The 57671-nt window shown below is 70.9% G+C and carries 46 protein-coding genes and 1 pseudogene (1 of these 47 running past the window's edge); 30 read left to right on the top strand and 17 right to left on the bottom strand.

What is annotated here, in order from left to right:
* From mdeB to ACLBXO_RS23110, 6 genes are all read left to right on the top strand, one after another.
* Window positions 1–1155: the 3' end of an alpha-ketoglutarate dehydrogenase gene (mdeB, locus tag ACLBXO_RS23135; RefSeq protein ID WP_447686822.1), read on the top strand. The gene continues 1521 nt to the left of window position 1, outside the view; only the last 1155 of its 2676 coding nucleotides appear in the window; its start codon lies beyond the left edge, outside the window; its stop codon occupies window positions 1153–1155.
* 75 nt (window positions 1156–1230) lie between these two features.
* A complete protein-coding gene (locus ACLBXO_RS23130; protein WP_447686821.1) occupies window positions 1231–2607 on the top strand; it encodes a 2-oxo acid dehydrogenase subunit E2 in 1377 nt (458 codons plus the stop codon).
* An 11-nt stretch (window positions 2608–2618) separates the two neighbouring features.
* Window positions 2619–4352, top strand: coding sequence for a dihydrolipoyl dehydrogenase (gene lpdA, locus ACLBXO_RS23125; RefSeq protein ID WP_447686820.1), 1734 nt, complete (start codon window positions 2619–2621; stop codon window positions 4350–4352).
* A gap of 344 nt (window positions 4353–4696) precedes the next feature.
* The gene (locus tag ACLBXO_RS23120) at window positions 4697–5281 is read left to right on the top strand and encodes a hypothetical protein (RefSeq protein ID WP_447686836.1); all 585 of its coding nucleotides are present in this window, start codon (window positions 4697–4699) and stop codon (window positions 5279–5281) included.
* A 35-nt stretch (window positions 5282–5316) separates the two neighbouring features.
* Window positions 5317–5727 carry a DUF2147 domain-containing protein gene (locus ACLBXO_RS23115; protein ID WP_331313078.1) on the top strand — a complete coding sequence of 137 codons (411 nt, stop codon included), beginning with the start codon at window positions 5317–5319 and terminating at the stop codon, window positions 5725–5727.
* Between the two features lie 104 nt (window positions 5728–5831).
* Window positions 5832–6101, top strand: coding sequence for a hypothetical protein (locus ACLBXO_RS23110; RefSeq protein ID WP_447686819.1), 270 nt, complete (start codon window positions 5832–5834; stop codon window positions 6099–6101).
* Window positions 6102–6193: 92 nt separating this feature from the next.
* On the opposite strand, the gene alaS is transcribed toward ACLBXO_RS23110, so the two are convergent.
* Window positions 6194–8872, bottom strand: a complete 2679-nt coding sequence (alaS, locus tag ACLBXO_RS23105) for an alanine--tRNA ligase (protein WP_447686818.1) — start codon at window positions 8870–8872, stop codon at window positions 6194–6196.
* 229 nt (window positions 8873–9101) lie between these two features.
* On the opposite strand from alaS, the gene ACLBXO_RS23100 reads away from it, so the two are divergent.
* From ACLBXO_RS23100 to ACLBXO_RS23080, 5 genes are all read left to right on the top strand, one after another.
* On the top strand, window positions 9102–10268 hold the full coding sequence (locus tag ACLBXO_RS23100; protein ID WP_331313075.1) for a transglycosylase SLT domain-containing protein: 1167 nt from the start codon (window positions 9102–9104) through the stop codon (window positions 10266–10268).
* 120 nt (window positions 10269–10388) lie between these two features.
* Complete coding sequence (locus ACLBXO_RS23095; RefSeq protein ID WP_331313074.1) at window positions 10389–10985, top strand: response regulator; 597 nt, start codon at window positions 10389–10391, stop codon at window positions 10983–10985.
* Window positions 10986–11058: 73 nt separating this feature from the next.
* Entirely contained in the window at window positions 11059–11988 is a 930-nt protein-coding gene (locus ACLBXO_RS23090) for a transglutaminase family protein (RefSeq protein ID WP_331313073.1), read from the top strand.
* 73 nt (window positions 11989–12061) lie between these two features.
* Window positions 12062–12880: a transglutaminase-like domain-containing protein gene (locus ACLBXO_RS23085; RefSeq protein ID WP_447686817.1), complete on the top strand. Its 819-nt coding sequence runs from the start codon at window positions 12062–12064 to the stop codon at window positions 12878–12880.
* Window positions 12881–13027: 147 nt separating this feature from the next.
* A complete protein-coding gene (locus ACLBXO_RS23080) occupies window positions 13028–13675 on the top strand; it encodes a L,D-transpeptidase (RefSeq protein ID WP_331313071.1) in 648 nt (215 codons plus the stop codon).
* A gap of 98 nt (window positions 13676–13773) precedes the next feature.
* On the opposite strand, the gene ACLBXO_RS23075 is transcribed toward ACLBXO_RS23080, so the two are convergent.
* The gene (locus tag ACLBXO_RS23075) at window positions 13774–14109 is read right to left on the bottom strand and encodes a hypothetical protein (protein ID WP_447686816.1); all 336 of its coding nucleotides are present in this window, start codon (window positions 14107–14109) and stop codon (window positions 13774–13776) included.
* Between the two features lie 130 nt (window positions 14110–14239).
* Window positions 14240–14728, bottom strand: a complete 489-nt coding sequence (locus ACLBXO_RS23070) for a phasin (protein WP_331313069.1) — start codon at window positions 14726–14728, stop codon at window positions 14240–14242.
* 259 nt (window positions 14729–14987) lie between these two features.
* Between ACLBXO_RS23070 and ACLBXO_RS23065 the strand changes: the two genes are divergently transcribed.
* From ACLBXO_RS23065 to ACLBXO_RS23045, 5 genes are all read left to right on the top strand, one after another.
* Complete coding sequence (locus ACLBXO_RS23065) at window positions 14988–17528, top strand: PAS domain-containing protein (protein WP_447686815.1); 2541 nt, start codon at window positions 14988–14990, stop codon at window positions 17526–17528.
* Window positions 17529–17796: 268 nt separating this feature from the next.
* A complete protein-coding gene (gene acs, locus ACLBXO_RS23060; RefSeq protein WP_447686814.1) occupies window positions 17797–19743 on the top strand; it encodes an acetate--CoA ligase in 1947 nt (648 codons plus the stop codon).
* Window positions 19744–19879: 136 nt separating this feature from the next.
* Entirely contained in the window at window positions 19880–20251 is a 372-nt protein-coding gene (locus ACLBXO_RS23055; protein ID WP_447686813.1) for a DUF485 domain-containing protein, read from the top strand.
* Window positions 20248–21930 (top strand): cation acetate symporter, encoded by a 1683-nt coding sequence (locus tag ACLBXO_RS23050; protein WP_447686812.1) that lies wholly within the window; start codon window positions 20248–20250, stop codon window positions 21928–21930. The genes ACLBXO_RS23055 and ACLBXO_RS23050 overlap by 4 nt, the downstream gene beginning before the upstream one ends.
* Before the next feature lie 294 nt (window positions 21931–22224).
* On the top strand, window positions 22225–23859 hold the full coding sequence (locus ACLBXO_RS23045) for an MFS transporter (RefSeq protein ID WP_447686811.1): 1635 nt from the start codon (window positions 22225–22227) through the stop codon (window positions 23857–23859).
* Between the two features lie 601 nt (window positions 23860–24460).
* Here ACLBXO_RS23045 and ACLBXO_RS23040 read toward each other — a convergent pair.
* From ACLBXO_RS23040 to ACLBXO_RS23025, 4 genes are all read right to left on the bottom strand, one after another.
* The gene (locus ACLBXO_RS23040) at window positions 24461–24700 is read right to left on the bottom strand and encodes a hypothetical protein (protein WP_447686810.1); all 240 of its coding nucleotides are present in this window, start codon (window positions 24698–24700) and stop codon (window positions 24461–24463) included.
* A gap of 379 nt (window positions 24701–25079) precedes the next feature.
* Window positions 25080–26678 carry a bifunctional phosphoribosylaminoimidazolecarboxamide formyltransferase/IMP cyclohydrolase gene (gene purH, locus ACLBXO_RS23035; protein WP_447686809.1) on the bottom strand — a complete coding sequence of 533 codons (1599 nt, stop codon included), beginning with the start codon at window positions 26676–26678 and terminating at the stop codon, window positions 25080–25082.
* Window positions 26679–26760: 82 nt separating this feature from the next.
* A complete protein-coding gene (locus tag ACLBXO_RS23030) occupies window positions 26761–28509 on the bottom strand; it encodes a heparinase II/III family protein (protein WP_331313060.1) in 1749 nt (582 codons plus the stop codon).
* Between the two features lie 176 nt (window positions 28510–28685).
* Window positions 28686–29639: a metal ABC transporter solute-binding protein, Zn/Mn family gene (locus ACLBXO_RS23025; protein WP_447686808.1), complete on the bottom strand. Its 954-nt coding sequence runs from the start codon at window positions 29637–29639 to the stop codon at window positions 28686–28688.
* Between the two features lie 155 nt (window positions 29640–29794).
* On the opposite strand from ACLBXO_RS23025, the gene ACLBXO_RS23020 reads away from it, so the two are divergent.
* From ACLBXO_RS23020 to ACLBXO_RS22990, 7 genes are all read left to right on the top strand, one after another.
* Entirely contained in the window at window positions 29795–30337 is a 543-nt protein-coding gene (locus ACLBXO_RS23020; protein WP_447686807.1) for a Spy/CpxP family protein refolding chaperone, read from the top strand.
* A gap of 92 nt (window positions 30338–30429) precedes the next feature.
* Window positions 30430–32190: an ABC transporter ATP-binding protein gene (locus ACLBXO_RS23015; protein ID WP_447686806.1), complete on the top strand. Its 1761-nt coding sequence runs from the start codon at window positions 30430–30432 to the stop codon at window positions 32188–32190.
* Window positions 32191–32305: 115 nt separating this feature from the next.
* Window positions 32306–33394 (top strand): branched-chain amino acid aminotransferase, encoded by a 1089-nt coding sequence (locus ACLBXO_RS23010; protein WP_331313055.1) that lies wholly within the window; start codon window positions 32306–32308, stop codon window positions 33392–33394.
* A gap of 231 nt (window positions 33395–33625) precedes the next feature.
* Window positions 33626–35431: a hypothetical protein gene (locus ACLBXO_RS23005; protein WP_447686805.1), complete on the top strand. Its 1806-nt coding sequence runs from the start codon at window positions 33626–33628 to the stop codon at window positions 35429–35431.
* A 134-nt stretch (window positions 35432–35565) separates the two neighbouring features.
* Window positions 35566–36852 carry an oxalate/formate MFS antiporter gene (gene oxlT / locus ACLBXO_RS23000; protein ID WP_331313053.1) on the top strand — a complete coding sequence of 429 codons (1287 nt, stop codon included), beginning with the start codon at window positions 35566–35568 and terminating at the stop codon, window positions 36850–36852.
* 145 nt (window positions 36853–36997) lie between these two features.
* The gene (gene oxc / locus ACLBXO_RS22995) at window positions 36998–38743 is read left to right on the top strand and encodes an oxalyl-CoA decarboxylase (RefSeq protein ID WP_331313052.1); all 1746 of its coding nucleotides are present in this window, start codon (window positions 36998–37000) and stop codon (window positions 38741–38743) included.
* 182 nt (window positions 38744–38925) lie between these two features.
* Complete coding sequence (locus ACLBXO_RS22990; protein WP_447686804.1) at window positions 38926–39621, top strand: alpha/beta hydrolase; 696 nt, start codon at window positions 38926–38928, stop codon at window positions 39619–39621.
* A 3-nt stretch (window positions 39622–39624) separates the two neighbouring features.
* Here the strand turns inward: ACLBXO_RS22990 and ACLBXO_RS22985 are convergent, their stop codons facing one another.
* The 3 genes from ACLBXO_RS22985 to ACLBXO_RS22975 all read right to left on the bottom strand — a co-directional run bounded on the left by ACLBXO_RS22985 (window position 39625) and on the right by ACLBXO_RS22975 (window position 42665).
* Complete coding sequence (locus ACLBXO_RS22985) at window positions 39625–40803, bottom strand: HPP family protein (protein ID WP_447686803.1); 1179 nt, start codon at window positions 40801–40803, stop codon at window positions 39625–39627.
* Between the two features lie 82 nt (window positions 40804–40885).
* Window positions 40886–42136, bottom strand: coding sequence for a formyl-CoA transferase (gene frc, locus ACLBXO_RS22980; RefSeq protein ID WP_331313049.1), 1251 nt, complete (start codon window positions 42134–42136; stop codon window positions 40886–40888).
* A gap of 55 nt (window positions 42137–42191) precedes the next feature.
* Window positions 42192–42665: a PAS domain-containing protein gene (locus tag ACLBXO_RS22975; protein WP_331313145.1), complete on the bottom strand. Its 474-nt coding sequence runs from the start codon at window positions 42663–42665 to the stop codon at window positions 42192–42194.
* Window positions 42666–43058: 393 nt separating this feature from the next.
* Here ACLBXO_RS22975 and ACLBXO_RS22970 point away from each other — a divergent pair, with 393 nt between their 5' ends.
* Window positions 43059–43712, top strand: coding sequence for an ABC transporter ATP-binding protein (locus tag ACLBXO_RS22970; RefSeq protein ID WP_012322467.1), 654 nt, complete (start codon window positions 43059–43061; stop codon window positions 43710–43712).
* A gap of 140 nt (window positions 43713–43852) precedes the next feature.
* The gene (locus ACLBXO_RS22965) at window positions 43853–45094 is read left to right on the top strand and encodes a capsule biosynthesis protein (RefSeq protein ID WP_447686802.1); all 1242 of its coding nucleotides are present in this window, start codon (window positions 43853–43855) and stop codon (window positions 45092–45094) included.
* 39 nt (window positions 45095–45133) lie between these two features.
* On the opposite strand, the gene ACLBXO_RS22960 is transcribed toward ACLBXO_RS22965, so the two are convergent.
* The gene (locus ACLBXO_RS22960; RefSeq protein WP_447686801.1) at window positions 45134–45730 is read right to left on the bottom strand and encodes a hypothetical protein; all 597 of its coding nucleotides are present in this window, start codon (window positions 45728–45730) and stop codon (window positions 45134–45136) included.
* Between the two features lie 230 nt (window positions 45731–45960).
* Between ACLBXO_RS22960 and flhA the strand changes: the two genes are divergently transcribed.
* Window positions 45961–48111, top strand: coding sequence for a flagellar biosynthesis protein FlhA (gene flhA, locus ACLBXO_RS22955; RefSeq protein WP_331313045.1), 2151 nt, complete (start codon window positions 45961–45963; stop codon window positions 48109–48111).
* Window positions 48112–48282: 171 nt separating this feature from the next.
* Here flhA and ACLBXO_RS22950 read toward each other — a convergent pair whose 3' ends face one another.
* The 3 genes from ACLBXO_RS22950 to fliI form a co-directional block, all read right to left on the bottom strand.
* The gene (locus ACLBXO_RS22950) at window positions 48283–49350 is read right to left on the bottom strand and encodes a lysylphosphatidylglycerol synthase domain-containing protein (protein ID WP_331313044.1); all 1068 of its coding nucleotides are present in this window, start codon (window positions 49348–49350) and stop codon (window positions 48283–48285) included.
* Window positions 49351–49493: 143 nt separating this feature from the next.
* A complete protein-coding gene (fliJ, locus tag ACLBXO_RS22945) occupies window positions 49494–49901 on the bottom strand; it encodes a flagellar export protein FliJ (protein ID WP_012322462.1) in 408 nt (135 codons plus the stop codon).
* Between the two features lie 149 nt (window positions 49902–50050).
* Window positions 50051–51403 carry a flagellar protein export ATPase FliI gene (gene fliI / locus ACLBXO_RS22940; protein WP_331313043.1) on the bottom strand — a complete coding sequence of 451 codons (1353 nt, stop codon included), beginning with the start codon at window positions 51401–51403 and terminating at the stop codon, window positions 50051–50053.
* A 419-nt stretch (window positions 51404–51822) separates the two neighbouring features.
* Between fliI and ctrA the strand changes: the two genes are divergently transcribed.
* Window positions 51823–52524, top strand: coding sequence for a response regulator transcription factor CtrA (gene ctrA, locus ACLBXO_RS22935; protein WP_010683835.1), 702 nt, complete (start codon window positions 51823–51825; stop codon window positions 52522–52524).
* Window positions 52525–52606: 82 nt separating this feature from the next.
* On the opposite strand, the gene ACLBXO_RS22930 is transcribed toward ctrA, so the two are convergent.
* Both ACLBXO_RS22930 and cysS read right to left on the bottom strand, forming a co-directional pair.
* Window positions 52607–53386: a trypsin-like serine protease gene (locus tag ACLBXO_RS22930; RefSeq protein ID WP_447686800.1), complete on the bottom strand. Its 780-nt coding sequence runs from the start codon at window positions 53384–53386 to the stop codon at window positions 52607–52609.
* A 119-nt stretch (window positions 53387–53505) separates the two neighbouring features.
* Window positions 53506–54903, bottom strand: a complete 1398-nt coding sequence (cysS, locus tag ACLBXO_RS22925) for a cysteine--tRNA ligase (protein WP_447686799.1) — start codon at window positions 54901–54903, stop codon at window positions 53506–53508.
* 310 nt (window positions 54904–55213) lie between these two features.
* On the opposite strand from cysS, the gene ACLBXO_RS22920 reads away from it, so the two are divergent.
* Entirely contained in the window at window positions 55214–55561 is a 348-nt protein-coding gene (locus tag ACLBXO_RS22920; protein ID WP_331313040.1) for a hypothetical protein, read from the top strand.
* A gap of 62 nt (window positions 55562–55623) precedes the next feature.
* Here ACLBXO_RS22920 and ACLBXO_RS22915 read toward each other — a convergent pair whose 3' ends face one another.
* The gene (locus tag ACLBXO_RS22915; protein ID WP_447686798.1) at window positions 55624–56136 is read right to left on the bottom strand and encodes a CreA family protein; all 513 of its coding nucleotides are present in this window, start codon (window positions 56134–56136) and stop codon (window positions 55624–55626) included.
* A gap of 159 nt (window positions 56137–56295) precedes the next feature.
* Between ACLBXO_RS22915 and ACLBXO_RS22910 the strand changes: the two genes are divergently transcribed.
* Together ACLBXO_RS22910 and ACLBXO_RS22905 are read left to right on the top strand one after the other, a co-directional pair.
* A complete protein-coding gene (locus ACLBXO_RS22910) occupies window positions 56296–57375 on the top strand; it encodes a DUF2865 domain-containing protein (protein ID WP_331313038.1) in 1080 nt (359 codons plus the stop codon).
* 79 nt (window positions 57376–57454) lie between these two features.
* Window positions 57455–57671 (top strand): annotated as a pseudogene (locus tag ACLBXO_RS22905) (OmpA family protein); the annotation flags it as partial.

Raw genomic sequence — 57671 nt, 5'->3', positions numbered from 1 at the left:
TTCGGCAACCTCCTGAAGCACAAGGATCTCGGGCCGCGCGTCGTGCCGATCGTCGCCGACGAGGCGCGGACCTTCGGCATGGCCAACCTGTTCCGGCAGGTCGGGATCTACGCGCCGCAGGGGCAGCTCTACGAGCCGGAGGATGCCGGCTCGATGCTCTACTACCGGGAGGCCCGGGACGGGCAGCTGCTCGAAGAGGGCATCACCGAGGCCGGGGCGATCTCGTCCTGGACGGCGGCGGCCACGTCCTACAGCGTCCACGGCCTGTCGATGCTGCCGTTCTACATCTACTACTCGATGTTCGGCTTCCAGCGGGTCGGCGACCTGATCTGGGCGGCGGCGGATCAGCGCGCCCGCGGCTTCCTGATCGGCGCCACGGCGGGCCGCACGACGCTGGGCGGCGAGGGCCTGCAGCACCAGGACGGGTCGAGCCACATGCAGGCGGCCGCGATCCCGAACTGCCGGGCCTACGATCCGGCCTTTGCGTACGAGATGGCGGTGATCGTCGACCGGGGCGCCCGGGCGATGATGGAGGAGGACGAGGACGCCTTCTACTACCTCACGGCGATGAACGAGAACTACGCCCAGCCCTCCATGCCGCACGGGGCGGAGAACGGGATCCTGAAGGGCATGTACCGGCTGTCGGGACCCGAGTCGGGAAGTGCCGCCGTGCGGCTCCTCGGCTCCGGGGCGATCCTGCCGGAGGTGATCGCGGCGGCGGCGATGCTCGCGCAGGATTTCGGCGTCGCGGCCGAGGTGTTCAGCGTGACGAGCTTCAGCGAGCTGGCCCGCGATGCCCGAGAGGCCGAGCGGCAGGCGATGCTCCACCCGGAGGCCGAGGCGCCGGTCAGCCACGTCGCGGCGCTGCTGCCGGGCTCCGCGCCCATCGTGGCGGCGAGCGACTACGTCCGGGCCTACCCGCAGCTGATCGCCTCCTACGTGGGCGCGCGCTTCGTCGCCCTCGGCACCGACGGGTTCGGGCGCAGCGACACCCGCAACGCGCTCCGCCGGTTCTTCGAGGTCGACCGGCAGCACGTCGTCATCGCCGCCCTGCACGCCCTGGCCGAGGCCGGCACGGTGCCGCGCGCCGCGGTGGCTGACGCGATCCGCCGCTACAACATCGCGGCGGACGCGCCCGCGCCCTGGACGATCTGAGGCCGGGCGCCCCGTCGAGGGGCGCCATCCGCCCCACCCCTTCACCGAACGCCCGACCCACGGAAATCCGACCGCATGAGCGCCGCGCTGCAGATCGCCCTCCCGGATATCGGCGACTATCGGGACGTGCCGGTCATCGAGCTTCTGGTGAAGCCCGGCGACCGCCTCGCGGTGGACGACCTGATCCTCAGCATCGAGTCCGACAAGGCCACCATGGAGGTCCCCTCCCCGGTCGCCGGCATCGTGCGCGAGTTGCTGGTGTCGGTGGGGTCGAAGGTGTCCGAGGGCACGCCGATCCTGACGGTCGAGCCCGCCGAGGGCGGTGGGGGCGCACCGGTGCCGGACACGTCGCCCGCTGCCGGGCCGTCGGCGTCCTCCGAGCGGAGCGCGGTCCCCCTCTCCCGGTCGGGAGAGGGACCGGGTGAGGGATCAGGGCTCTCCGGAGATGGCATCTCCCTCACCCCGGCCCTCTCTCGAACGGGAGAGGGCGCCGGCCGCGCCGCGCCGGAGCCGATGCGGGCCGACCCGATCGCCGCGACACGCGGCGACGTGCATGCCAGCCCGTCGGTTCGCCAGCTCGCCCGAGAGCTGGGCGTCGGGCTCGACCGCGTCGCCGCCACCGGGCCGAAGGGGCGGATCCTGCGCGAGGACGTCCACGCCTTCGTCAAGGCGGCGCTCAGCGCGCCGGCCCAGGCGCCCGTCGCCGCGTCCGGGATAGGCGCCGGCCTGCCGCCCTGGCCGGAGGTCGACTTCGCCAAGTACGGGCCGGTCCGGCGCGAGCCCCTCTCGCGCATCCAGAGCCTCTCGGGGGCAAATCTCAGCCGCAACTGGCTGACGATCCCGCACGTGACAAACTTCGACCGAGCCGACATCACCGAGATCGAGTCGTTCCGGGTCGGCCTCAACAAGGAGACGCGCACGCCGCCCGCTCGGGTCACCATGGTGGCCTTCCTGATCAAGGCGGCGGCCTCGGCGCTGCGCGCCTACCCGCGGTTCAATTCCTCCCTGGAAGGCGGCGACCTCGTCCTGAAGGACTATGTCCATGTCGGCTTCGCGGTGGACACGCCCAAGGGCCTGATGGTGCCGGTGGTGCGCGACTGCGACCGCAAGGGCCTCATCGAGATCGCCACCGAGATGGCCGCGATGGCCGAGAAGGCCCGGTCCGGCACGCTCCCGGGCTCCGACATGCAGGGCGGCTGTTTCTCGGTCTCGTCGCTCGGCGGCATCGGCGGCGACGGCTTCACGCCGATCATCAACGCTCCCGAGGTCGCCATCCTGGGCGCGGCGCGCTCGCGCACCGAGGCGGTGTGGGACGGCGAGGCCTTCCAGCCGCGCCTGATCCTCCCGCTCAGCCTGTCCTGGGACCACCGCGTCGTGGACGGCGTCGCCGCCGCCCGCTTCCTCGGCCACGTGGCCTCGGTCCTTTCGGACCTGCGCCGCGCCCTCCTGTGACCGTCGCCGCCATGCCCGAGACCCTCGACATCCGCGTCCCCGATCTCGGGGACTACGCCGACGTGCCCGTCATCGAGATCCCGGTGGCGCCCGGCCAGCCGGTCGCCGAGGACCAGACCCTGCTGGTGGTCGAATCCGACAAGGCGACGCTGGACATCCCCTCCCCGGCGGCGGGGCGCCTCGTGGAGATGCTGGTCGGCCTCGGCGACACCGTCTCGGCCGGAACCCTCGTCGCCCGCCTCGCGGTCGGCGTGACCGACTCGCGCGGCGAACAGGCCCCTGCGCCCGCCGCTGCCCCGGGCCCCGCGCCGGATCCCGCCGCGCCGGCGCCGAAGCCGCAAATCGGCGCAGGCTGCGACCTCCTGGTGATCGGCGGCGGACCGGGCGGCTACTCGGCCGCCTTCCGGGCCGCCGATCTCGGGCAGCGCGTCGTCCTGGTCGAGCGCCACGCGACCCTCGGCGGCGTCTGCCTCAACGTGGGCTGCATCCCCTCGAAGGCGCTGCTCCACGTCGCTGCGGTGACCGAGGAGGCCGTCCGGCTCGCCGCACACGGGATCAGCTTCGGCGCGCCGACGGTCGATCTGGAGAAGCTGCGGACCTTCAAGGCCGGCACCGTCCGCCGTCTCACCGACGGGCTCGCCCAGATGGCGCGCCAGCGCAAGGTCGAGGTGGTCCGCGGGACAGCCCGCTTCACCGGCCCCGACACGGTCTCGGTGACGCTGCACGATGGCGGCACGTGGGACGTCTCCTTCGCCGCCGCCGTCGTGGCGGCGGGCTCGTCGCCGGTGGCCCTGCCGATGCTGCCGGACGATCCGCGGATCGTGAACTCCACCGGGGCGCTGGAGCTACCCGCCGTGCCGCACCGGCTCCTGGTGATCGGCGGCGGCATCATCGGCCTGGAGATGGCGACCGTCTACAGCGCGCTCGGCGCGCGGGTCGACGTGGTCGAGCGCCTGCCCGGCCTGCTCGAGGGCGTCGACCGGGATCTCGTCAGCGTCTGGACGAAGCGCAACGCCCACCGTTTCGACCGGATCCTGACGGGGGTCGAGGTCGTCTCCGCCGAGGCGGATTCGGACGGGATCGCCGTGACGTTCTCGGGAGACGCCGAGCCCGGAACCTACGACCTCGTGCTTCAGGCCGCCGGCCGCCGGCCGAACGGCGCGACGCTGGGTCTCGACGCGGCCGGCGTGGCGCTGGACGGCGGCTTCGTGCCGGTGGACGCCCAGATGCGCACGAATGTTCCGCACATCTTCGCCATCGGTGATTGCGTCGGCCAGCCGATGCTCGCCCACAAGGCGGTGCATCAGGGCCACGTCGCCGCCGAGGCGGCCGCCGGGCACAAGGCCGGCTTCGACGCCGCCGTCATCCCCTCGGTCGCCTACACCGACCCGGAGATCGCCTGGGCCGGCCTCACCGAGACGTCCGCGAAGGCGGCCGGGCGGGCCGTCGAGGTGGCGCGCTTCCCCTGGGCGGCCTCGGGCCGGGCCATCGCCAACGGCGCCGATTACGGCCTGACAAAGCTGCTGTTCGACGCGCGGAGCAAGCGCGTGGTCGGCGGCGCCATCGTCGGCCCGAGCGCCGGCGACATGATCGGCGAAGTCGCGCTGGCGATCGAGATGGGCGCCGACGCCACCGATATCGGCCGGACGATCCATCCGCACCCGACCCTCGGCGAGACGATCGGCCTCGCGGCGGAGGTCGGCCTCGGCCTGTGCACCGACCTGCCACCGGTCGCCCGTCGGTAGGGGCGCGGCGGGAGCATCGCCGCCGCTGCCGGGAGCCTCGACGGATCGCCGCGTCTTGTATAGATCTCGGTCCGCGTCGCCGACTCGGCCGGAAATCGGCCCGGCCGCGACGTTCTGCCGAGCCTCGACGCTGCGGCACGCGGCGAAGATCTGGTGGCTCATCTGGGAGGACATGATCCAAGATGCTGTGGCACCTCGGAAAGTCTTTCCGCCATGCCGTCCACATCTTGCCGTCACGGGCCTTGGATCGATCGGCGCGCGGTCGCGCGCGGCGCGCGAAGCCCGGTCCGGTATCACGGTTGCCGGTCCTGGCCCTCGCGGCGCTCCTGGGATCGGTCGCGGTGATGGGGTCGCCGAGCTGGGCCCGCGATCCCGCCGCGGCGGCGGAGCTGGTCGACGCGGCGTCGCCCGCTGACGGACCGCAGGCGCTCATCGCCTCGCTGCGAAGCCGCATCCTGGCGGCGCACAGCGCGACCTTCGCCCTCGAGAGCTGGTGCGCCGACTACAAGCTCGCCGGAGACCCGCACCTCGTCGCGGAGCGCGTGTCCGTGGCCGACAAGCCCCTGACGGCCGCCCAGCGCGCACGTCTCGCGATCGGCCCGGACGAGCCGGTCCGCTACCGCCGCGTCCGCCTCGCCTGCGGGGACCGCGTCCTGTCCGAGGCAGACAACTGGTACGTGCCCGCCCGGCTCACGCCGGAGATGAACGCGACGCTGGACACCACCCGCACCCCGTTCGGCCGGGTCGTGCGCCCCCTCGCGCCGGTGCGCAGCACCGTCGAGGTGCGCGCGCCGGTCCAGAGCGCGGCGCCCGGACCGAACGATCCGCTCTTCGAGATCGATGCCGTGCTGTCGACCGGTGCCGGGCAGCCGTTCTGCGAGGTCGTCGAGACGTATCTGGGCGGTGCGCTGCCGCGGGCATCGCGGTAAGAACCCGACCGCGTTCTCGGTTGGGAGGAACAGGAATGGGTTCGAGTCTTCGTCGCACGATACTGGCTCTGCTCGCCACGGGCGCGGTCTGTGGACCGGCCCTGGCGGCCGATCCGGCGGGCGTCTGGCTGACGGAGACCGGCAGCTCCCGGGTCCGCATCGCGCCCTGCGGCGGCGGCTTCTGCGGCACGATCATCAGCGCCCCCGGGAAGGGGCTCGACGCGAAGAACCCGGATCCGGCCCTGCGCGGCCGCAGCGTCGTCGGCGTCCAGATCCTCGACGCGCGCCGGCCCGAGGGCGGCGGCTTCTCGGGCTCCCTCTACAATCCGAACGACGGCAAGACCTATTCCGGCTCGCTGAAGCTCACCGGGCCCGACTCGCTGGAGGTGTCCGGCTGCGTCATGAGTGTGTTCTGCAAGCGGCAGACTTGGACGCGCGTGAAGTGATCCCGGGCGGCCGGCACCGGGGCGAGACGGTGCCGCGTCGCAACAACGCAGGATCGATTGCGCGCGACTGAGGTTGCCTGGGTCTGGAACCAGCAAGGATTCTCATGACCCGCACCTGTCTCGCCGCCCTACTCGCCCTCGCCACCGTCGCGCCGGCCAGCGCCCAGGTCGAGGCCCGGCCTGTCGCGCCCGCTCCCGGTGCGCCGGGCGTCGTCAGCCAGCAGAGCGACGCCACCGGGATTGAAGCCGCCGTGAACTACTCGCCCACCGGCCGGCCGGCCGACACGATCTCCAGCAACTCGGCGGCGGCGGGCAACGCCAACCAGCCGTCGCGGGTCGCGCCGCAGGGCGGCGCTGGCGGCGGCAACAAGTAACGGTTTCATCACCGGCGCGGCGATCCGGCCCGGATCGGTCGCCCCCCGGGCCGCATCGGCGACGATGCGGCCTCTTCATGTGCCTGTGTGTCTCAGGCGGCCTCGGTGAGGGCCTGCGCGACGGCGTCGAGGGCGGCCTCGGCCCCGGCCCCGTTCGGGCCGCCGGCCTGCGCCATGTCGCGGCGGCCGCCGCCGCCCTTCCCGCCGAGAGCACCGGCCCCGGCCCGGACCAGCCCGACCGCGTCGTAGCGCGCGGTCAGGTCGTCGGTGACGCCGACCACCAGGCCGGCCTTGCCGTCCGGTCCGATGCCGACCACCGCCACGATGCCGGAGCCCAGGCGCTTCTTCTCCTCGTCGACGATCGGCTTGAGGTCGCGCATGTCGAGCCCCTCGATGACGGAGCGGCGGAAGGCCACCCCGCCGATCTCGGTCTGCTGCGCGCCCGAGCCCGGGCCGCCCTCGCCGCCCATGGCGAGCTTGCGACGGGTCTCGGCCAGCTCGCGCTCCAGGCGCCGCCGGTCCTCCATCAGCGCGGTCAGGCGGTCGGGCGCCTCCGCGACCGGCGCCTTGAGGATACCGGCGAGCGCCGCCAGCGTCCGGGCCTCCTCGGCCCGGTGACGGCGCGCCGCGTCGGCGGTCAGCGCCTCGATCCGGCGCACGCCCGCGCCCACCGCGCTCTCGGCCACGATGGTGATCGCCCCGATATCGCCGGTGCGCGCGGCGTGGGTGCCGCCGCAGAGTTCCACGGAGAAGTTCCTGGCGCGCGGTTGCGCGGCGTCGCCGTCGACCGGCAGCCCCATCGAGACCACCCGCACCTCGTCGCCGTACTTCTCGCCGAACAGCGCCCGGGCGCCCGACGCGATCGCGTCGTCCACCGCCATCAGCTTCGTGACGACGGGGCTGTTCTGGAGCAGCACCGCGTTGGCGATGTCCTCGACGCGGCCGAGCTCGTCGGCCTCGATCGGCTTCGGGTGGCTGATGTCGAAGCGCAGCCGGTCGGGGCTGACCAGCGAGCCCTTCTGGGCGACGTGGTCGCCCAGCACCTGCCGCAGGGCCTCGTGGAGCAGGTGGGTGGCCGAGTGGTTGGCCCGGATCGCCCTGCGGCGGGCTGTGTCGACCTTCAGCTCGACCGGCTGGTCGAGGCTCACCGTCCCCTCCTCCACGGTGACGTGGTGGACGAACACGTCGCCGAGCTTCTTCTGGGTGTCAGTCACCCGCGCCCGCACGCCCGGCGCCAGGATCAGGCCGGTATCGCCGACCTGGCCGCCCGACTCGCCGTAGAACGGCGTCTGGTTGACGAGGACGAGGCCGGTCTGGCCCGCCTCCAGGGTCTTCACCTCGGCGCCGTCGCGCAGGAGCGCGGTCACGATGCCCTCGGCGGTCTCGGTCTCGTAGCCCAGGAACTCGGTGGCGCCGACGCGCTCGCGCAGGCCGAACCACACCGTCTCGGTCGCCGCCTCGCCCGAGCCCTTCCAGGCCTCGCGGGCCGCCTGCTTCTGGCGCTGCATCGCGGCCGCGAAGGCGTCGGTGTCCACACCGATGCCGCGGGCCTTGAGGGCGTCCTGCGTCAGGTCGAGGGGGAAGCCGTAGGTGTCGTAGAGGGTGAATGCGGTCTCGCCGGAGAGCTTGTCGCCCTCCCGGAGGTCGCGGCTCTCGGCGTCGAGGATCGACAAACCCCGCTCCAGCGTGCGCCGGAAGCGGGTCTCCTCCAGCTTCAGGGTCTCGGCGATCAGGCTCTCGGCCCGCATGAGCTCCGGGTAAGCCTGGCCCATCTCGCGGACCAGCGTCGGCACGAGGCGGAACATCGTGGGCTCGCGGGCGCCGAGAATCTCGGCGTGGCGCATGGCGCGGCGCATGATCCGGCGCAGCACGTAGCCGCGGCCCTCGTTGCCCGGCAGCACGCCGTCGGCCACCAGGAAGGAGGCCGCCCGCAGGTGGTCGGCGATCACCCGGTAGGACGCCATCGTGGCCGGCTCCGGCGCCCGCGAGACCGCGTGGGCCACGGCGTCGATCAGGGCGCGGAACAGGTCGGTGTCGTAGTTCGAGTGCACGCCCTGGAGGATCGCCGCCATGCGCTCCAGGCCCATGCCGGTGTCGATCGACGGCCGCGGCAGCGGGTTCCGGACACCCGGCTCCAGCTGCTCGTACTGCATGAACACGAGGTTCCAGAACTCGAGGAACCGGTCGCCGTCCTCGTCCGGGGAGCCGGGCGGGCCGCCCTGGAGCGCCGGGCCCTGGTCGATGAAGATCTCCGAGCACGGGCCGCAGGGGCCGGTGTCGCCCATCTGCCAGAAATTGTCGGAGGTCCCGATCCGGATGATCTTGTCGTCGGAGAAGCCGGCGATCTTCTTCCACAGGCCGGCGGCCTCGTCGTCGTCGGCGTAGACGGTGACGAGGAGCTTGTCGGGCTTGAGGCCGAATTCCTTGGTGATCAGCGTCCAGGCCAGCTCGATCGCCCGGTCCTTGAAGTAGTCGCCGAACGAGAAGTTGCCGAGCATCTCGAAGAACGTGTGGTGGCGCGCCGTGTACCCGACATTGTCGAGGTCGTTGTGCTTGCCGCCGGCGCGCACGCATTTCTGCGCCGTCGTCGCCCGGTCGTAGGCGCGCTTCTCCATGCCGGTGAAGACGTTCTTGAACTGCACCATGCCGGCGTTCGTGAACATCAGCGTCGGGTCGTTCTTCGGCACGAGGCTCGAGGACGGCACGACCTCGTGGCCTGCCTTGGCGAAGTAGTCGAGGAAGGTCGACCGGATCTCGTTGACGCCGCTCATCGGGGCTGACTCTGGCAGTACGGACGGGAAAGGGCGGCCGCGCGTCATCCGCCCGGCGCCCGCATGGCGCCCTCTTAAGGAGGGATGCCGCGCGAGTCACGGGCGGCCTGCCCCGAAATCTCCACGGGACGCCGCAACTCGGCCACAAGCGCGGCCGTGTTGTCGCCACATCTGTCAAGCGATGGTGAGTCCGTAGCGCCACAGCGGCGTGTGGAGAGTCGGGATAACGATGCAGGGCCGCACGGTCGGATCGCCGAGGACCATCACCGGCAAGCAGGGCCATTTCGGCTCGGGCCGAGCCGACGTGATCGCCGCGCAGCCCATGCTGGGCCGTGCCCATGGCAGCCGCCCCGCGCTGTTCCGCTCGCTGCTCACCGTCTCGATGATCGCCGGCGGCCTCAGCGCCGCGCTGATCGGGTCGGGCGTGGACCTCGCCAAGGTCGGCCTGTCGCCCGCCGTGTCGGTGGCGGAGGCCGCCACCGAGATCCCGATGCCGCGACCGCGGATCCACACCGTCGCCCTCAGCACCCCGCTGGAGCAGACGCCGCTGCGCGCCGCCGCCAGCTTCGCCCCGGTGCACGACCTCGACACCGAGCTCGGCTCGAACACGGTCGACCGCGTGTCCTACGACTTCCTGCTCTCCGAGAGTGCCGTCGGCGACCCCAACGACATCCTCGAGTTCGGCCCGATGAAGATCCGGCGCCACCTCGTGCAGACGATCGTCCGGGCGGCCCAGGCGGTCCAGACCGATCCGGTCCTGCTGATGGCGGTGGCCGACAAGGAATCCAGCTTCGTCACGGCGGTCCAGGCCAAAACCTCCTCGGCGACAGGCCTCTACCAGTTCATCGAGCGGACCTGGCTCGGCGTCGTGCGCGACTTCGGCGCCAAGTACGGGCTGGAGAAGGAGGCCGCGCTGATCACGGCCGACGCCAACGACCGGCCGGTGATCACCGATCCGGCGGAGCGCGCCCGGGTGCTGGAACTGCGCCGCGACCCGTACCTCTCGGCCCTGATGGCCGGGGAGATGCTGAAGCGCGACGCGGCCCGCATCGCCCTGCGCATCGGCCGCGAGCTGACGCTCGGCGAGGTCTACCTCGCCCACTTCCTCGGGCCGGACGATGCCGAGGAATTCCTCGCCAACGTCGTGAACAAGCCGGCCGCCGCCGCCGCCGCGCTGCTCCCGGGCCCGGCCCGGGCCAACCGCTCGATCTTCTTCGCCGCCGGGCGCTTCGTCGGCCGCGGCCGCCACCGCAAGCCGCTGAGCCTGTCGGTCGCGCAGGTTCACGAGAAGTTCGAGGCGATGATGAGCACCCGCGGGACGCGCTATCAGAACGTCCGCCAAGTCTCTGGAATCATGGCGTATGCCGACGCCGACGCCGGCCTCGCCACGCAGTAACGGCTCTGTGACGCCGGGCGGGATTCCGACCGCCCGGCGCAACCAGCGGCGGATTGCCGACTTTCCTCCTTCATGCACCGCATCCTCGGGCGGCGCGGAAGTCGACTTCGGGGGGAGTCCTTGAAAAAGCACCAGACGAGCGCACCCCTGCCGCTCACCGATACGCTGTCACCGGGTATTCCCCTCGACCAGATCGGTCAGACACTGGCGTCGTTCTACGATAATCTCGTCACCGAAGGCGTGCCCGAGCATCTCGCGGCCCTGGTCCGACGCGTCCGGCAGACCGAGGGTCCGGAGGATGCCCGCGGCGGGCCGGGCGTCGTGCCGGTCGTGGCCGATCCGCCGCGCCTCGCGCTGGTCGTCGAGGACGATCCCGAGATCCGCGCCCTGGCCGAGACCCTGCTGGAGGAGACCGAGCTCGACGTGGTCGGCTGCGACAGCGCCGAGGCCGCCCTGTCGGTCCTGCAGGCGCGCGGCGGCGACGTCGCCCTCGTCTTCGCCGACGTCCGGCTGGCCGGCGAGATGGACGGTCTGCAGCTGGCCCGCGCGGTCGCGACCCTGTGGCCCCGGGCGCGGCTGGTCATCACCTCCGGCCAGGGCATCCCCCGTCCTGAACTCCCGGCCGAGGCCGTGTTCATCGCCAAGCCGTGGCGTGCCCTCGACGTGCTCGTCGAGGCCGAGCGCGCCGCCGCCGACCCGGCCCCGCCGGTGGTCTGAAGGACTCCGCGCAGCCGGGCCCGGCCCTTGCATCGCCGGTGATCGCGTCGGCGCGAGCCCGGAGCCTGCGACCTTGCCGATCCTCTCCGTCCGCCACCGCACGGTCTACCGCTACCGGCGTCCGGTCGCCTTCGGCGAGCACCGGATCATGTTCCGGCCGCGCGACAGCTACGATCAGCGGCTGATCGCGGCGACCCTCGACATCGCGCCCGAGCCGGCCACGCTGCGCTGGCTCTTCGACGTGTTCGGCAACTGCGTGGCGGTCGCGACCTTCGACACCCGCGCCGAGACCCTGACCTTCGACTGCGGCATCACCCTCGATCACACCCCGGAGCACGCGCCGGTCTTCCCGCTGGCGCCCCACGCGACCCACTACCCGTTCGGCTACGGCGCCGAGGACATGCCCGATCTCGCCCGCTCCATCGAGCGGCAATGGCCGGACCCGCGGCACGAGGTCGATGCCTGGGCGCGCAGCTTCCTGCCACCCCAGGGCCGCATCCCGACGCAGGAGCTGCTGGCCGCCATGACGCGCAGCGTCCGGGCGAACTTCACTTACCTCGCCCGCTCCGAGAAGGGCGTGCAGGACCCGCTGACGACCCTGCGCACGAAGCTCGGCTCGTGCCGGGACTTCGCGGTGCTGATGATGGAGGGTGTCCGGGCGCTCGGCATGGCCGCCCGCTTCGTCTCCGGATACCTGTACAACCCGCGCAACGACCGGGCGCGCCACGTCGGCGGCGGCTCCACCCACGCGTGGCTGCAGGTCTACCTGCCGGGCGCCGGCTGGGTCGAGTTCGACCCGACCAACGGCATCGTGGGCAACCGCGACCTGATCCGCGTGGCGGTGACCCGCGACCCCGCCCAGGCGGTGCCGCTGCACGGCTCCTTCTTCGGCCTCGCGAGCGACGATCTCGGCATGCGCGTCGACGTGGACGTGGTGGAGCTGCCCGCGGAGGGGCCGGCGGCCCGAACCGTGCAGGGGCCGGAGACGTCCCTGGCGCGTTGAGCTTCCTCGAGCACCCGGACCCGGAACGAGCGTGGCGACCCCGCGCGGAAGGCGACAGAGCAAGGTGGCCGCGATGAAGATCAGGACCGGTTTCGATATCGCCTTCACGCTGTCGCAGCCGACGCCGATGATCCTGATGCTGAGCGTCCACCCTTCGCGGATCGACGACGTGCTGACCCCGCACGCGATCGTGTTCGATCCGCCGCTGGAGGCGCGAACGTACCGGGACGGGTTCGACAACATCTGCCACCGGATCATCGCGCCGCCGGGGCAGCTGACGATCGCGGCCGACTTCACGGTCCACGATACGGGTGAGTCCGATCCGGTCGTGCCGGAGGCCCGGCAGATCCCGGTTCAGGACCTGCCCGACGACGTCCTGATCTTCCTCCTGGGCTCGCGCTACTGCGACACCGACAAGCTGTCTCAGACCGCCTGGTCCCTGTTCGGCGGCACGCCGGAGGGCTGGGCCCGCGTGCAGGCGATCGTCGACTACACGCACGAGCGGATCCGCTTCGACTATCAGCGCGCCGACGCGACCCGGAGCGCGCACGACGCCTTCATGCAGCGCGAGGGCGTGTGCCGGGACTTCGCGCACCTGGCGATCACCCTGTGCCGGTGCATGAACATCCCGGCGCGCTACGCCACCGGCTACCTCGGCGATATCGGCGTGCCGAAGGATCCGGCCCCGATGGACTTCTCGGCGTGGTTCGAGGTCTTCCTCGAGGGGCCCGAGGGGCCGCGCTGGTACACGTTCGACGCCCGGCACAACCGGCCCCGCATCGGCCGCATCGTCATGGCCCGCGGGCGCGACGCCACCGACTGCGCCATCTCGACCAATTTCGGCTACGCCCACCTCGCGCGGTTCGACGTCCACACGGACGAGGTCCCCTGAGTCGCGCACGCCCCCGTGATCTCGCGCACCGCACGGCCGAGCGGGCCTGCGTATTCCGCCGGGCAGCAAATTCCCGGCGGGTGTATGGAACTGCCTGCCTATGCTCACGCTTGTAATGGCAAAGGTTATTGCACAGGTAGGCCACTCATGAAGACCACGGTCACCGCACTCGCCGCGCTCCTGGGCGTGTCTGTTCTTGCCGCGACGCCCGTCCTCGCAGCCTCGTCGTACGATCCCTTCGGCACGGACAATGCCGACGAGTACTACTCCGATCAGGGACAGTACGGTTACCAGGGCACTTACGCGCCGGGCTACGGCCAGGGCGTGCAGGCCGCACCGCAGGCGCAGGTCCAGCCGATCCCCCGCGAGATCGTGGCGTTCAACGGGCCCTACGCGCCCGGCACGATCGTCGTCTCCACCGCCGAGCGGCGCCTGTACTACGTGCTCGGCAACGGTGAGGCGATCCGCTACGGCGTAGGCGTCGGCCGCCCGGGCTTCAGCTGGAGCGGCACCAACAAGATCACCGCGAAGCGCGAGTGGCCGTCGTGGACGCCCCCCAAGGCCATGATCGCCCGCCGCCCCGACCTGCCGCGCTACATGGCGGGCGGCATCGAGAACCCGCTCGGCGCCCGGGCCATGTATATCGGCAGCACCGAGTACCGCATCCACGGCTCCAACGAGCCGGACACGATCGGCCAAGCGGTGTCGTCGGGCTGCATCCGGATGACCAACGACGACGTCACCGACCTGTACGAGCGGGTGAAGGTCGGCGCGAAGGTCGTCGTGCTGAACTGAGGGCGCGGCGCGGGATCACCCGCGTCCGAACCCTGCGTGCCGCGCGGGCCGCGTCATCCCACCCGGGAGGCGCGGCCCGTCGCCGTCAGGGACGGTCCTCAGGGGACGACGCGGCCGACGGCCGTCTGCGGCGGGCTGAACGAGGCGATCGGCATGTCGCAGAAACAGCGTACGCCGAGGGGGCGCGGCCCCGGCAGCGGGCAGGAGAACGGCTTCGGGCCCGTGATCCCCTGCTGGACGGCGTCGCAATTGTAGCCGACCGGAGCGCGCTGCGCCCGGCGCGGGACCGGCCGGTAACCGCCGTCGTAGCCCGGATCATCGTAGTACTGGGCCCAGGCCGCGCTGCTCGGAACGGCGGCGGCGAGCGCCAGAGCGGCGACCGCCAGGCGGAGAGGTCCACGCAGGCCGGATCGGCCGGAAACAGTGAGGCGCATCCCTGAACCCTTCACTCGGCGCGGACCCAACGCGTCCGCCCGGCGGCTCTCGGCGGGAATACCGGCGAAAACGAGACGGCCCGCCCCCGGGATCGGGAGCGGGCCGCGGCCCCGTTCGACGGCGTGAGGCTCAGTGCGTCGCGCGCTCGGCAGCGTCCTGGGCGTTCTGGGCGGTCTGCTTCGCGGCGTCCTGACCCTGCTCCATGGCCTTGCGGGCCTCGTCGGCGCCCTGCTGCATCGCCGACTTGGCGCGCTCGGCGCCCTGCTGCATCGCGCTCTGCGCGAGGCCGCTGAACTCCTTGGCCTGCGCCTGGATGGCGGCGAACTGACTGCGGACGAACTCGGCCTGATGCTGCATCGCCTCCTGCATGTCCTTGGAGCGGACGAGCTTCTGGGCGAGGTCGAAGGCCGCGTTCACGTTCTGCTCGGCATACTCGAAGCCGCGCGAGGAGGCGTCCAGCGCGTTCGAGCGCGCCAGCTCGGCCGAACCCTGCACGGTGTCGGCGGTGCGGCGAGCCGCGCCGATGAAGCTATCGAATGCCTTTCGGGCCTGCTCGACGCTCTTCTCGGCGAAGTCGCGCATCTCGGCCGGAACTTCGTAGTTCGGGGGGGTGCTCATACGTCGTCTCCTCTCTTCATTGGCCTGTGGATGGCGCTTTGTGCGGTGCACAATAACTGATTCGCCGCCATATGCCACCCGCGCTCACGGCGTTAAGGTTGACATACCGTAAACGTGTGACGGTCGCGCCGAGAGTCCAGCGTCGCGGCGCGATGGAGTTTACAATAGGGCTTCGGTCGCGGCCGTTTCTCGGGCAGAGCGGGACCGCGGAGCGTCAGGATCGCGTTTGGGTTCGAGGTCGCGGGCTTTGGAGACGACAGTGACACCGACGGCCGCCGCAGCCCCGCCCGGATTGGCGACTGCCTTCGCGGCCTGGGAGCGGCTGCCCGCCCTGGCGGCCGCCATGTCCGCGCGCGACGCCGTGCACCTCGTGGTCGATCCGTCGGACGCGCGGATCCTGTCGGCATCCGGCGCGGCGGCTCGTCTCGTCGCGGCGCTGGACGGCCCCGCCCTCGCCGGCCTGACCCGACAGATCGTGGCGGCGGTGGCGGGCGACGCCACGCCGCGCCTCGCGCGCCTGCGCCTCGACGCCCGCCGGATCGCGCCGCCGGTCCTGTGCTGGCTGGCGCGCGGCGCTGCGGCCGACGGCCGTCCCGCGATCCTCGTCGTCGCGACCGCACCGGTGGTGTCGGGCCGGGCTCGGCCAATCCGCCCGGCGGCGAATCCGATCGACTCGCGCGCCGCACCTCCCGAGGCGGAGCCGGCGCCGGCCGGTCCGCCGCAATCGCCGGCGCCGGCCCGTCGCGACGACCGCTTCCTGTGGCGCCTCGACGCCATGGGCGTGCTCACGACCCTCACCGGCCCGGAGGCCCTCGCGGGGTTGGTCGGGCAGCGCTGGCAGGATCTCGCCGCGACCGGGCGCCTTTCCGGCGCCGACGCCGTGCTGGCGGCCCTGCGCGACCGGCGCACCTTCCGCGGCGAACCGGCGGTGCTCGATGCCGGCACAGGGGCGTTCCGGGTCGACCTGTCGGGCGCCCCGCTGGGACGGAGCGACGCGGCCTTCTCGGGCTTCGGCGGCTTCGGCCTGATCCGCAGCGTCCCGGCCGCAGTCCCGGAGCCGGTCGACTTGCCGGAGCCGGTCGGCTTGCCGGAGCCGACCGCGACGCCGCGGCCCGGGCCGGCAGCTTGCGCGGATGCCGATCCGGCCGCCGTCGGGGCCGCGACCGGCGAGCTCGCGATCCCCGCCGCCGCCGAGGTGGGACCGGTCGCGGCGCCGCTGACGAATGACGAGCACGCGGCGTTCCGCGAGATCGCCCGCGCACTGGGCGCCCGCTACGCCGGCGACGAGGTCGAGACCGAGCTCCCCAAGACCGAGAGCGGGGCGGTGATGCCGTTCCCGGCTCCGCAGGCCGGGCCGGTGGAGACCGGCGCGGCCTCGGAGGAGGTCGGACCGGAGGCCGGCATCGCGGTCGCCGAACCGGCCGCGGCGGCGCCGGCGGAATCGGATCTTCTCGGCGGATTGCCGCTGCCGGTGCTGGTCCATCGCGGCGGCGCGATCGTCGCGGCGAACGGCGCCTTCCTGGACCTCACCGGCCATCCCGACCTGCCCACCCTCGCGCGCATCGGTCTCTCGGGATTGCTGCCCGGCCTGTCCCTCGGGGATACGCCCGAACCGACCGCGCGCCGGACGACCGTCACGACGGCCGACGGCGGTGCCCGGCCCGTGGAATTGCTGGCGGGTGCCCTCCCCTGGTCGGGCGCGACCGCCACGTGCTTGGTCGTGCGCCCCGTCGCGGACGCCGACGTCGCCGACGCGCTCACGGCCGAGCGCCTCGCCCGCGCGGCCCAGACCGAGCGGACGGTCAGCGCCGAGGCGACCCTGGACGCGATCGAGACCGGCGTCGTCACGGTCGACGGGGCCGGGCGCGTCGTCGCGCTGAACCGCGCCGCAGCCGGCCTGTTCGGCTGCGATCCGCGCGAGATCGTCGGCAGCAGTTTCGTCGCCCTGTTCGACCGGGAGAGCGTCCTGACGGTCGCCGATGCCCTGAGGGGTACCGGCCCCGAGCGGCGCATCGTGCACCTCGACGGCGCGCCCGTGTCGCTCACCGTGGCGGCGGTGCCGGGCCGGCGCGTCGCCCAGATCGCGCGGGCCGAGCGCGAGACCTTCGCGCCCAAGGCGGACGGCAGCCCGGATCCCGTGCCGGGCCGCATCGATGCCCTCCACCGGCTCGGCGGCGCCGTCCGCGAGCCCGTGACCGGCATCATCGACCTCACCGGAGCGATGCTGAAGGAACCGTTCGGCCCCCTCGGGGACGCGCGCTACAGGGGCTGTCTCGCCGAGATCAAGGCCTCGGGGGAGGCGATGCTGGAGCGCGTCGGGAAGCTCCTGGACCTCGCCGCGGTCGAGGCCGGGTCGCTGCACCTGGAACCGCGCGCCCTCGACCTCAACGACGTCGTCGCGAGCTGCGTCGCCCGCCTCCAGGGCGAGGCCGCGCGGGGCCGCATCGTCATGCGGACGAGCTTCTCCACCGATATCGGCGACCTAGAGGCCGACGAGCGCTCGGTCAGCCGCGCGGCCAGCCTGGTGATCGAGAACGCCATCCGGCGGTCGACGGCCGGCAGCCAGATCATCGTGTCCACCGCTTCCGACGAGCGGGCGGGGATCGCCGTTCGGGTGCGCGACATCGGGACCGGCCACGCTCCGCGGCCGAACGATCCTCGGGGCGATGTCGAGGACGGGCTGGCGCTGCCGCGGGCGCTGGTGGAGGCCAATGGCGGGCGGCTGCAGCTCTCCGCCCGGCCGGAAGACGGCACGCTCGTGGAGATCATCATGCCCGCGCGCCGCGCGGCGAACGGCTAGGATCGATCGCGACCGCGCGGCGATCGAGGCGGAAACAGAGGGCTGCCGGTGACAGCCGCCCCGCGCGGGCGCGCTTGACAGCGCAGCATCGAAGCCTCAAGCAGCTCTTACATTGTGCCCAATCTATTCACGGGAATTGAGCTGCGCAGCTGAGCGCGAAACCGCGATGATATCGTCATCGTAGATTGTCGGCTACGTTACTTTGGAAGTCCTGGCTGCGCGGCGGAGACCGCGATACGATCGGGCACCAAAACAGGGATGGGACGCCATGGAAGGCAAGGTGGTCGAGGTTCAATCCGCGTGGCGCGAGGGCGCGCACGTCGATGATGCCAAGTACCGGGAGATGTACGCGGCCTCGGTCGCCGATCCCGACGCGTTCTGGGCCGAGCACGGCAAGCGCATCGACTGGATGAAACCGTTCTCGACGGTGAAGAACACCAGCTTCGAGCCCGGGAAAGTCTCGATCAAGTGGTTCGAGGACGGCACGACCAACGTCGCCCACAACTGCATCGATCGTCATCTCGAGACCCGGGGCGATCAGACCGCGATCGTCTGGGAAGGCGACAACCCGGACGAGTCCAAGCACATCAGCTACCGCGAGCTGCACGCGCAGGTCTGCCGGATGGCCAACGTCCTGCGCAACCGCGGCGTCGGCAAGGGCGACCGCGTCACGCTCTACATGCCGATGATCCCGGAAGCCGCCTACGCGATGCTCGCCTGCGCGCGGCTGGGTGCGATCCACGCCATCGTGTTCGGCGGGTTCTCGCCGGACTCCCTCGCCTCGCGCATCCAGGGCTGCGGCTCGAAGGTGGTGATCACCGCCGACGAGGGCCTGCGCGGCGGCCGCAAGGTGCCGCTGAAGGCCAATGTCGACGAGGCGATCAAGCGCCTCAACACCGACCTCGTCGACCACGTGATCGTCGTGCGCCGCACCGGCGGCAGCGTCGCCATGGAGGCGGGCCGCGACGTCTACTACGACGAGGCCGCCGAGCAGGTGACCGACGAGTGCCCCGCCGTCGCGGTGGAGGCCGAGCACCCGCTCTTCATCCTGTACACGTCGGGCTCGACCGGTCAGCCGAAGGGCGTGGTGCACACCACCGGCGGCTACCTCGTCTACGCGTCGATGACGCACGAATACGTCTTCGATTACCGCGAGGGCGACGTGTACTGGTGCACGGCCGATGTCGGCTGGGTCACCGGCCACAGCTACATCGTGTACGGGCCGCTCGCGAACGGTGCCACGACGCTGATGTTCGAGGGCATCCCGACCTACCCATCGACCTCCCGGTTCTGGGAAGTGGTCGACAAGCACAGGGTCAACATCTTCTACACGGCGCCGACCGCGATCCGCTCGCTGATGGGCGGCGGCGAGGGCCCGGTGAAGAAGACCTCGCGGCAATCGCTGCGGGTGCTGGGCTCCGTCGGCGAGCCGATCAACCCGGAAGCCTGGGAATGGTACTACAACGTCGTCGGCGACAAGCGCTGCTCGATCGTCGACACGTGGTGGCAGACCGAGACCGGCGGCATCCTGATCACGCCGCTGCCGGGCGCCACCGCCCTCAAGCCGGGCTCGGCCACCCGCCCGTTCTTCGGCGTGAAGCCCGAGATGGTCGACGCCGAGGGCAAGGTGCTGGAGGGGCCTTGCGAAGGCAATCTCTGCATCGCCGATTCCTGGCCGGGCCAGATGCGAACGGTCTACGGCGACCATGAGCGCTTCGAGCAGACCTATTTCTCGACCTACCCGGGCAAGTACTTCACCGGCGACGGCGCCCGGCGGGACGCCGACGGCTACTACTGGATCACCGGCCGGGTGGACGACGTCATCAACGTCTCGGGCCACCGCATGGGCACCGCCGAGGTCGAGTCGTCGCTCGTCGCGCACCCGAAGGTCGCCGAGGCGGCGGTGGTCGGCTACCCGCACAACGTGAAGGGCCAGGGCATCTACGCCTACGTGACCCTCAACGACGGCGAGGAGGGCGACGACGCGCTGCGCAAGGAGCTCGTGACCTGGGTGCGCAAGGATATCGGGCCGATCGCCTCGCCGGACCTGATCCAGTTCGCACCCGGCCTGCCCAAGACCCGCTCGGGCAAGATCATGCGCCGGATCCTGCGCAAGATCGCCGAGGACGATTTCAGCTCACTCGGCGACACCTCGACTCTGGCCGAGCCGGCCGTCGTCGACGACCTGATCGAGAACCGGCAGAACCGGGCCTGATCGCATCCGCGCCGCCGCGGCGGCGCGGGTCCGGACCGGGGCGGGTGCCGGGACGGCGCCCGCCCCCAACAAGAACCACGAATTTCAACGCGACGAACCGGGGGGCCGAGAGCATGCCCTCGCGGGAGGAACAGCCATGAGCGGCACGACACTCGACACCCGAGGGCGCACGGCGCCCCCGGGAACACGCACACTCGGGACCGGCGTCGACCCGCAGGTCGAGCGGATCGCCCGGACCCCCGAGTTCCAGCAGCTCGTCGGTGAGCGCACACGCTTCGCCTGGATCCTGACGATCCTGATGCTGGTCGTCTATTTCGGCTTCATCGGCCTGATCGCCTTCGACAAGTCGCTCCTCGCCGTGAAGGTCGGCGGCACCGCCTCCCTCGGCCTGTTCGCGGGCGTGTTCGTGATCCTGTTCGCCTTCGCGCTCACGGGCGTCTACGTCGCCCGGGCCAACACGCGCTTCGACGCGCTGAGCGACGCCCTGAAGCGGAGTGTCGCCCGATGAACCGCCTCCTCCTCGGCCTGACGCTGGCCACGATCGTCGCGAGCGCCGCCCACGCGGCCGGCCCGGATCTCGGTGCCGTGTCGCAATCGGCCACGAACTGGCCGGCCATCCTGATGTTCCTGTTCTTCGTGCTGCTGACGCTCGGCATCACCTACCGGGCCGCGAAGGGCACCAAGTCGGCCGCCGACTTCTACGCGGCGGGCGGCGGCATCTCGGCGGGCACGAACTCGCTGGCGATCGCCGGCGACTACATGTCGGCGGCCTCGTTCCTCGGGATCTCGGGCCTCGTCTACACCTCGGGCTTCGACGGGCTGATCTACTCGACGGGCTTCCTGGTCGGCTGGCCGATCGTGCTGTTCCTGATCGCCGAGCGCCTGCGCAATCTCGGCAAGTTCACCTTCGCCGACGTGGCGAGCTTCCGCCTCGACCAGACCGCGATCCGCATCATCTCGGCGGTGGGTACCCTGGTGGTGGTGGCCTTCTACCTGATCGCCCAGATGGTCGGCGCGGGGAAGCTGATCCAGCTCCTGTTCGGCCTGCCCTACCTCTACGCGGTGATCATCGTCGGCGTGCTGATGATCGTCTACGTGGCCTTCGGCGGCATGAAGGCGACCACCTGGGTACAGGTGATCAAGGCCTGCCTGCTGCTCGGCGGCGCGACCTTCATGGCCGGCGCGGTGCTGTACAAGTACGGCTTCAACCCGGAGTTGCTGTTCGCCAACGCCGTGCAGGTTCACCCGAAGGGCGACGCCATCATGGCCCCGGGAGGCCTCGTGTCGAACCCGGTCGAGGCGATCTCGCTCGGCGTCGGCCTGATGTTCGGCACCGCCGGACTGCCACACATCCTGATGCGGTTCTTCACGGTCTCGGACGCCCAGGCCGCGCGCAAGTCGGTGTTCTACGCCACCGGCCTGATCGGCTACTTCTACATCCTGACCTTCATCATCGGCTTCGGCGGCATAGCCCTGCTGATGTCGGATCCGGTCTACTTCAAGCTCGGGCCGGCCGGCGCGTTCGACAAGCTGAAGGACATGATCGGCGGCACCAACATGGTGGCGGTGAACCTCGCGAACGCGGTGGGCGGCCCGTACTTCCTGGGCTTCATCTCCGCCGTGGCCTTCGCGACGATCCTCGCGGTCGTCGCCGGCCTGACGCTCGCCGGCGCCTCGGCGATCAGCCACGACCTCTACGCCCAGGTGATCGCCCGCGGGCGCACCACCGAGAAGCACGAGGTCAACCTGTCGAAGATCTCGGCCGTGGTGATCGGCATCGTGGCGATCTACCTCGGCTACGTGTTCGAGAACCAGAACGTCGCCTTCATGGTCGGCCTCGCTTTCGCGGTGGCGGCGAGCTGCAACTTCCCGGTGCTGGCCATGTCGATCCTGTGGCGCGGCACAACGACCTGGGGCGCGCTCGCCGGCGGCCTCGTGGGCCTGCTCTCGGCGGTCACCATGGTGGTGCTGTCGAAGGCCGTCTGGGTGACGACGTTCGGCCATCCCGCCGCGCTCTTCCCCTACGACAACCCGGCTCTGTTCTCGATGCCGCTGGCCTTCGCGACGATCTGGGTCGTGTCCCTCATGGACAAGAGCCGCCGGGCCCAGCGCGAGCGCGCGGCCTTCGAGGCGCAGTACGTGCGCTCCGAGACGGGCATCGGGGCGGCCGGCGCGCACGCGCACTGACGGCACTCGGACCGATCGGACAGGCGGGGGGCGCGGCGCGAGCCGCGCCCCTCGTCGTTCCGGTGACAACACCGCACGCGCCCATGTTGATGAGGGAGTTCACAATCGCTTTACCGGTTGACCGCCCCAGCCCGTGCGATAACGCATAGGTGATCTGCGCCATGCGCAGAACCGCCCGGGAAGCGGGCCGGTGAGCGGGCGATCCGGGTCTCGGGCCGCCCATGTGCGTCTGGGAGGACCTGTCTTATGCCTGTGGCAACCGCGATCCCGCGAGCGGGAGACGCCGCGCGGCCGATGACGTCGGCCGAGAAGCGGGTGATCTTCGCATCCTCGCTCGGCACCGTGTTCGAGTGGTACGATTTCTATCTCTACGGCTCGCTCGCGGCGATCATCGGCGCGCAGTTCTTCTCGGCCTACCCGCCGGCCACGCGCGACATCTTCGCGCTGCTGGCCTTCGCGGCCGGCTTCATCGTGCGGCCGTTCGGCGCCCTCGTGTTCGGCCGCGTCGGCGACCTCGTCGGGCGCAAGTACACCTTCCTCGTCACGATCCTGATCATGGGTCTGTCGACCTTCATCGTCGGCATCCTGCCCAACGCGGCGACCATCGGCATCGCGGCCCCGATCATCCTGATCGTGTTGCGCCTCGCGCAAGGGTTGGCGCTCGGCGGCGAGTACGGCGGCGCGGCGACCTACGTGGCCGAGCACGCGCCGAACGGCCGGCGCGGCTTCTACACGAGCTGGATCCAGACGACCGCGACGCTCGGCCTGTTCCTGTCGCTGCTGGTGATCCTGGCCACCCGGACCTTCACGGGGGAGGCCGCCTTCGCCGAGTGGGGCTGGCGCATCCCGTTCCTGGTGTCGGTGCTGCTGCTCGGCATCTCGGTCTGGATCCGCCTCCAGCTCTCCGAATCCCCGGCGTTCCAGAAGATGAAGGAGGAGGGCAAGACCTCGAAGGCGCCGCTCACGGAGGCGTTCGGCGAGTGGCGGAACGCGAAGTTCGCGCTCATCGCCCTGTTCGGGCTCGTCGCCGGCCAGGGCGTCGTCTGGTACACGGGTCAGTTCTACGCGCTGTTCTTCCTGCAATCGATCCTGAAGGTCGACGGGTACACGGCCAACCTGCTGATCGCCTGGTCGCTGCTCCTCGGGACCGGCTTCTTCGTCGTCTTCGGCTGGCTGTCCGACAAGATCGGCCGCAAGGTCATCATCCTGGCGGGCTGCGCGATCGCTGCGGCGACGTTCTTCCCGATCTTCAAGGGGATCACCTCGACGGCCAACCCGAAGCTCGAGGCGGCGATCGAGAACGTGAAGGTGACGGTGACGGCCGATCCGGCCGCCTGCGGGACCCTGTTCAACCCGGTCGGGACCCGGGTGTTCACCCAGCCCTGCGACCTCGCCCGCGACTTCCTGTCGAAGTCGTCGGTCCGCTACACGACCGTGCCCGGCGCGGCCGGCCAGCCCACCACGATCCGGATCAACGACACGGAGATCCCGTACCCGCAGGGCGGCAACGCCGAGGCCAACAAGGCCACGGCCACCGCGCTCCAGGCCGCGGGCTACCCGAAGGCCGGCGACCCCGAGATCGTCAAGATGGCGAACCCGTTCGACATCTTCCGGCCGCAGGTCGCGCAGGTGATCGGCCTGCTGTTCATCCTCGTGCTGTTCGTCACGATGGTCTACGGCCCGATCGCCGCCATGCTGGTGGAGCTGTTCCCGACCCGGATCCGCTACACCTCGATGTCGCTGCCCTACCACATCGGCAACGGCTGGTTCGGCGGACTCTTGCCGGCGACGGCCTTCGCCATGGTGGCACAGACCGGCGACATCTATTTCGGCCTCTGGTACCCGATCGTCATCGCGGTGGCGACGGTGATCATCGGCGTGCTGTTCGTGCCGGAGACCAAGGATCGCGACATCTTCGCCGACACCTGATCGGCGCGAGCCGACCGGATCCCGGTCCGGCCCGCGTCAACGGCGCCCAGGCAGCACCCGCTGCCTGGGCGTTCTCGTTCGGGGCGGCGCCTCGCGGCCGCCCCGCTTGTGTCGAGCCTGCAACGACGGCGCGAATTAGCGATCCGTGCGGTACGTCACGGATTGCGTTTCGTCTGATCCTGTACGGAGGTGACAAGTATCGAGACCCGGCGAAAACGGCCCTCCTCGGATGGAGCCGTCGCGCCAATTGTCTTGGTTTTGATTTCACGCGTTGTAAGAGGCTAATTATTGCAACTGCAAGTAAAATATCGGCCATCCCCGGACTTACCGATGGCCGTGCCGGTCACCTGAACCTGTCTACAATTTAACCTGCCGACAATACGCCCGGTGGAACCCTGTGCGGTACGAGTCCGTATCAGGTCACCCTCCGCTCCGGGTTCCTGGGATATCGAACGTGAACACCGTCCTGACACATCTGCGCCGTCAGCCCGGCACGAAGCCCCCCCTTCTCCTGGTGATCGTCTGGTCCGTCGTTGCTGCGGGGCTCTGGATCCTGATCAACAGGTGCGCCGGACATCTGGTCTGGTTGTGGTGATCCGCCTCACCGCCCCCGGTCATTCTCGGGATAGCCGGTGGAATAGGCACCGACGAGATATCCCGCCTGGTGCGCGGTCAGGTACCCCATCACGATCAGCACACGCAGCAGGTCGATCCCGTAGACGGACACGAAGATCGTCGCGGCCGTGACCAGGATCACCGACGAGGTCAGCGCGACGACGATCACCGAGTAGGACCGGCCGATCAGCCATCCCACGACAAACAACAGCGCTGCGACCACCATCTCGTCACCCGAGCCGGACTTGTTCCAGGAAGTCCTTCACACGAGCTTCCGGCGCACATCTCCGTGATTGTGGCGTGCGGCAGAAAAAATTTCAACCCGCGCAGCAGATGCCGTACATATTCGCCAAGATGGGAATATTACACCCGCAATAATGCTTCAAAAATTGCGTTTCTGGACGCCATCTATCCATTGCCGAGCTTCGGCTGGACAGGGACCTTTTCGCGGCAATGCTCGGCCGACCCGCGCAACCGGCCGGAAATCGGCGCGACCGAACCGATCGCGCCGGATCGTTAACGCCGCGCCGGTGCCACGGCACGACCTCCGCGGCGCCCGGTCCGGCCGTCGAGATCACGAACGCCCCGGAGAACGGCCACGCGGCTCAGTGCCGGAAGTGGCGGTACCCGGTCAGGACCATCGCGAGACCGGCCTCGTCGGCCGCCGCGATCACGTCCGCGTCGCGCATCGAGCCGCCGGGCTGGATCACCGCGGTGGCGCCCGCTTCGGCGGCCGCCATGAGGCCGTCCGCGAACGGGAAGAACGCGTCCGACGCCACCACTGAACCGACAGCGAGGCTCTCGGCCAGCCCGAGACGCTTCGCTCCCTCGGCGGCCTTCCAGGCGGCGATGCGCGAGGAATCGACCCGGGACATCTGGCCCGCGCCGATGCCGACCGTGGCGCCGGCCTTCGCGTACACGATGGCGTTCGACTTCACGTGCTTGGCCACCCTGTAGGCGAACCGGAGATCGGCCAGTTCGGCCTCGCTCGGCGCGCGCTTCGTCACGACCTTGAGCGGCATGTCGTCGACGACCGCCGCGTCCCGGCTCTGGACCAGCAGACCGCCCGCGAGAGTCCGCACGGTCTCACCGCCGGCCCGCGGGTCGGGCACGCCGCCGGCCAGCAGCAGGCGCAGGTTCTTCTTGCCGGCCACGATGGCGGCCGCCTCGGGCGTGGCGTCGGGGGCGATGATCACCTCGGTGAAGATCTCGACGATCCGGCGGGCCGCCTCGGCGTCGAGGGTCCGGTTCAGCGCGACGATGCCGCCGAAGGCCGAGGTCGGATCGCAGCTCAGAGCCCGCTCGTAGGCCTCGATCAGGCTCGTCCCCTCGGCGACGCCGCAGGGGTTGGCGTGCTTGATGATCGCCACGGCGGCGGTCCGGGCCGGGTCGAACTCGGCCACGCACTCGTAGGCGGCGTCCGTGTCGTTGAAGTTGTTGTAGGACAGCTCCTTGCCCTGGAGCTGGCGGGCGGTGGCCACGCCCGCCCGGACCTTGCCGGGGGCGCGGTAGAAGGCGGCCGACTGGTGAGGGTTCTCGCCGTAGCGGAGCTCCTGGCCGAGGGCGCCCCCGAAGGCCCGGAAGCGAGCCGGCGCCTCGGCGCCGAAGCGGCCGGCCATCCAGTTGGCGATGGCGGCGTCGTATGACGCGGTGCGGGCGAAGGCCTTCTGCGCCAGACTCCGGCGCAGATCCGCGCCCAGCGCCCCGTCCTGGGCCTCCAGGGCGGCGAGCACGCCGGCATAGTCCGAGACATCGGTGACGACGGCGACGTCCGCGTGGTTCTTGGCCGCCGCGCGGATCATCGCCGGGCCGCCGATATCGATGTTCTCGATGCAGTCGGCGTCCGACCGGTCCGCCGCGATGGTCGCCTCGAACGGGTACAGGTTGACCACGAGGAGATCGATGGCGCCGATCCCGTGGGCGGCGAGCGCGGCCTGATGTTCGGGGTTGTCGCGGATGGCGAGCAGGCCGCCGTGCACCGCCGGGTGCAGCGTCTTGACCCGGCCGTCCATCATCTCCGGGAAGCCCGTCAGGTCGGCGACCTCGGTGACCGGCAGGCCGGCCTCCTGCAGGGTGCGGTGCGTGCCCCCGGTCGAGACCAGCGCGACGCCGCAGGCGTGGAGCGCCCGGGCGAAGTCGACGAGGCCGGTCTTGTCCGAGACCGAGAGGAGCGCGCGGGAGACCCGCACCTGATCGTGCGCCATAGCTACGTGCCGAAGTTCGAGATTTTCGGGCGCGGTAGCATGGAAACGGTGACCCGGGCCAGCCGGGCCCGTCGGGCGCCTGTCAGGGCGCCACGCCGCGCAGGGGCGCGGAGGCCTGGCGCTCGAAGGTCCATCGAACCTCGACGTCGTCGGACACCCGCAGGTGGAGGACAATCTGGTCGGTCCGGCGCGGCCCGGTCAGGCCCGAGAAGTAGACGCTCTCCTCGATGGCGATCTCGGCGTTCTCGGCGCGGAAGATCCAGATTTCCCCGAGCGCCGAGGCGAGCTCCAGTCCCTCGGGGATGCTGCGCACCGCGATGCCGGGATGGAGGTGGAAGCGGATCGCCACGTCCTGCGGGCGCAGCCGTCGCCCGCGGCTGAGCCCCTTGCCCTGTCGCAGGAAGGCGTCGCGGCCCTCGAGTCGCGCCGTCGCGTGGAACAGCTGCCAGCGGCGCTCATGAACGATGCCGAATTCGGGGCCGTAGCCGTTGTGCCGGGCCGCGAGGACGACGCTGTCGGCCTCCTCGGCCCGCTCGGCCGCCACCGCCGACGGACCGCTCAGGACCACCGGCCCGCGCCGGCGGATCAGCCAGTCGGCCACGAGCCGCTCGCCCCACCACCCGGTGCGGGTGAGGAACCGGCAGGACGAGGCGTGCGCCACCGAGGCCGTGGAATGGGCCGGCGTCGAGCGGGCCAGGAGGCGCAGATCGGCCCCGCTGGCCGGCAGGCCGCAATTGACCACGATGCGCTGCGGACCGCTCGACATCTCGAAGGCGAGGCAGCCCGCCCCGGCATTGACCGCGTAGGGCAGCGGCGGGCTGGCGCCGACATCGGCCACGATCACGACCCGGCCGCCCTCCAGGCGCTCGTAGCCCGAATTCGGCGCGTGCATCAGCGGGCGCGCGAGCGCACCGTCGTAGACCAGCAGGGTCGCCAGATGGTCCGCGTCGGTGGCGCCCATGCCGTTGAAGTGGCTCAGCGAGGCGTCCGGGTGGCGCAGGAGCCGCAGCAGCGGCAGCATCCGGTCGACGGCGCGCAGGAGCGCCAGCGGCGGCTCGACGCTGCGGCTGAGGTAGCTCTGGCGCAGCGGCAGGAGGTCGAGGAGCAGCTCCATGGCGTAGCGCGGGTCGCGGGAGCGGTGGCCGCCGTCGGTCAGGATCTGCCGGTCGAGTTCCCGCGTCAGGATGCGGGTCGCCCGGCGCAGGATCGGCTGGATGCCGTCGCAGCACAGACCGGCGTAGCAGAGCGCCACCGCGGCGTTCAGGCGCCATTGCGGCGGCACGCCCCGCCGGAGATCGCGCTCGAGCTGCTGCGCGTTGCGGCCGATCGCCTTGAGGAAGTTCTGGTAGAAGCCGTGATCGGCACCCTCCAGCACGAGGGGCGACTGGCACAGGAACGAGATCAGCCGGCGCGCCGCGACCGGCGTCTGGCGGGCGAGCGCCGCGTCGCCGCGGCCGGCGATGAAATCGGCCACGAAGGCGCGGGCATTGGCGCGCGCAAGCGCGGTGTCGGCGGCGCGCAGGTGGCGCAGCCAGCCGAAGCCGTAGAGCTCGTCGGCCCATTCCGGCGACGGCGCCGCGTAGTCGAACGGCGAGCCGCCGCTCGCCGCGAGCGACCGGCCGGCGAAGACGAACAGGCCGGCGTAGATGTCGTCCGCGAAGGTCGCGTCGGAGGTGCGCAGGTCCTGCGGCGCGATCACCAGCCCGGCCACGCGCATCCGGGCGAGGATGTCGGGCGGGGCGGTGACGCGGGCGCCGGCGGCGCGGACCGCGCGCGCGGTCTCGCGCGCGACGAGCCGATAGAAGCGCCAGCGGTCAGGCCCCCAAGCCACGCGATCTCCGAGCTACGCGTTCTGACAAGGCCCCAAGGCCTTGAGCCCTCGCGCACGAGGATCGGCTGGCACCCGTTTCGTAAGGCTAGTGGGGGCCTCTTAACCGGCGGTTTACGCTATGTCATGTCCGACGCTGTGAAGGCGAATGACGGGGGCGACCCGCCCGCGCGGCGCGGCTAGCCCGGCATCAGCGCGGCGTCGAACGCCGTCAGGTTCGACCGCATCAGGTCGAGATAGGTCGCGGCCGGGCCGTCCGGCGCCGAGAGCGCGTCGGAATAGACCTTGCCGCCGACGCGGGCGCCGCTCTCACGGGCGATCTGCTGCATCTGGCGCGGGTCGCTGATGTTCTCGAGGAACACCGCCGGCACGCGCTCCTTCCGGATCTGGCGGATGATCGCCGCCACGTCCCGCGGGCTCGCCTCGCTGTCCGTCGACACGCCCTGCGGCGCGATGAAGCGCAGGCCGTAGGCCGCCGCGAAGTAGCCGAAGGCGTCGTGGGTCGTGATGATCCGCCGCCGCTCCGGCGGGATGCGGGCGATCGCCGCCCGGACGTCCCGCTCCAGCGCGTCCAGCTCGGCGAGATAGGCGGTCGCTGCCGCCCGATAGGCGTCGGCATGGGCCGGATCGACCTTGGCGAGGCCGTCGCGAATGTTCGCCACGTAGATCCGCACGTTGGCGACGTCCTGCCAGGCATGCGGGTCCACGGCGTGGTCTCCGTCCCCGTGGCCGTTGCCGTGGTCGCCGCCGTCGCCGTGGGCGTGCTCATCCTGGGCGGGCAGAGGCTTCACGCCCGCGGAGGCCACCACGACGGGCGCGCGCGTCCCGGAGGCCCGGATCAGCCGGTCGAACCAGCCCTCCAGCCCGAGCCCGTTGACGAACACGATGTCGGCTTCGGCGAGCTTGCGCGCGTCGGCCGGGGACGGGCTCAGGCCGTGGGCATCGGAGTCCGGCCCGACCAGCGTCGCCACCGCCACGTGCGATCCGCCGACCTGCCGGACGAGGTCGCCGAGGATCGAGAAGGTCGCCACCGCCCGCACCGGCCCGTCCGGCGGGGCGGCCGCGGCAGGCCACGCAGACCCGAACCACAGGCACAGGATCGCGAGCGCCGTGATCCGGAAAGTTGTCGCCACGTCCCGCACCGCTCACCTGCCCGAAGTCCCGTCGCGCCTGCCACTAATGTAACATTGTTACATACACAAGCGGGATACACGGCGGGTGCCCTATGCGCGGCGTTGGGTGCCGTCGCGGGCCGCGGCGACATCCCGAGCGTGAGACGGAGAATTTCATGTCCCGACGTTTGACGACGGCCATGCTGGTGAGCGGGGCCCTCGGACTGGGGCTCGCCGGCGCGGCCGTTGCGCGCGATCACGGGGCCGACGGTTTCCGCGGGCACGGGCGCTGGAGCGCGCTGACGCCCGAGGACCGCGCGGCCTTCACGGATGCCCGCATCGCCGCCCTGCATGCCGGGCTGAAGCTCAACGCCGACCAGGAGAAGCTGTGGCCGCCGGTGGAGACGGCGATCCGCGACATGGCCAAGCTGCGCCAGCAGCGGCGCGAGGCGATGCGCGACCGGCCGAAATTCAGCGACGACGCCCCGGCGGCGCTGCGGGCCATGGCGGACGCGGCGAGCGCGCGGGGCGACGCTTTGCGCAAGCTCGCGGACGCGTCGCAGCCGCTCTACGCCAGCCTCGACGCCGATCAGAAGCGGCGCGCCATGATCCTCGCCCGGCCGATGGGCCCGATGGGCGGCCACGGCATGCGGGGCGGCTGGCACCGCGACCGCGGTGACGATCATGACGATCGCGGGCCGCGCGGCGACGACCGCTGAGCAAAAGCCTTGATCCGCGGCGGCGGCGGCGGCAAACCGCTGCCGCCGCGCATTCTGCCAAAGGGCGGCACTGATCCGACCCGGTAGGTCTCATGGCGCGCCTTCCCGGCGACACGGCTCCCCTCCTCGCCCGGCTCTGGCGCACCTGGCTGTACCCGCACCGGGCCACCCTCGCGGTGGTGCTGGTGCTGATCGCGCTGGTGGGCGCCTCGACCGGGCTCTACCCGGCGCTGATCAAGGCCGCCTTCGACGCCTTCGACCGCAAGGATGCCGCCGCCATCGCGTACGGACCGCTGGTGGTGATCGTGGTCACGGCCACGCGCGGCTTCGCCCTGTACGGACAGACGGTGCTGACCAACCGCGTGGTGACCCGGGTCGAGGCCGACATGCAGGCCGCGCTCTACGGGCACCTGATCGATTCGGACCTCGCCCAGCTCGGCCGCGAGAGCCCGGCGGCGCTGACCCAGCGCTTCACCACCGACTTCGCCTTCATCAAGGAGGCGCTGACCCGCATCTCGACGGTCCTGCTCCGAGACATCGCGATGCTGATCGGGCTCGTGGCGGCGCTGATCTGGATGGATCCGGTGCTGACCCTGGTGGCCGGCGTCACGGTCCCGTTCGTTGCCGGGCCGATCGGCCGGATCGGCAGGAAGCTCCGGCGGGTCTCGACCTCGACCCAGGAGCAGATGGGGGCCACCGCCAGCCTGATCTCCGAGAGCCTGCAGGGGGCGCGGGTCGCCAAGACCTTCGCCATGGAGAGCTACCTCAAGGGCCGTGCCGCCGCCGCCCTCGACGAGGTGCGCCGCCTCAAGATGAAGGCCGCCAACGCCCGCGGCCGCCTCGACCCGCTCCTGGAGATCGGCGGCGGCATCGCGGTGGCGGGCGTGCTGGTGCTGGTCGGGCAGCGGGTTCTCGCCGGGGAGAAGACGGTCGGCGACTTCACCGGCTACGTGGCGGCGCTGCTGCTGGCCGCGCAGCCGGCCCGGGCGCTGGGCAATCTCAACGCCATCCTGCAGGAAGCCGCCGCCGCGCTGCGGCGCTACTTCGACGTGATGGACGAGGCCCCCACGATCCGCGAGGCGCCGGATGCCCCGCCGCTGGCGATCGCGGGCGGCGCCGTCGAGTTCGCGGACGTGCGGTTCCGCTACCGGCCGGACGCGCCGGCGCTGGAGGGCATCGACCTCGCGGTGCCGGCCGGCTCCGTGACGGCGCTGGTCGGGCGCTCCGGCTCGGGCAAGTCCTCGCTGCTCAACCTCGTTCCGCGCCTCTATGACGTCACCGGCGGCGCCGTGACCATCGACGGCCAGGACGTCCGGACCGTGACGCTGGCCTCGCTGCGCGCCGCGGTCGCGGTGGTCTCGCAGGAGGTCGTGCTGTTCGACGACACGATCGCCGCCAATATCGGCTTCGGGCGGCCGGGTTCGACGCGCACGGAGATCGAGGCGGCCGCGGAGGCCGCAGCGGCCCACGGCTTCATCTCGGCCCTGCCGGAGGGCTACGGGTTCCGGGTCGGCTCGGGCGGCGGGCGGCTCTCCGGCGGCGAGCGACAGCGGGTGGCGCTGGCCCGCGCCTTCCTCAAGGACGCGCCGATCCTGCTCCTCGACGAGGCGACCTCGGCCCTCGACTCCGAATCGGAGCGGCTGGTCCAGGCGGCGCTGACCCGGCTCATGCGTGGCCGGACGACCCTGGTGATCGCCCACCGGCTGTCGACGGTGCGCGAGGCCGATCAGATCGCCGTGCTGGACGCCGGCCGCGTGATCGAGATCGGGCGGCACGACGACCTGCTCGCGGCCGGCGGCCCCTACGCGCGCCTCCACCGGTTGCAGCTGTCGGAATCGGCGACCGCCGAGTGAGCCGCCACGTGGCAGGCAGGGCGACTCGCATATGCGGCGACGCCGTCATGCGCCGGCTCCGTAGATTCGCGCGCCGGAGCGCGCCATAAGGGCCTCAGTCGATGAGGACCACACCGTGAGCGACCTGACGTTCGAGATCCAAAGTCATCCCGCGCCGCGGACCGCCGAGGAGCGGGCCGCGCTGATGGCGAATCCAGGCTTCGGCAAGGTGTTCACGGACCACATGGTGGTGGCGCGGTACACGGCCGGCCGCGGCTGGCACGACGCGCGGATCCAGGCCCGCGAGGCCATCCCGCTGGATCCCGCCGCCGCGGTCCTGCACTACGCGCAGGAGATCTTCGAGGGTCTGAAGGCCTACCGCACCGCCGACGGCGGCGCGGCCCTGTTCCGGCCCGAGGCCAACGCCCTCCGCTTCCGCCGCTCGGCCGAGCGCATGGCGATGGCGCCGTTCCCCGAGGACGCCTTCGTGGAGGCGATGCGCAGGCTCGTCGAGATCGACCGCGCCTGGATCCCCGACACGCCGGACGGCAGCCTCTACCTGCGCCCGTTCATGATCGCCAGCGAGGCCTTCCTCGGGGTCAAGCCGGCCTCGGAATACCTGTTCGTGACGATCGCCTCGGCGGTCGGCTCGTACTTCAAGGACCCGACCGGGACCGTCACCGTGTGGGTCTCGGAGCACTTCACCCGCGCCGCCCCGGGCGGCACGGGCGCGGCCAAGTGCGGCGGCAACTACGCGGCGAGCCTCGCGGCGCAGTCGGAAGCGGCGTCCCAGGGCTGCGAGCAGGTGGTGTTCCTGGACGCGGCCGAGCGCCGCTACGTCGAGGAGCTCGGCGGCATGAACGTGTTCTTCGTGTTCGAGGACGGTACGCTGGTGACGCCGCCGCTCTCGGACAGCATCCTGCCCGGCATCACCCGCGACTCGGTGATCACCCTGGCCCAGGAGGCCGGCCTGACCGTGAAGGAGGAGCCCTACACGATCGACGCGTGGCGCGCCGACGTGCGGGAGGGTCGCCTCACCGAGGCCTTCGCCTGCGGCACCGCCGCGGTGATCACGCCGATCGGCACCGTGAAGGGCCGGGAGGAGAGCTTCACCATCGGGACCGGCAAGGCCGGCCCCGTGGCCCAGCGGCTGCGCAGCCTGCTGGTGGACATCCAGCGGGGCAATTCCAATGACGCCCATGGCTGGTTCCAGAAGATCTTCTAGGGCTCTTCGCCCGGCCGCGGCGGCGCGACCGGCGTCGGGACGGCCGGGCCTGCCTCCGGGACCCGGCAGGCGCCCGTGCCGGCCCCGCCCCGATCTGCCGGAGCGCGCAGGCCTCGACCTGGGTCTGCGGCCGGCCGCGCGGTCGCCGGACGCTTCCGGCACCGCCGTGCGTTCCCGCGGCGCGAGGCGATCCGACCGGAACGACCGATCCGCGACGCGGCGGACGCCCGCGTGACGGACGCCGCGATCCTCGCTCCCGACATCCCCGTCGGTCCCTGGAACCCGGGCGTCCGGTCCGATCTGCCGTCCGCGTTCCTGCCTCTGGTCACCGTCTACAGGCCGGAACACGTCGAGACGCCGCTCCGCGACGCCCTGGACCTGAGCGATCTCTGCGGGCTCCCTGCCCGCCAGCTCACGCGGTTCCGGGCCGGCCGCCTCGTCGTCCACGAGGTCCTGATCCGGGTCATGTCGGACCTGTCCGTGCCGGTCGGCGCGGTCTACGCCGATCTCGGCGTGAACTTCCGGGCCATCGTCGCGACGATCCTGCGCGAGGGAATCGAGCCCCGCCTCGGCGAGATCGAAGCCGCCCTCGCGGGCCTCCGCGCCGAGGCCGACACGGTGCTCGCCCGCGAGGTCGCCGCGATCCTGGACGAGCGGCCGGCCCCGCCGCCGCCGGAGCCGCGCTGGTTCGACCGGCTCCTCGGGCGGCGGCCCGCGATCATCGAGGCCCCGCGCGAGGATCTTCCGACCCGCGCCCTGCGCCACCTCGAAACCTGGCAGCGGCGCGCCGCCGAGGCCGGCGACGCCCTGGAGATCGCCGCCTGCGAGGCCCTGCGCGCCGTCGTGTCAGGCCTGATCGCCCGGCAGAACACCGTCATCCGCGACGCGGCCCTGCTGCGGACGATCGCGGGGACGCTCGTCTCGAACGGCTACGGCAGCCGCCGCATCGGCGAGCAGATCGAGCCCTGGATCGACGCGGTCGTGGAGGCGCAGCGCTACCGGCGGCTGGCGCCGCAGGATCATCCGGTGGTGATGAACGTGAAGGGCGCCTCGGCGTCCGGGAAGAGCACGATACGTCCCTACCAGCTCGGCCTCGCCAGGCGCCTGGGCATGGCGTGGTCGGACTTCGCGGTGATCACCCCGGATGTCTGGCGCAAGTACCTCCTCGACTATGACAGCCTGGGCGAGGCCTCGCGCTATGCCGGGACGCTGACCGGCTACGAGGTCGAGATCATCGACATGAAGCTCGACCGCTACGTCACCCGCAAGGCGGCGGAGCGGCGGATCTCCAACCTGCTGATCGACCGGTTCCGGTTCGACAGCTTCCAGGCCGAGGCCGGCTCGGACGGCGGCGGCCAGCTGCTCACCCGGTTCGGAGACCGGGTCTACATGCAGTTCATGGTCACGCCTCCGGCCGACACCGTGGAGCGGGCCTGGAAGCGCGGCGAACTGTTCGGCCGCTACAAGGCCGTGGAGGACCTGCTGGCCCACAACGTCGAGGCCTATACCGGGATGCCGCGCCTGTTCTTCAACTGGGCGCTCGCCCGCGACAAGCAGGTGGTCTGCGAGTTCCTCGACAACAGCGTGCCGCTGGGCGAGCGCCCGCGCACGATCGCCTTCTGGGCGGACGGCATCCTCAACATCCTCGACGTGAAGGGGCTGATCGACATCGACCGCTTCCGGAAGGTCGACATCTTCGCCCGCGGCCCCGAGGCGGTGTTCGAGGGCGCCGACCTCTCGGCAGCCGCCAACACCACCTTCCTGCGGGACTGCCTGCGCCGGATGACCACCGTCCGATTTGTTCAGGCCGAGACCGGACGCGCGATCCTGCGACTCGACCGCGGACGCATCATCGCGCTGGATCCGGACACCCTCGCGGCGGTGAAGGCGGGCCCGGACTGGGAGGCCGCCTGCGCGGTCATCGGCTTCCCGAGCGATCCGGGCCCGATCCCCATCCTGGAGGAGACCCTGCACCCGGCGGACGCGCCGACGCTCGGCGCGTGGGGCCCGATTCCTGCAGCGGGGCAAACGGAATAATATCGCCGCCCTGACAGTTCATCCCGTCCGTCTCACGCTGGTATATTGCATACCTAGAACGGATGTGCATGATCGTCGGTGCATGAGAGACGCCGCCATAGCAAGGCCGCGCCGCCCAAGAGAGAGGCTCAGGGATGGAACGCCAGGATTCGCCGTCGGCGAAATGGTGGCAGCTCGCCTTCGGCGTGATCTGCATGGCCATGATCGCCAACCTTCAATACGGTTGGACATTGTTCGTCGACCCCATCGACCAGCGCTATCATTGGGGTCGCGCGGCGATCCAGCTCGCCTTCACGCTGTTCGTCGCCACCGAGACCTGGCTGGTCCCGGTCGAGGCGTGGTTCGTCGACCGCTACGGTCCGAAGATCGTGGTCGCCTTCGGCGGCGTGATGATCGCCCTCGCCTGGACGATCAACGCCTACGCCGACAGCTTGGCGATGCTCTATCTCGGCGCCGTCATCGCCGGCATCGGGGCGGGCTCGGTCTACGGCACCTGCGTGGGCAACGCGCTCAAGTGGTTCCCGCACCGCCGCGGCCTCGCCGCCGGTGCCACCGCGGCCGGCTTCGGCGCGGGTGCCGCCATCACGGTGGTGCCGATCGCCCGCATGATCGCGTCGAGCGGCTACCAGGACGCCTTCCTGTACTTCGGCATCGGTCAGGGTGTCGTGGTCCTCGCGCTCGCCTTCCTGCTGCGCAAGCCGTCGACCAACACGCCGGTCCAGCGCAAGAGCACCCGCCTGCCGCAGACCAAGGTCGACCGCAGCCCCCGCGAGGCGGTGCGCACCCCGGTCTTCTGGGTGATGTACGCCATGTTCGTGATGGTCGCCTCCGGCGGCCTGATGGCGGCGGCGCAGATCGCCCCGATCGCCCACGACTTCCAGGTAGCCGGCGTGCCGGTGAGCCTGTTCGGCCTCCAGATGGCGGCCCTGACGCTGGCGATCTCGCTCGACCGGATCTTCGACGGGTTCGGGCGACCGTTCTTCGGCTACGTCTCCGACAACATCGGCCGCGAGAACACGATGTTCATCGCCTTCTCGACGGCGGCTCTGGCGGTGATCGTGCTGCTGACCTACGGGCACACCCCTATGGTCTTCGTGCTGGCCACCGCGGTGTATTTCGGGGTCTTCGGCGAGATCTACTCGCTGTTCCCGGCGACCTGCGGCGATACGTTCGGCTCCAAGTACGCGGCCAGCAACGCCGGCCTGCTCTACACCGCCAAGGGCACCGCGGCCTTCCTCGTCCCCTTCGCCAGCATCCTGTCGGCGGCCTACGGCTGGTCAGCGGTGTTCACGCTGATCATCATCCTCAACGTGACGGCGGCGGCGATGGCGATGTTCGTCCTGCGCCCGATGCGGGCCCGCTACCTCGCCACGGAGGAGCAGCCCGCGGCGCTCGGCGCCCAGCCGATCCGGGCGGCCTGACCGGCCCCCGCCCCACGACGTCGCGCGAGCGACGTCCGACCGTCACGGATCCCCCGCCCGCCCCCTGTTCGGGAGCGCGGGGGATCCCCCAGCCAGCCGGCGCCGAGAGCCGCCCGTACACACCGATCCTCCGGGAGAAACCGTGATGACCGCAGTCGCCAAGATCGTCCACACCGCCCCCGAGGTCGAGGCAGAGCCCGAGCTGACCGACGGCTTCCACCTCGTCATCGACGCGCTCAAGCTCAACGGCATCGAGACGATCTACGGTGTCCCGGGGATCCCGATCACCGACCTCGGCCGCATGGCCCAGGCCGAGGGGATGCGGGTGATCTCGTTCCGCCACGAGCAGCACGCCGGCAACGCCGCGGCGATCGCGGGCTTCCTCACCCAGAAGCCGGGCATCTGCCTCACCGTCTCGGCCCCGGGCTTCCTGAACGGCCTGACGGCGCTCGCCAACGCCACCACCAACTGCTTCCCGATGATCCTGATCTCGGGCTCCTCCGAGCGCGAGATCGTCGACCTGCAGCAGGGCGACTACGAGGAGATGGACCAGCTCGCCATCGCCAAGCCCCTGTGCAAGGCGGCCTTCCGCGTCCTGCACGCCGCCGATATCGGCATCGGCGTCGCCCGCGCCATCCGCGCCGCCTGCTCGGGCCGGCCGGGCGGCGTCTACCTCGACCTGCCCGCCAAGCTGTTCTCCCAAGTGATGGACGCCGAGGCCGGCCAGAAGTCGCTGGTCAAGGTGATCGATCCGGCGCCGGCCCAGCACCCCGCCCCCGAGGCGATCGCCCGGGCGCTGGAGGTCCTGAAATCCGCCAAGCGGCCGCTGATCGTGCTCGGCAAGGGCGCCGCCTACGCCCAGGCCGACGCCGCCATCCGTTCGCTGGTCGAGACCAGCGGCATCCCCTACGTGCCGATGAGCATGGCCAAGGGCCTCCTGCCCGACACCCACCCGCTCTCGGCCGGCGCGGCGCGCTCCACGGCGCTGAAGGACTCGGACGTGGTGCTGCTGGTCGGCGCCCGGCTGAACTGGCTGCTGTCGCACGGCAAAGGCAAGAGCTGGGGCGAGCCGGGCTCGACCAAGTTCATCCAGATCGACATCGAGCCCCGCGAGATGGACTCGAACGTCGAGATCGTCGCCCCGGTGGTCGGCGATATCGCCTCCTGCGTGCAGGCGCTGCTCGACGGCATGGGCAAGGGCTGGCAGCAGCCCCCGTCCGACTGGATCGAGACGCTCAAGAGCAAGCGCGAGGCGAACGTCGCCAAGATGGCGCCCAAGCTCATGAGCAACGCCGCGCCCATGAACTTCCACGCCGCGCTCGGCGCGCTGCGCACCATCGTCAAGGAGCGGCCGGACGCGATCCTGGTCAACGAGGGCGCCAACACCCTCGACCTCGCCCGGGGCATCATCGACATGTACCAGCCGCGCAAGCGCCTGGACGTCGGCACCTGGGGCATCATGGGCATCGGCATGGGCTTCGCCGTCGCGGCCGCCGTCGAGACCGGCAAGCCGGTGCTCTGCGTGGAGGGTGACAGCGCCTTCGGCTTCTCCGGCATGGAGGTCGAGACGATCTGCCGGTACGGCCTGCCGGTCTGCATCGTGGTGTTCAACAACAACGGCATCTACCGCGGCACCGACACGGACCCGACCGGCCGCGACCCCGCCACCACAGTGTTTGTGCCGGATTCCCGCTACGACAAGATGATGGAGGCCTTCGGCGGCGTCGGCTACCACGTCACCACGCCGGACGAGCTGACCCGCGCGGTCAACGAGGCGATGAACTCGGGCCGCCCGGCCCTGGTCAACGCCGTCATCGACCCGGCCGCCGGCAGCGAGAGCGGCAACATCGGCAGCCTGAACCCGCAGAGCGGGATCAAGAAGAAGAAGTGAGGCCGAGTCCCTCGCGGGATCTCTGACACCACACCATCGAAGCCGGGCTCGCGTGTCGAGCCCGACGCTCTGCCTTAGCGAGAACGGCGGCGCGGTCCAGTTCCGCGCCGAGCGCGTGGACGGCTTCGCCGCGCTCGCCGTGACGGCGCCGCATCCGTCATCCGTTCGGTGACGGTGCATCCATGATCGACCCCGACCTCGCCGGCCGCCTGCACTTCCGCCACCGGCTCCCGACCGAGGAGCCCCTCCCCCCGGGCCGGCACGACCTCGGCCTCTTCGCCGAGCGCGACGCGGTGCTGGTCGTCCCCGACGGGCTCGATCCGCGCCGCCCCTGCCCGCTCGTGGTGCTGTTCCACGGCGGCGGCGGCAGCGCCGAGCGCATCCTGCCGATGCTGGAGGCGCACGCCCGGTCCGAGCGCTTCCTGCTCCTCGCACCGCAATCCCTGTTCCCGACCTGGGACGTCGTCATCGCCGGCCACGGGCCCGACCGGGAACGCGTCGCAGCGGCGCTGGCGCACGTCGCCGACCGGTTCCTGCTCGATCCGCAGCGCCTCTGCTTCGCGGGCCACTCGGACGGCGGCAGCTACACCCTCTCCCTGGGGCTCGCGAACGGCGACGTGGCGCGCCACCTGATCGTCTCGTCGGCCGGGTTCCTGTCGGTACACATGCAGGTCGGCGCGCCGCGCATCTTCCTGTCGCACGGGACGCAGGACGAGCAGATCCCGATCGACCGGAGCGCCCGGGTCCACGTGCCGGCCCTGCGCGAGGCCGGCTATCCGGTCACCTACGTCGAGTATGACGGCCCGCACGCCCACCAGCCGGACGTGGTGGCGCAGGCGGTCGCGTTCTTCCTGACGGATCCGCCCGACGGCACCTGAGGCTCAGGCCAGGGCGGCCCGGGACGGCGCGCGGGCGCGGATCGGCGCCTCGGGCGCGTCGGCCTCGGACAGGAGCGCCGGGATCAGGTCGGTCTGCGAGACGATCCCGACCAGGCGGCCGTCGGCGTCGACCACCGGAAGGTGGTGAAGGCCCGCCTCCGACATCCGCGGCACCAGCGCGGCCACGGGCGTGTCGGGACCGACCGGCTCGACCGCGCTCATGATGTCGGCCGCGCAACCGTGGGGGGCACGCCCGCGCTCGGCGGTGAGGCGCAGGCGGCGGCCGAGGCCGAGGCGCGGCCCGCTCCGGTCCCAGGCGGCCTTGTCGAGGAGATCGGTCTGCGTCACGATTCCGAGGATGCGGGCGCCCTCGTCGGTGACCGGAAGCGCCTTGATCCGGTGACGGCGCAGCAGCCGCATGGCCTCGGCGAGCGGCGCGTCCGGCGCCACGGCGATCACGTCGCGCGACATGATCGCCGCGCAGGTGATCGGGCCCGAGCGGCGCCCGTAGACCCGCATCTGCACGCGCCGCAGGATCTGCTCCAGGTCGCTCCGGTCGACGTCGAGCAGCTGGTCGAAATCCTCCAGCGCGGCGTCGAGGTCCGAGGCCCGGAAGCCGACGCGGGCTTCCGAGGGCGGATCGGCCGTCCGGGGCCCGGCCGGGCGCAGGTGCGGATAGGTGCGCCCGGTGAGGTTGTTGAACAGCAGGGCGGTGGTCAGCAGCAGCAGCGAGTTGGCGGCTACCGGCCAGAGCACGAAGCCGTAGCCCAGCTCCCGGATCGCCGGGCCGCCGAGGACCGCCGTCAGCGCCACGGCCCCGCTCGGCGGGTGCAGGCAGCGCAGGGCCATCATCAGAGCGATCGCCACCCCGATGGCGCAGGACGCCGCCACGAACGGGTCGCCGATCCAGGCCGCCGCCGTGACGCCCACGAGCGCCGCCACGATGTTGCCGCCGAGGATCGACCAGGGCTGCGCCAGGGGGCTCGCCGGCACGGCGAAGAGGAGCACCGCCGAGGCGCCCATCGGGGCGATCAGCACCGGCAGCGCCTCGGCCGGGACGGAGGCACGGCAGACGAAGCCGGTCGCGAGGATGCCCACGAGGGCACCGGCGGCGGAGCGCAGGCGCTCGCGCTTGCTGACCGGGGTCAGCTCCGGCAGGAACCGGCTGAGGAACGCGCGCATCGGGTCCGGGGCTCACACATGAAAAGGACGGCGCCCGGGAGCGCCGTCCTGTCTCAGGAACGCTGAGGTGGGGCGGTCTCTATCAGACCGCGCGGGCCTCGTGCATCGCCCGGATCTGCTCCTGGGTGTAGCCCAGGTCTGCGAGCACCTCATCGGTGTGCTCGCCCAGCAGCGGCGACGCCTTCACCTCGACCTGCATGTCGGAGAACTTGATCGGGCTGCCGACGGTCAGGTACTTGCCGAGCTTCGGGTGCGCCACCTCGACGACGGTGCCGCTCTCGCGCAGGGACTTGTCCTCGGCGATCTCCTTCATTGACAGAACCGGCGCGCAGGGGATGTCGTAGGTGCGCAGGATGTCGACCGCCTCGAACTTGGTCTTGTCGGCGAGCCACTCCTCGATCGTCTTGAAGATGTCGAAGATCTTGTCCTGGCGGGCGCGGGGGGTGTTGTAGCCCGGATCGCTGATCCACTCCTCCTTGCCGAGCGCCTTGCAGATCGGCGCCCAGGCATGGCCCTGGATCGTGAAGTAGATGTAGGCGTTCGGGTCGGTCTCCCAGCCCTTGCACTTCAGCACCCAGCCCGGCTGGCCGCCGCCGCCCGCGTTGCCGCCCCGCGGCACCACGTCCGAGAACTCGCCGTGGGGATACTGCGGGTACTCCTCGAGGTAGCCGAGGGCGTCGAGGCGCTGCTGGTCGCGCAGTTTCACGCGGCAGAGGTTGATCACCGAGTCCTGCATCGACACGGCGACCTTCTGGCCCTTGCCGGTCTTGTTCTTCTGGTGAAGCGCCGTGAGGATGCCGATGGCGAGGTGCATGCCGGTGTTGGAATCGCCGAGCGCGGCGGCGCTGACGGTGGGCGGCCCGTCCCAGAAGCCCGTGGTCGAGGCGGCACCGCCCGCGCACTGGGCGACGTTCTCGTAGACCTTCAGGTCCTCGTAGTGGTGACCGTCCGAGAAGCCCTTCACCGAGGCGAGGATCATGCCCGGGTTCAGCTCCTGGATGCGGGCCCAGGAGAAGCCCATCCGGTCGAGGGCGCCGGGACCGAAATTCTCGACCATGACGTCGGAATCCTGGATGAGCTTCTCGAGGACTTCCTTGCCGGCCTGAGTCTTGGTGTCGAGGGTGAGCGAGCGCTTGTTGGAGTTCAGCATCGTGAAGTAGAGCGCGTCCGCGTCCTCGACGTGGCGCAGCTGGGTGCGCGTGACGTCGCCGGCGCCCGGACGCTCGACCTTGATCACGTCGGCGCCGAACCAAGCGAGCAGCTGCGTGCAGGCCGGGCCGGCCTGGACGTGCGTGAAGTCGATGATCTTGATGCCTTCCAGCGGCTTGCTCATTGGGCGTTCTCCCTGTGCGGTTTGGTGATCGGAACCTTCGGATCGTCCGGCGGGCTCAAGGCGCCCGGCGGGTCGGATCCGAGGAAGCTTCGAGTTCGGCGACGCGCTGGCGCAGGCGCTTCTCCTCGGCCCAGCGCTCGGTCTCGTCACGGATCACGGCGACGATCCCGGTCACGTGGTCTGAGGCGTCCCGCACCATCCCCACCGTGAAGGCGATGGAGAGCTGGCGGCCGTCCTTGTGGAGCGCCGGCACCCTCAGGGTCTCCGCCCCGTAGCGGGTGACGCCGGTGCGCATGGTCTTGGCGTAGCCGTCCCAGTGGCGCCGACGGTGCCGCTCGGGCGTGATCAGATCGAGCGTCTGGCCGAGCGCCTCGGCGGCGGTGAAGCCGAAGATGCGCTCCGCGGCCGGGTTCCAGACCGTGATGGCGCCCTCCGGATCGGACACCACCACGGCGTCGCCGATCGCCTCGGCCAGTCCGTGGGTTGCGGAGGAACCGGGCGCGGCCAGCGTCGGCCCGGTCTCGGTCATGGGCGCCACCCGGCCTGCGGCGCGGATGAGTGTCGGGTCGCGGCAGTCCGGCGCCTTGTCATGGGGCGGCCCTTCCTGAACGTCACGCGCGGGAGCGGCGTTAAAATTCCTGTCCCGCATCCTTGAAGGGCCGTCACCCGCCCTCTTCGGTTGGTATTTGGTATGCCAAATGGAGAATGGCGTCAACCGGCGGGGTGACAGGTGGAACTTTTCTTCAAGCCCGCGATCCCGATCCGGATCGGACCGGACTCCGAGCGAGCGCCGCCCGTCCGTGGCCGGGCAGCCCAGCGAGGCGGCCATGTCCTTCTCAGATTTGCCGCTTTCGGCGAGCAGGAGGTCGTCGTCAGACAGCTCGGACCGGCGGTTCGGCACACCGCCCTGGAGACCATCTCGGTGATCCGTTTCGAGAAAGTCAGCAAGGTCTACCGCACGGAAGGTCACCGGCGGACTATCCTGGAGCAGGTGTCGTTCACCCTGAAGCCGGGCGTGTCCTACGGCATCCTCGGCATCAACGGCGCAGGAAAGTCGACCACGATGCGGCTGATCGCCGGCACCGAGGACGCGACGCGCGGCCGGATCCACCGCGGCCTCCGGGTCTCCTGGCCCCTCGGCTTCGCCGGCGGCTTCCACCCCAAGATGACCGGGCGCGACAACGTCACGTTCGTGGCGCGCATCTACGGCGAGGATCCGCGCAAGGTGCTCGACTTCGTCGAGGACTTCTCGGAGCTCGGAAGCTACCTCGACGTTCCGATCTACACGTACTCGTCGGGCATGGGCGCGCGACTCGCCTTCGGCATGAGTATGGCGATCCCGTTCGACTGCTACCTGATCGACGAGATCACCTCGGTCGGCGACGCGCGGTTCTCGAAACGCTGCGACGAGGTGTTCTCGCAGCGCCGGAAGAACGCCGACATCATCATGGTCTCGCACTCCATGGAGACGATCCGCCAGTGGTGCACGCAGGGGCTGGTCCTGCTGAACGGTCGTGCGATCATCTACGAGGACGTGAACGACGCCATCGAGGTGTACAGGCGCCTCAACGCCTGACCGGCCCGGCAGCGGCCGGACCGCGACGACATGCTTTTGCCGCCTCGCCGTGCGAGAGACGATCGCGGCGCCGCGTGCGGCGCGGTCGGGATCCCGGTGACGGATCGACCTTCGAGGCCGGGGAGGCCGGGAATCAGACCATGAACATGGAGATCCGGAAGGCCGAGGGGCAGCCGGTCACGCCCGCGGACCGCCAGCAGGCTGTCAGCGAGTCGCTGCGGCAGATCGCGCGCATGTCGCGCTTCGCCGATCGCAAGAAGGGCATCCGGTCCTACCAGGCCGACGCCAAGAACGATCCCTGGATTCCCATCCTGTTCGTCGTCTGCTTCCTGCTGCCGACGCTCGCCGGAGCGGTCTATTACGGCCTGATCGCGTCGGACCGCTACGTCACCGAGGCGCGGTTCGCGATCCGGCCCGCCATCGGCTCGGCCGATAAGACGTCCTCGGACACCGGCGGGTCGAATTCCGGCATGGCGAGCCAGATGGTGGCGCAGGACACGCTGATCACGCGCGAGTTCATCCTGAGCCGGCCGATGCTGGAGCTCCTCGAGGCGCAGTTGCCGCTGCGCCAGTGGTTCAGCAACGAGTCCATCGATTACTTCTCGCGATTCGATCCGGAGAAGCCGATCGAGAAGTTCGTCCGCTACTGGAAGCGGCGCGTCGACATCGAGGTCGAGGCCGGATCCGGCATCCTGTCGGTGGAGGTCGAGGCCTTCGATCCCCAGGAATCCCTCGCCATCGGCAGGGCCGTCATGAAGGAGGCCGAGCGCAAGGTGAACGACCTCAGCGTCAAATCGCGCGAGGATGCAGTCGCCGAGAGCACCCGGGAGCTGCGGCTCGCCGAGGAGCGCATGACCAAGATCCGCCTCGCGACCCGCGACCTGCGCAACCGCGAGGGTGTGCTCGACGCGCAGAAGACCAACGACATCAACGTCAAGATGATCGCCGAGATGCGGGCCTCGCGGATCAACCTCGCGCTCCAGCTCGCGATCGGGCAGCGTGACCTCGGGCCCGACGCGCGCCGGATCATCGACATCAAGCAGCAGATCAAGGACCTCGACGACAACATCGCCCGGATCGAGCGGCAATCCGCCAGCCAGGATCCGGAGCAGAAGCGCCTGCTCTCGGACGCGTTGACCAAATTCGAGGTCCTGGAGAACGACCGCAAGAACGCCGAGAAATACTATCAGCAGGTGCTGACCGCCCACGAGCGCGCGCGCATCATCGCGGCCCGGCAGATCGAGTTCTTCAGCCCGATCGTCGAGCCGGTGAAGGCGGAATCCTCCACCGAGCCGCGGCGGCTCCTGATGATCGGGCTCATCACCGCGGGGGCGGGCGTCCTGTTCGGCGCCGCGATGTTCGCCCGGAAGATGATGGCCTGACGACCGCAGCCGGGACTCACCCGGGACGACTCGCGATCCTCAGCGGCCGGGCCCGGCACTCCGCTCTCCGGCCGCCGGGCCGATCGTGCCGCCGGTCCAGCCCTGCGCCCGCCAGCCCTCGGCGCGCTCGTCGAGATCGATCGACCCCGCGTGGTCGAGGATGGACAGGACGCGCTCGGCCCGGGATTCGTCGGCGCGCACCGTCACCAGAGTGCCGCCCCGGCGTACGCCCTCGGCGTAGGTCTCGGCCTCGTCGGCGCTGAGGCCCGCCGCCGTCAGGCCGCCGATCAGGCCGCCCGCTGCGGCGCCCACCCCGGCCCCCGTCACGGTGGCGACGAGCCAGCCCGCCGCCACCACCGGACCGAGCCCCGGTATCGCCAGGAGACCCAGGCCCGCGAGCAGGCCGGCGCCGCCGCCCAGCACCGTCCCCACCGTGGCGCCGGTGCCGGCGGAATCGGCGGCGTCCACTGGACGGGAAACGGCGGTCCCGGCCGATGGCGGCGGGGCCCCGGGGTCGTCGCGATTCGCGATGATGCTGATGTCGGCGTGGGGGATACCGGCGGCCTCCAGCCGGTCCACCGCACCCGCGGCGGCATCGTAATCGTCGAACAGGGCGGTCAGGGCGCGCAGGGCCATCGAACTCTCCCGGGATTGGCGGGCCTGGGCCCGGCGACGTGACGACGGGGCGGGCGGCCCGGACGCGGGCTCGGTCGGGTCGACGCTCTCACCGTCCGATCAAGCGATCGCGGCGGCCCGGGTTCCCGTCACCGCCAGCCCCATCTTAACGCCGCGCTAACCATCCGCTCGGCAGATCTTGCCGGGTACGTCCCGGGTCGGCGCCGGGCGAACGGCAGCGGATGGCATCGATGGCAGAGACGGCGAGCGCGCCGGCACAGACGGGAGCGGCGGCGGCGGTCCTCGGCCAGCTGACCCTGCCGACGCGCGGCGACCTCCAGGCGCTGTCGAAGCGGTCCGACCTGCTGTTCGCCACCGGCGTACTGGGGATCCTGGCGGTCCTGATCTTCCCGCTGCCGGCGATCCTGCTCGACCTGCTGCTCGCCGTGTCGATCATCCTGTCGGTGCTGATCATGATGACCGGCCTGTCGATCGACAACCCGCTGGAATTCACCGTCTTCCCGACGCTGCTGCTCATCGCCACGATGCTGCGGCTCGCCCTGAACCTCGCCTCGACGCGCCTGATCCTCGGGCACGGCCACGAGGGGACAGCGGCGGCCGGGCACGTGATCGAGGCCTTCGGCCACTTCGTGATGGGCGGCAACTTCGTCATCGGGATCATCGTGTTCGCGATCCTGATCATCGTGAACTTCGTGGTGATCACGAAGGGCTCGGGCCGCATCGCGGAGGTGGCGGCCCGCTTCACCCTCGACGCGATGCCCGGCAAGCAGATGGCGATCGACGCCGACCTGTCGGCCGGCCTGATCGACGAGAAGGCCGCGAAGGCCCGGCGCGCGGCGCTCGAGGAGGAATCCTCCTTCTTCGGCGCCATGGACGGTGCCTCGAAATTCGTGCGCGGCGACGCGGTGGCGGCCCTGCTGATCACGTTCATCAACGTGGTCGGCGGCATCATCATCGGTGTGGCGCAGCAGGGTCTGAGCTTCGGCGAGGCCGCCAAGAGCTACACCCTGCTGACCATCGGCGACGGCCTCGCGAGTCAGGTCCCGGCGCTGATCGTGTCGACGGCGGCGGGCCTGCTGGTCTCGAAGGCCGGCGTGCGCGGCGCCGCCGACAAGGCGCTCGGCAAGCAGCTCGCGCACTACCCCAAGGCGCTGGGCATGTCGGCGGCGGTGATGCTGCTGATCGCCCTCCTGCCGGGCATGCCGATGCTGCCCTTCGTCCTGCTGGGCGGCGGGGCCGGCTACGCGGCGTGGCGCATCAACAAGAACGCCAAACTGGCGCCGCCCCTCGACGCCCAGGGCGCCCCGATGGACGCCGCCGCGGTCGCCGCGGCCGGCGCCGCCAAGGAGGAGACGGTCACCGACCTGCTGAAGCTCGACGACCTCAAGCTCGAGATGGGCTACGCGCTCCTCGCCCTCGTCAACGGCGAGGGCCAGGACCGGCTCACCGACCAGATCAAGGCCCTGCGCCGCCAGCTCGCCGCGGAGCTGGGCTTCGTGATGCCGTCGGTGCGCATCCTCGACAACGTCCAGCTCGACGCCAACGCCTACGTGGTCCGGGTCAAGGAGATCGAGGCGGGCACCGGACGGATCTTCCCGGGCCAGTTCATGGCGATGGACCCGATGGGCGGTCAGGTTCAGCTGCCCGGACAGCACATGCTGGAGCCGACCTTCGGCCTGCCGGCGACCTGGATCGACGCGGCCCTGCGCGACCAGGCTCAGCTCAAGGGCTACACGGTGGTCGATGCCGCTACCGTCGTTTCGACGCATCTCACCGAGGTCATCAAGGCCCACGTCTCCGAGCTCCTCAACCACGTCGAGGTCTCGAAGCTGCTCCGCGAGCTGCCCAAGGAGCACGCCGAGCTGCTCAAGGAGATCGTGCCGTCACAGATCTCCACCACCGGCATACAGCGCGTGCTGCAGTTCCTGCTCGCCGAGCGGGTCTCGATTCGCGATCTCGGGGCGATCGTGGAGGCGGTCGCCGAGGTGGCGGGTGCCGTGAAGAACCCCCGCGACGTGGTCGAGCACGTCCGGGCGCGCCTCGGCCGACAGATCTGCGCGCAGTACCAGGATCCGAACGGCATGCTGCCGATCATCACCCTGTCGCCGGCCTGGGAGCAGGCGTTCATGGAGTCCATCGTGGGCGAGCGGGAGGAGCGCTACCTCGCGATGCAGCCCTCGAAGCTCAGCGAGTTCGTCAACACCGTGCGCGACCGCTTCGAGACGGCGGCGCGCCAGGGCGAGATGCCGGTGCTCGTAACCTCGGCCCAGACGCGGCCGTTCGTGCGCTCGATCATCGAGCGATTCCGCCGCGAGACGCCGGTGATGAGCCAGGCCGAGATCCACCCGCGGGCGCGGCTGCGGACGGTGAACTCGATCTGACGATCGACGGACGGCGTCGCCCGCGCCGCCGCACCCTCCACGCGGCCCGTCCGACGATCCAGGCGCCCACGCGTCGTAAGGTCGGCGGCGCGATCCCGGGCGCGTGCGGTACGGCGTCGGGGGACCGGCGCGACGGTGTCGCGCCGATCGTCGAGGATGCCTTCAGCCCTCTCAGATCGCCTTCTGCTTGAGCTCCCGCTCCATCTCGTGGGCGTCGAGGCCGGGAACGACGACGGGCGGTTCCGGCACCGCGGCCGCCTTATGCCCGTGCGCGGCTGAGCCGATCGCCGCGGCCAGCCGCGAGCGCTCGAAGGCGATCACGACGATCACCGAGACCAGGGCCGGGAGCCAGAAGTAGAAGATCCGGAAGATGATCACCGCTGCGATGATCGCGTCCTTCTGCGCCTCGTCGGTGATGTGCATCGCGGTGATGAAAACGATCTCGAACACGCCGAGACCCCCGGGCGCGTGCGAGGCCAGAGCCACCGAGAACGAGGCCAGGAAGATCGCCAGGACCGGGATGAAGCCCGGGTTCATCGCCTCCGGCAGGGCGAAGTAGATGATGCCCGCCGCGCCCAGCAGTTCCAGCGGCGCAGCCAGCAGCTGGCGCCCCATGATGCCGGGCCGGGGATACTCCAGCTTGAACGACCGGATGTGCAGCGGGCGCAGGTGCAGGATCGAGCCGATCACGTACAGGCCGACGAAGCCCAGCATGCCGATGCCGACGACCAGCGCGGTCTTGGGATCAGTGAGGAAGCCCGGCAGCTTGCCCTCGAGCCGCGTCAGCAGGTGTGGGTCGACCACCAGCGTGAAGCCGCCGAGGAGGACGGTCCCGAGGAAGAACGTGAACGAGCAGAGCGCCACCAGCACGGCGACCTGCGCCGCCGTCAGGCCCTTGGCCGTGTAGGCGCGGTAGCGGACCAGCGCGCCCGAGAAGACCGAGGCGCCGATGTTGTGCGAGAGCGCGTAGGTCGTGAACGAGCAGAGCGAGACGAAGAGCCACGAGATGTGGCGCACGCCCAGGTGCAGCAGCGCGATCCGGTCGTACCAGGCGAGCGCTGCGTAGGCGACGAGCGTCGAGAGGGCCGCCAGCAGGATCCGGTGCGGTGGGATCGCGAGGATCGCAGCCCAGATCGCCGAGAGCGAGGTCGTCTTCAATTCCTGATAGAGGAAATAGCCCGATATCACGACGGCCGCGAGGCCGATCAAGGGCCAGATGAACTCGCTGATCTTCTTCATGAACACCGACGCCCTGGGGAGAGCCCCTGATGCGCCGGCACGCGACGCGCTGCAAGCGGCATCGCGCCGCCGCGATCCCCCTTGTCAGGTGATCGTGACGGTTTCGTGCCGCGGGAGCCGGCCGAGCGGTCCGACGGACCGGGTCAGCCCCGGGCGCGGTTGAGGCCGATCCCGTCCATGGCGGCCTGGTCGCGGGCCGATTCGGCCGCGCGCTCGGCAGTCCGCTCGCGGTCGTTCAGGATCTCGACCTTCTTGAGCTCCTCGAACGCCTCGCCCAGCTCGGCCTTCGCCTCGGCGAGCTGGCCCTCGAGCGCCTGGGCGGACTGGATCATGTTGTCCCGGCGCGTCGCCGCCGCACGGGCGTAGGTCGGGTAGGCGAAGTGACCGACGTCGGTGATTCCGGCCCGGGCCTCCTCGACGGCGACCTCGCGATCGAGCTCCACCGCCATGCGCTGGAAGTCGGCCATCATCATCTCGATCTGGGTCACGCGCCGACGCTTCTCGTCGACCTGGAAGCGGCGCAGGCGGATCAGCGTGTCACGCGATTTCATCAGGACGCTCACTCCACGCAACGCTTGAGGCCGCGCCCGGGATCGTGCCCGGACCGAGCCTGTGTGCGAGCCTGCCCAAGGCAGACCCGCCCGGATCCCCCACGTGCACCATGATCGCGCCGAAGCGTTAACGCCCCGGCCCATGATGCTCAGGCCCCGCCGATGATCTGGGAGAGCCGTGCGTAACCATCGCCGATGGACGTTGCTTCTTCCTTACCCTGCCCCAGAAAAGCCTCAAGATCGGGCATGAGCGCGACCGCCTCGTCGACTTCCTGCGAGGAGCCGGCCCGGTAGGCGCCGAGCCGGATCAGTTCCTCCATGTCGGCGAAGGTCGACAGAATACGCCGTGCCCGCCGGACCACCGGGAGAAAGGCCGGATCGCAGGAGCGCGGCATGGTGCGCGAGACCGAGCGCAGCACGTTGATCGCCGGGTAGCGGCCGCGCTCCGCGATCGCGCGCTCCATGACGATGTGCCCGTCGAGGATGCCCCGCACCGCGTCGGCGACGGGCTCGTTGTGGTCGTCGCCCTCGACCAGGACGGTGAACAGCGCCGAGATCGTGCCCTGCCCCACCCCGGGACCGGCGCGCTCGAGCAGGCGGGGCAGTTCCGAGAAGACCGTCGGCGTGTAACCCTTGGCGGTCGGCGGCTCGCCGGCGGCGAGACCGATATCGCGCTGGGCCATGGCGAAGCGCGTGATCGAGTCGATCATGCACAGGACCTTGGCACCCTGATCGCGGAAGTGCTCGGCGACCGACAGGGTCACGTAGGCCGCGTTCCGGCGCATCAGGGCCGGCTCGTCTGAGGTCGCCACCACGACAACCGAGCGCGCGAGGCCGGCGGCGCCGAGATCGTCCTGGAGAAATTCCTGCACCTCGCGGCCGCGCTCGCCCACGAGGCCGATCACAGCCACGTCGGCGGCGGTGTAGCGGGCCAACATCGACAGCAGCACCGACTTGCCGACGCCGGACCCGGCGAAGATGCCCATCCGCTGGCCGGCGCACATGGTCAGGAAGGTGTTGATGCACCGGACACCCAGATCCAGCGGGCCGCCGACCCGGGTGCGGGCATGGGCGGGGGGCGGATCCGCGCGCAGGGGATAGACGTCACCGCCCTGCGCCAGGGGTCCGAGCCCGTCGACCGGCCGCCCGAGGGCGTCGATCACCCGGCCGAGCCACGCGCCGGAGGGCCGGATCGCGCCGGCCGACTCGTCGCGCACATAGGCGGGGCAGCCGCGCCGCACGCCCTCGAGCGAGCCGAACGGCATCGCCAGGGCCCGATCACCCTGGAAGCCGATGACCTCGCAGGGGACGAGCCCGTGGCCATTGGCGCCCTCCACGTCGACCCGGCCGCCGAGTCGCATCGCGGCCACAGGTCCGGCGACCTCGACCAGCAGGCCGCGGATCGCCACGACCCGCCCGAACGTCTCCAGCACCTCGATCCGCTCCAGCGCGGCCTGCGCCGACGCGAGCGAAGCAACGGATCTTGCCGGATCCTGTGTCATCGGCCTAGCTCTCAACGCTTCGTTTACCGGCCTCCTTAACACTGCGGGTCACGGGCTCGTAGCGGCTCGATCCGGGTCGCGACCACAATCGCGCCCGACGAAGTCGTACCGGTGTGTCCGACGGACAACACCGGGGATCGAATCGTTACGGAGGAAGTACTTACGCCGAAGGGGGCGAGCGGCCTGGACGGGAGCGGATCGGAATCGGGACCGAGGGCGAGGCCGGGGGAACGGTGTTTCTCCTGTCAAGCTCGCGGAACTTCGTACGAGACGCTTGCGGGCAGGAATCAGGTTTTGTTAACGATTAATCCATAGCGTTCCACGTCAAGAGCGACGGAGCGCCCGTCCACAGGCCGGTGGCGGGCGAAGGCTGGGACGTGTCTGCGCGCTGATGCGGCCGGCGGGGCTGGGGACCGACGATGCGGGTACTTTTGATCGAGGACGACAGCGCGACCGCGCAGAGCATCGAGCTGATGCTCAAGTCCGAGAACTTCAACACCTACACCACCGACCTCGGGGAAGAGGGTGTCGATCTCGGTAAGCTGTACGATTACGACATCATCCTCCTCGATCTGAATCTGCCCGACATGTCGGGCTACGAGGTGCTCCGCTCCCTGCGCGTGGCGAAGGTGAAGACGCCGATCCTGATCCTGTCCGGCATGGCCGGCATCGAGGACAAGGTGAAGGGCCTCGGCTTCGGCGCGGACGACTACCTCACCAAGCCGTTCCACAAGGACGAGCTGGTGGCGCGCATCCACGCCATCGTGCGCCGCTCGAAGGGTCACGCCCAGTCGGTCATCACCACCGGCGACCTGATCGTGAACCTCGACCAGAAGACCGTCGAGGTCGGCGGCGCCCGGGTGCACCTCACCGGCAAGGAGTACCAGATGCTGGAACTCCTCTCGCTGCGGAAGGGCACGACGCTCACCAAGGAGATGTTCCTGAACCATCTCTACGGCGGCATGGACGAGCCGGAGCTGAAGATCATCGACGTGTTCATCTGCAAGCTGCGCAAGAAGCTCGCCAACGCCAGCCAGGGCAAGAACTACATCGAGACCGTCTGGGGCCGCGGCTACGTGCTGCGCGAGCCGATGGACGGCGAGGAGCGCATGGCGGTCTGATCCGCCGGTCGCGCCGACTCGTGAAAAGCCCCGCGCGGTCCGGCCGCGCGGGGCTTTCGCGTTCCAGGCGTGTCGCCAGCCCTCACCGCGTCCGGGTGGCGGCGAAGACCTGCGCGGCCGGCGCGATCACCACGTAGCCGCCGCAGGGCGCGGCCCGGCTGATCACCGCGCTGGCCACGCCCCAGATGTAGGTGCCGCGGCGATCCTGGGCGACGACCGGGCCGCCGGAATCGCCGAAGCAGACGCGGGCGCCGTTGGCCCGGGCGATGGTCAGCCCGGTGCTGCTCGCAGCGACCGGCGTCAGTGTGGCGGTGCGCAGGCGCCCGACCGTCCGGCCGGAGAGGCCGGCTCCGGCGATGCGCAGGCTCTTGGGGACGCGGCCCGGATCCGCCGCCAGCGGGACCGGTCGCCGGTCGCGCACCGCCTCGGTCAGGCGCAGGACCGCCAGGTCGAGGGAGAGATCGGAGAGGCTGACGCCCGAGGCCTCGTTCGGCAGCATCTCCCCCGGATCCGGACTGTAGCGGGCGGCGACCCGCGCTCCGTAGACCGGCCGCGCCGGCTCGCTGCCCCTGAAGAACACCACGAGCGCGCCCAGCGGATCACCGTTGACGCAATGGGCTGCCGTGAGCACGAGATCCGGCGCGATCAGCACGCCGGTGCAGCGGGTCAGGTTCAGCGCCTCCTCGGGCCGGGTGATCGTGCCGATCGCCACGGTCGCCTGCGCCAGGGCGTCCCGGCCGGCAGCCGACCCGCCGTCGATCGCGGCGGCCGGGCCCGACAGGCCCAGACCGAGGGTGAGCGCCGACGCGGCGGCGACGCGTCGCGCCCCGGTGGTCGCGAAGGTAGTCCCGAAGCTGGTCACGTGCTGCTCATCTCCGCCGCGAGCCCCCGGACCACAGATGCCGCCCGCGCCGTGCCGCGCAAGCGGGCGCGAGGACGCGGCCGCCGTCATGTCCCTGCCGTCGGCGGCCCGCTCAGCAATCAGCGCGCCACCGTCCAGGTCGTGGTGCCGTCCTTGTTGTCCTTCACGGTCACGCCCATCGCCGCGAGGGCGTCGCGTGCCCGATCGGAGGCGGCCCAGTCCTTGGCGGCCCGCGCCGCCCGGCGCTCGGCGATCAGCGCCTCGACCGCCGCCACGTCGATCCCGGACGCCGCGACCTGATCCCGCTCGCGGTCGCTGCGGGTGCGCGCGAGGAAGCCCAGCAGGTTCGCGCCGGCGCGCAGAGCCCCGGGCTGCGCCTCCGGCCCGCCGCTCAGCCGGTGCAGCTCGTTGATCGCCGCCGGCGTGTTGAGGTCGTCGCAGAGCGCCTCGACGACCCCGGTGGGGAGGTCGGGCGCGGCAGGGTCGTCGCCGGCGGCGTTGTACCAGCGGTCGAGCACGCGGGCCGACTCCTCCAGGCCGCGCAGGGTCCAGTCGATCGGCTGCCGGTACTGGGTCTTGAGCATGGTGAGGCGCACGACCTCGCCCGGCCAGTCGTTCAGCACGTCCCGGATGGTGATGAAGTTGCCGAGCGACTTCGACATCTTCTCCCCCTCGACCTGGAGGAAGCCGTTGTGCAGCCAGACGTTGGCCATCACCGGCGTGCCGAAGCAGCAGCGGGACTGCGCCACCTCGTTCTCGTGGTGCGGGAAGATCAGGTCGATGCCGCCCGCGTGGATGTCGAAGGTCCGGCCCAGATGCTTGGCCGACATGGCCGAGCACTCGATGTGCCAGCCCGGGCGGCCGGCGACGGCGATACCGGCGGGCGACGGCCAGGACGGCTCGCCGGGCTTGGCGGGCTTCCACAGGACGAAGTCGAGGGGCGAGCGCTTGTAGGGGGCGACCTCGACCCGGGCGCCCGCCTCCATCTCGTCGAGGGGCCGCTTCGACAGGCCGCCGTAATCCGGCATCGAGGGGACGTCGAACAGCACGTGGTCCGCCGCCACGTAGGCGTGGCCGGCCCGGACCAGCGTCTCGATCATCGTCGCCATCTCGGCGATGTGGTCGGTGGCGCGGGGTTCGACGAAGCGGGGCCGCGCGCCCGCCACGTTCACGTCCTCCGGCATCAGCACGCCGAGGTCGCGCACGTCGCGGTGGAACTGCGTCAGCGTGCCGTCGGTCAGTTCGCGGATGCTGATGCCGCGCTCGGCCGCCCGGGCGTTGATCTTGTCGTCCACGTCCGTGACGTTGCGGGCGTAGGTGACGTGATCCGGCCCGTAGAGGTGGCGCAGCAGGCGGAACAGCAGGTCGAAGACGATGATCGGCCGGGCGTTGCCGATATGGGCGGCGTCGTAGACCGTCGGGCCGCAGGCGTAGACGCGGACGTGCTGCGGGTCGATCGGCGCGAAGGCTTCCTTGGCGCCGGTCAGCGTGTTGTAGAGCCGCAACATCGGCGCCATGAAACCCATTCCTTTTCCGACGCCGGGGATGACGTCCGGCCCGGAGCCGTGGCCGGAAATCCGGCCCTGCCTTCAACGACCTGAGGGCCCCGCGCGGCGAAGAGCGGCTGAAACGTGGCGGATCCGCCAGCCCCGGCACAGCACCCTGTTGCATTGCGGCGACGGCGCGGCCCGCACGATGGGGCTAACCCAAAAGCGTGAGGAATTCGAGATGGCCTGCGCGCCATGCGGGTAAGGCTTCCTTAACCGCGTCGTCGGACCGTCCCGGCCACGATCCTCACGCCACAGATCCTGTGCCCAAGGACAATCCATGCGACGCTCGGCCGCCGGTTCCCTCGCCCTCGCCACCGTTCTCGCCTGCGCGGGCCTGACCCACGTCGCGCTGGCCGGCACCGACGGCGAGACGCCCGCGAAGGCGCCGGCCCATGTCGAGAAGACGTTCCTGATCCCGTCGAGCGACGGCTACGGCGTCGGCGAGTGCCTGACGACGCCGGGCAGCGCCTGCGGCCAGGTGGTCGCCAACGCGTGGTGCGAGGCGCAGGGCTACGCCGTCGCGAACTCCTACGGGGTCGCCGCCGCCGACGAGTACACCGGCGCGATCAGCCAGCCGGTCCCGGCGCCGTCCGAGCGCCCGATCCGGATCACCTGTCAGGACTGAGCCCGCCGCGGACGGCCCGTGGCCGGGACGCCGCGCGGTGCGCTCGTCCCGGCGGGCGCCGCTCACTTCATGAAGTCGGCGCATTTCTGCGCCGGTTCGGTGCCCCACGGCGCCAGCGGCACCGCCGAGGTCGAGTTCTTCGGCGATCCCTGGATGACCTTGTCCGAGTAGACCATGTAGATCAGCGTGTTGCGCTTGGCGTCGCAGCCGCGGACGATCTGCATCGACTTGAAGATCAGCGACCGGCGCTCGCTGAAGACCACCTCGCCCTGGCTGAGCTTGCCCTTGAAGGCGATCGGCCCGGTCTGCCTGCAGGCCAGCGAGATGTCCGAGACATCCTCGGCCAGGCCCAGCGTACCCTTGATCCCGCCCTTCTCCGGCTGGGTGTACCAGCAGGCCACGCCCGAGACAGCCGGATCGTCGACACCGTAGACCACGAGCTTGTCGTTGGGCGTCAGCGGGCGCCAGACCGTCGACTTGTCGAAGATCCGGTCCGGCTCCTGCGCCGAGGCCGTGCTGGCCGCCGCCAGGCCCAGTGCGAGAAGCCCAACATAGGTGAGACTCCGAAACAACATCGCCGGTCAATTCCCCCTCACGCTTGCCGGCCGGATGTAGGAGGGGTGTCGCGGTCTTTCGAGGGGGCGTAGAATGCCCGCGCTTCCGTTCCGAAGCGCGGATGCGCGCGGGCCCGGATACTCCGGATCGCCGCGCACCCGATCAACGCGATGCATCCTATGCCTCACCGCCCGATCGTCCGTACGCTCGGCCGCCTCGTCCTGAGCGCGGCCATAGCCCTCGGATTGTCCTACCCGCTCGCCACCTCTGCCAGCGCGCAGGAGGCCGCGTCCGGCCCGCCGCCCGCCGAGGCGCGGCCGGCGCCGCAGCTGCCGTCGCCGCAGTGCCGGCGCTACCGGGCGGAGCTGGCCTCGCTCCAGAGCGGCGCCAGCACGACTCGCGCCCTGAACGACGAGATCGGGCGCCTCGAAGCCTACTTCCGCGGCCTCAACTGCGAGGGCGGCAAGTTCCTGTTCTTCGACACGCGGCCGCCCCAGTGCGGCGCCGTGGAGCAGCGCATCCGCGCCCTCAAGGCCACCTACGGCGGCGCCGTGATCGACGACAGCGGCGCCCGGAAGCGCGAGCTCCAGGGCTTGGTCGCCTCCACGTGTCCGCCACGCGAGGCTTATGCCGGCTCCGGCGAGGCCTACGGACGGGGCGGCCCGCAGATGGTCTGCGTGCGGACCTGCGACGGCGGCTTCTTCCCGATGAAGAACCTGCCCGAGGGCCGCGGCGGCGCCGACGAGATGTGTCAGGCCCTCTGCCCCGGGACCGAGGCGCAGGCCTATTCCATGCCGTACGGCGACGATGCCCTGAAGCACGCCGCCTCGGTGAAGGGCAGCCGGGCCTACGCGAACCTCGCCAACGCCTTCAAATTCCGCAAGGAATTCGTTCCGAACTGCTCCTGCAAGCCGGAGGGCAAGTCCTGGGCGCAGTCCCTCGTGAAGGCCGAGAGCATGCTGGTCCGGCACAAGGGCGACATCTTCGTGACGCCGATGCAGGCCGAGGCGCTGTCCCGGCCGAAGGTGCGCCTGACCCTGGTCGGCCGGGCCGACCGGACCGCGGCGGAGCTCGCCGCCGACGCTGCGAGCCGTGCGGGCGTCGACGCGAAGGGCGGCGCCAGCTCCGGGCGCGACGACGCGAAGGCCGATCCCGCCGCGGCCGACGGCGCGAAGGTCGCGGAGGCGAAGCCGGATCACGTTGCCGTGCGCATCATCGCGCCCGACGTGATCGCGGTGCCCCAGCGCCTCACGCCCTGAGGCCGGCTCCGCGTCCCGGGACGCGGAACCAATCGCGGCGTCCGGTGTTCGGCTCGGCCTGAACCGAGACGAGACCGCGATGCGCCTGCTCCGCCTGATCCTTCTCACCGGCACGGTGCTGCCGGCTCTCACGCTCGTGCCGCTCGCCGATGCCGCGCCGGGCCGGATCCAGGTGGCGCAGGGCGGACCGGACGAGCGCGGCCCGCGCGGCGGCGAGCCCCCGCACGGCGGGCCGCGCCCCGAGCGGCCGCCGCAGGAGCGTCCCGGCGCGCCGGCCGAGCGCGAGCGGCCGGAGC

The organism is Methylobacterium sp. C33D (assembly GCF_053345825.1).
This window is presented reverse-complemented; position numbering and strand designations above follow the sequence as displayed.

Coding starts and splice junctions, on each gene's coding strand:
- ACLBXO_RS23110 (WP_447686819.1), top strand. CDS start 5,832: ATGACCCGCACCTGTCTCGCCGCCCTACTCGCCCTCGCCACCGTCGCG.
- ACLBXO_RS23085 (WP_447686817.1), top strand. CDS start 12,062: ATGAAGATCAGGACCGGTTTCGATATCGCCTTCACGCTGTCGCAGCCG.
- ACLBXO_RS23020 (WP_447686807.1), top strand. CDS start 29,795: ATGTCCCGACGTTTGACGACGGCCATGCTGGTGAGCGGGGCCCTCGGA.
- acs (WP_447686814.1), top strand. CDS start 17,797: ATGGAAGGCAAGGTGGTCGAGGTTCAATCCGCGTGGCGCGAGGGCGCG.
- ACLBXO_RS22990 (WP_447686804.1), top strand. CDS start 38,926: ATGATCGACCCCGACCTCGCCGGCCGCCTGCACTTCCGCCACCGGCTC.
- ACLBXO_RS23100 (WP_331313075.1), top strand. CDS start 9,102: ATGCAGGGCCGCACGGTCGGATCGCCGAGGACCATCACCGGCAAGCAG.
- fliI (WP_331313043.1), bottom strand. CDS start 51,403: ATGACACAGGATCCGGCAAGATCCGTTGCTTCGCTCGCGTCGGCGCAG.
- ACLBXO_RS22910 (WP_331313038.1), top strand. CDS start 56,296: ATGCCTCACCGCCCGATCGTCCGTACGCTCGGCCGCCTCGTCCTGAGC.
- cysS (WP_447686799.1), bottom strand. CDS start 54,903: ATGGCGCCGATGTTGCGGCTCTACAACACGCTGACCGGCGCCAAGGAA.
- ACLBXO_RS22915 (WP_447686798.1), bottom strand. CDS start 56,136: ATGTTGTTTCGGAGTCTCACCTATGTTGGGCTTCTCGCACTGGGCCTG.
- ACLBXO_RS23050 (WP_447686812.1), top strand. CDS start 20,248: ATGAACCGCCTCCTCCTCGGCCTGACGCTGGCCACGATCGTCGCGAGC.
- oxc (WP_331313052.1), top strand. CDS start 36,998: ATGACCGCAGTCGCCAAGATCGTCCACACCGCCCCCGAGGTCGAGGCA.
- purH (WP_447686809.1), bottom strand. CDS start 26,678: ATGGCGCACGATCAGGTGCGGGTCTCCCGCGCGCTCCTCTCGGTCTCG.
- ACLBXO_RS23040 (WP_447686810.1), bottom strand. CDS start 24,700: ATGGTGGTCGCAGCGCTGTTGTTTGTCGTGGGATGGCTGATCGGCCGG.
- flhA (WP_331313045.1), top strand. CDS start 45,961: ATGGCAGAGACGGCGAGCGCGCCGGCACAGACGGGAGCGGCGGCGGCG.
- ACLBXO_RS22975 (WP_331313145.1), bottom strand. CDS start 42,665: ATGACCGAGACCGGGCCGACGCTGGCCGCGCCCGGTTCCTCCGCAACC.
- ACLBXO_RS23120 (WP_447686836.1), top strand. CDS start 4,697: ATGGGGTCGCCGAGCTGGGCCCGCGATCCCGCCGCGGCGGCGGAGCTG.
- oxlT (WP_331313053.1), top strand. CDS start 35,566: ATGGAACGCCAGGATTCGCCGTCGGCGAAATGGTGGCAGCTCGCCTTC.
- ACLBXO_RS23070 (WP_331313069.1), bottom strand. CDS start 14,728: ATGAGCACCCCCCCGAACTACGAAGTTCCGGCCGAGATGCGCGACTTC.
- lpdA (WP_447686820.1), top strand. CDS start 2,619: ATGCCCGAGACCCTCGACATCCGCGTCCCCGATCTCGGGGACTACGCC.
- ACLBXO_RS23055 (WP_447686813.1), top strand. CDS start 19,880: ATGAGCGGCACGACACTCGACACCCGAGGGCGCACGGCGCCCCCGGGA.
- ACLBXO_RS23080 (WP_331313071.1), top strand. CDS start 13,028: ATGAAGACCACGGTCACCGCACTCGCCGCGCTCCTGGGCGTGTCTGTT.
- ACLBXO_RS23075 (WP_447686816.1), bottom strand. CDS start 14,109: ATGCGCCTCACTGTTTCCGGCCGATCCGGCCTGCGTGGACCTCTCCGC.
- frc (WP_331313049.1), bottom strand. CDS start 42,136: ATGAGCAAGCCGCTGGAAGGCATCAAGATCATCGACTTCACGCACGTC.
- ACLBXO_RS22950 (WP_331313044.1), bottom strand. CDS start 49,350: ATGAAGAAGATCAGCGAGTTCATCTGGCCCTTGATCGGCCTCGCGGCC.
- ctrA (WP_010683835.1), top strand. CDS start 51,823: ATGCGGGTACTTTTGATCGAGGACGACAGCGCGACCGCGCAGAGCATC.
- alaS (WP_447686818.1), bottom strand. CDS start 8,872: ATGAGCGGCGTCAACGAGATCCGGTCGACCTTCCTCGACTACTTCGCC.
- ACLBXO_RS23115 (WP_331313078.1), top strand. CDS start 5,317: ATGGGTTCGAGTCTTCGTCGCACGATACTGGCTCTGCTCGCCACGGGC.
- ACLBXO_RS23015 (WP_447686806.1), top strand. CDS start 30,430: ATGGCGCGCCTTCCCGGCGACACGGCTCCCCTCCTCGCCCGGCTCTGG.
- ACLBXO_RS23045 (WP_447686811.1), top strand. CDS start 22,225: ATGACGTCGGCCGAGAAGCGGGTGATCTTCGCATCCTCGCTCGGCACC.
- ACLBXO_RS22960 (WP_447686801.1), bottom strand. CDS start 45,730: ATGGCCCTGCGCGCCCTGACCGCCCTGTTCGACGATTACGATGCCGCC.
- ACLBXO_RS22965 (WP_447686802.1), top strand. CDS start 43,853: ATGAACATGGAGATCCGGAAGGCCGAGGGGCAGCCGGTCACGCCCGCG.
- ACLBXO_RS22985 (WP_447686803.1), bottom strand. CDS start 40,803: ATGCGCGCGTTCCTCAGCCGGTTCCTGCCGGAGCTGACCCCGGTCAGC.
- ACLBXO_RS22920 (WP_331313040.1), top strand. CDS start 55,214: ATGCGACGCTCGGCCGCCGGTTCCCTCGCCCTCGCCACCGTTCTCGCC.
- ACLBXO_RS23130 (WP_447686821.1), top strand. CDS start 1,231: ATGAGCGCCGCGCTGCAGATCGCCCTCCCGGATATCGGCGACTATCGG.
- fliJ (WP_012322462.1), bottom strand. CDS start 49,901: ATGAAATCGCGTGACACGCTGATCCGCCTGCGCCGCTTCCAGGTCGAC.